General features: G+C 68.9%; 53 protein-coding genes and 4 pseudogenes (1 of these 57 only partly in view). 32 read left to right on the top strand and 25 right to left on the bottom strand.

Features of this window, described 5'->3' with window-relative positions; translation table 11 throughout:
* Positions 1-401, bottom strand: a pseudogene (locus C466_RS01645) (LamG domain-containing protein); the annotation flags it as partial.
* Positions 402-586: 185 nt separating this feature from the next.
* Here C466_RS01645 and C466_RS17535 point away from each other — a divergent pair.
* Positions 587-778 carry an integrase gene (locus tag C466_RS17535; protein WP_152418567.1) on the top strand — a complete coding sequence of 64 codons (192 nt, stop codon included), beginning with the start codon at positions 587-589 and terminating at the stop codon, positions 776-778.
* A 72-nt stretch (positions 779-850) separates the two neighbouring features.
* Here the strand turns inward: C466_RS17535 and C466_RS01650 are convergent, their stop codons facing one another.
* The 4 genes from C466_RS01650 to C466_RS01660 all read right to left on the bottom strand — a co-directional run bounded on the left by C466_RS01650 (position 851) and on the right by C466_RS01660 (position 3,789).
* Entirely contained in the window at positions 851-1,876 is a 1,026-nt protein-coding gene (locus C466_RS01650; protein WP_004597267.1) for a right-handed parallel beta-helix repeat-containing protein, read from the bottom strand.
* Positions 1,873-2,403 (bottom strand): hypothetical protein, encoded by a 531-nt coding sequence (locus C466_RS01655; protein ID WP_004597266.1) that lies wholly within the window; start codon positions 2,401-2,403, stop codon positions 1,873-1,875. The genes C466_RS01650 and C466_RS01655 overlap by 4 nt, the downstream gene beginning before the upstream one ends.
* 147 nt (positions 2,404-2,550) lie before the next feature.
* Positions 2,551-3,222 carry a hypothetical protein gene (locus C466_RS16400; RefSeq protein ID WP_152418566.1) on the bottom strand — a complete coding sequence of 224 codons (672 nt, stop codon included), beginning with the start codon at positions 3,220-3,222 and terminating at the stop codon, positions 2,551-2,553.
* A 15-nt stretch (positions 3,223-3,237) separates the two neighbouring features.
* Positions 3,238-3,789, bottom strand: coding sequence for a hypothetical protein (locus C466_RS01660; protein ID WP_239641173.1), 552 nt, complete (start codon positions 3,787-3,789; stop codon positions 3,238-3,240).
* Positions 3,790-4,392: 603 nt separating this feature from the next.
* Here C466_RS01660 and C466_RS01665 point away from each other — a divergent pair.
* Positions 4,393-4,971 (top strand): DUF7344 domain-containing protein, encoded by a 579-nt coding sequence (locus C466_RS01665; protein WP_004597264.1) that lies wholly within the window; start codon positions 4,393-4,395, stop codon positions 4,969-4,971.
* Positions 4,972-5,295: 324 nt separating this feature from the next.
* On the opposite strand, the pseudogene C466_RS16410 reads toward C466_RS01665, so the two are convergent.
* The 3 genes and pseudogenes from C466_RS16410 to C466_RS01680 form a co-directional block, all read right to left on the bottom strand.
* Positions 5,296-5,420 (bottom strand): annotated as a pseudogene (locus C466_RS16410) (inositol monophosphatase family protein); the annotation flags it as partial.
* Positions 5,421-5,964: 544 nt separating this feature from the next.
* On the bottom strand, positions 5,965-6,510 hold the full coding sequence (locus tag C466_RS01675) for a hypothetical protein (protein WP_004599540.1): 546 nt from the start codon (positions 6,508-6,510) through the stop codon (positions 5,965-5,967).
* Positions 6,511-6,518: 8 nt separating this feature from the next.
* Positions 6,519-7,163: a hypothetical protein gene (locus C466_RS01680; protein WP_239641174.1), complete on the bottom strand. Its 645-nt coding sequence runs from the start codon at positions 7,161-7,163 to the stop codon at positions 6,519-6,521.
* A 464-nt stretch (positions 7,164-7,627) separates the two neighbouring features.
* Here C466_RS01680 and C466_RS01685 point away from each other — a divergent pair, with 464 nt between their 5' ends.
* A complete protein-coding gene (locus C466_RS01685) occupies positions 7,628-8,215 on the top strand; it encodes a DUF7344 domain-containing protein (RefSeq protein ID WP_004597260.1) in 588 nt (195 codons plus the stop codon).
* A 64-nt stretch (positions 8,216-8,279) separates the two neighbouring features.
* Complete coding sequence (locus tag C466_RS01690; protein ID WP_004597259.1) at positions 8,280-9,218, top strand: hypothetical protein; 939 nt, start codon at positions 8,280-8,282, stop codon at positions 9,216-9,218.
* Between the two features lie 49 nt (positions 9,219-9,267).
* Here the strand turns inward: C466_RS01690 and C466_RS01695 are convergent, their stop codons facing one another.
* The 4 genes from C466_RS01695 to C466_RS01710 form a co-directional block, all read right to left on the bottom strand.
* Positions 9,268-10,344 carry a hypothetical protein gene (locus C466_RS01695; protein WP_004597258.1) on the bottom strand — a complete coding sequence of 359 codons (1,077 nt, stop codon included), beginning with the start codon at positions 10,342-10,344 and terminating at the stop codon, positions 9,268-9,270.
* A gap of 123 nt (positions 10,345-10,467) precedes the next feature.
* The gene (locus tag C466_RS01700) at positions 10,468-12,030 is read right to left on the bottom strand and encodes a VWA domain-containing protein (RefSeq protein WP_004597257.1); all 1,563 of its coding nucleotides are present in this window, start codon (positions 12,028-12,030) and stop codon (positions 10,468-10,470) included.
* A 112-nt stretch (positions 12,031-12,142) separates the two neighbouring features.
* Complete coding sequence (locus C466_RS01705; protein WP_004597256.1) at positions 12,143-13,414, bottom strand: hypothetical protein; 1,272 nt, start codon at positions 13,412-13,414, stop codon at positions 12,143-12,145.
* Between the two features lie 189 nt (positions 13,415-13,603).
* On the bottom strand, positions 13,604-14,266 hold the full coding sequence (locus C466_RS01710; protein ID WP_239641175.1) for a hypothetical protein: 663 nt from the start codon (positions 14,264-14,266) through the stop codon (positions 13,604-13,606).
* A gap of 442 nt (positions 14,267-14,708) precedes the next feature.
* Between C466_RS01710 and C466_RS01715 the strand changes: the two genes are divergently transcribed.
* Positions 14,709-15,293, top strand: a complete 585-nt coding sequence (locus C466_RS01715; protein ID WP_004597254.1) for a DUF7344 domain-containing protein — start codon at positions 14,709-14,711, stop codon at positions 15,291-15,293.
* A 38-nt stretch (positions 15,294-15,331) separates the two neighbouring features.
* Here C466_RS01715 and C466_RS01720 read toward each other — a convergent pair whose 3' ends face one another.
* Genes C466_RS01720 through priS form a run of 4 tightly spaced genes read right to left on the bottom strand, consistent with a single transcriptional unit; the run spans position 15,332 to position 19,542 of the window.
* Positions 15,332-16,582 (bottom strand): MBL fold metallo-hydrolase, encoded by a 1,251-nt coding sequence (locus C466_RS01720; protein WP_004597253.1) that lies wholly within the window; start codon positions 16,580-16,582, stop codon positions 15,332-15,334.
* Positions 16,583-16,607: 25 nt separating this feature from the next.
* The gene (locus C466_RS01725; RefSeq protein ID WP_004597252.1) at positions 16,608-17,249 is read right to left on the bottom strand and encodes a DUF998 domain-containing protein; all 642 of its coding nucleotides are present in this window, start codon (positions 17,247-17,249) and stop codon (positions 16,608-16,610) included.
* 9 nt (positions 17,250-17,258) lie between these two features.
* Positions 17,259-18,368: a DNA replication complex subunit Gins51 gene (locus C466_RS01730; protein ID WP_004597251.1), complete on the bottom strand. Its 1,110-nt coding sequence runs from the start codon at positions 18,366-18,368 to the stop codon at positions 17,259-17,261.
* 10 nt (positions 18,369-18,378) lie between these two features.
* The gene (gene priS / locus C466_RS01735; RefSeq protein WP_004597250.1) at positions 18,379-19,542 is read right to left on the bottom strand and encodes a DNA primase small subunit PriS; all 1,164 of its coding nucleotides are present in this window, start codon (positions 19,540-19,542) and stop codon (positions 18,379-18,381) included.
* Positions 19,543-20,031: 489 nt separating this feature from the next.
* Here priS and C466_RS01740 point away from each other — a divergent pair, with 489 nt between their 5' ends.
* The 7 genes from C466_RS01740 to C466_RS01765 all read left to right on the top strand — a co-directional run bounded on the left by C466_RS01740 (position 20,032) and on the right by C466_RS01765 (position 25,314).
* Positions 20,032-20,256, top strand: a complete 225-nt coding sequence (locus C466_RS01740; protein ID WP_004597249.1) for a hypothetical protein — start codon at positions 20,032-20,034, stop codon at positions 20,254-20,256.
* Between the two features lie 62 nt (positions 20,257-20,318).
* Positions 20,319-20,465 (top strand): hypothetical protein, encoded by a 147-nt coding sequence (locus C466_RS16860; protein WP_004597248.1) that lies wholly within the window; start codon positions 20,319-20,321, stop codon positions 20,463-20,465.
* A 426-nt stretch (positions 20,466-20,891) separates the two neighbouring features.
* Entirely contained in the window at positions 20,892-21,167 is a 276-nt protein-coding gene (locus C466_RS01745) for a PadR family transcriptional regulator (RefSeq protein WP_004597247.1), read from the top strand.
* A 140-nt stretch (positions 21,168-21,307) separates the two neighbouring features.
* Entirely contained in the window at positions 21,308-22,603 is a 1,296-nt protein-coding gene (gene gatD / locus C466_RS01750; RefSeq protein WP_004597246.1) for a Glu-tRNA(Gln) amidotransferase subunit GatD, read from the top strand.
* Positions 22,600-23,700: a GNAT family N-acetyltransferase gene (locus tag C466_RS01755; protein ID WP_004597245.1), complete on the top strand. Its 1,101-nt coding sequence runs from the start codon at positions 22,600-22,602 to the stop codon at positions 23,698-23,700. Before gatD ends, C466_RS01755 begins: the two co-directional genes overlap by 4 nt.
* Positions 23,697-23,909, top strand: coding sequence for a hypothetical protein (locus C466_RS01760; protein WP_004597244.1), 213 nt, complete (start codon positions 23,697-23,699; stop codon positions 23,907-23,909). Before C466_RS01755 ends, C466_RS01760 begins: the two co-directional genes overlap by 4 nt.
* Before the next feature lie 91 nt (positions 23,910-24,000).
* Positions 24,001-25,314 (top strand): DUF6498-containing protein, encoded by a 1,314-nt coding sequence (locus C466_RS01765; protein ID WP_004597243.1) that lies wholly within the window; start codon positions 24,001-24,003, stop codon positions 25,312-25,314.
* A 6-nt stretch (positions 25,315-25,320) separates the two neighbouring features.
* Here the strand turns inward: C466_RS01765 and C466_RS01770 are convergent, their stop codons facing one another.
* Positions 25,321-25,866, bottom strand: a complete 546-nt coding sequence (locus C466_RS01770; RefSeq protein WP_004597242.1) for an HPP family protein — start codon at positions 25,864-25,866, stop codon at positions 25,321-25,323.
* Positions 25,867-26,017: 151 nt separating this feature from the next.
* Between C466_RS01770 and C466_RS01775 the strand changes: the two genes are divergently transcribed.
* On the top strand, positions 26,018-27,028 hold the full coding sequence (locus tag C466_RS01775) for a prepilin peptidase (protein WP_004597241.1): 1,011 nt from the start codon (positions 26,018-26,020) through the stop codon (positions 27,026-27,028).
* 407 nt (positions 27,029-27,435) lie between these two features.
* Here C466_RS01775 and dnaG read toward each other — a convergent pair whose 3' ends face one another.
* Positions 27,436-29,028: a DNA primase DnaG gene (dnaG, locus tag C466_RS01780; protein WP_004597240.1), complete on the bottom strand. Its 1,593-nt coding sequence runs from the start codon at positions 29,026-29,028 to the stop codon at positions 27,436-27,438.
* A gap of 177 nt (positions 29,029-29,205) precedes the next feature.
* On the opposite strand from dnaG, the gene C466_RS01785 reads away from it, so the two are divergent.
* The 4 genes from C466_RS01785 (at position 29,206) to C466_RS01800 (ending at position 32,950) form a co-directional block, all read left to right on the top strand.
* On the top strand, positions 29,206-29,478 hold the full coding sequence (locus tag C466_RS01785; protein ID WP_004597239.1) for a DUF3311 domain-containing protein: 273 nt from the start codon (positions 29,206-29,208) through the stop codon (positions 29,476-29,478).
* Entirely contained in the window at positions 29,475-30,959 is a 1,485-nt protein-coding gene (locus tag C466_RS01790) for a sodium:solute symporter family protein (RefSeq protein ID WP_004597238.1), read from the top strand. The genes C466_RS01785 and C466_RS01790 overlap by 4 nt, the downstream gene beginning before the upstream one ends.
* 553 nt (positions 30,960-31,512) lie before the next feature.
* Entirely contained in the window at positions 31,513-32,394 is an 882-nt protein-coding gene (locus C466_RS01795; RefSeq protein WP_004597237.1) for a YqcI/YcgG family protein, read from the top strand.
* Positions 32,387-32,950, top strand: a complete 564-nt coding sequence (locus C466_RS01800) for a cysteine hydrolase family protein (RefSeq protein WP_004597236.1) — start codon at positions 32,387-32,389, stop codon at positions 32,948-32,950. The genes C466_RS01795 and C466_RS01800 overlap by 8 nt, the downstream gene beginning before the upstream one ends.
* Positions 32,951-32,975: 25 nt before the next feature.
* Here the strand turns inward: C466_RS01800 and C466_RS01805 are convergent.
* Positions 32,976-34,442, bottom strand: a pseudogene (locus C466_RS01805) (MATE family efflux transporter).
* A 245-nt stretch (positions 34,443-34,687) separates the two neighbouring features.
* On the opposite strand from C466_RS01805, the gene C466_RS01810 reads away from it, so the two are divergent.
* Entirely contained in the window at positions 34,688-36,130 is a 1,443-nt protein-coding gene (locus tag C466_RS01810; protein WP_004597235.1) for a HEAT repeat domain-containing protein, read from the top strand.
* Positions 36,131-36,244: 114 nt separating this feature from the next.
* Positions 36,245-37,945 (top strand): phospholipase D-like domain-containing protein, encoded by a 1,701-nt coding sequence (locus C466_RS01815; protein ID WP_004597234.1) that lies wholly within the window; start codon positions 36,245-36,247, stop codon positions 37,943-37,945.
* Positions 37,946-38,002: 57 nt separating this feature from the next.
* Here C466_RS01815 and C466_RS01820 read toward each other — a convergent pair whose 3' ends face one another.
* Positions 38,003-39,973: a DHH family phosphoesterase gene (locus C466_RS01820; RefSeq protein WP_004597233.1), complete on the bottom strand. Its 1,971-nt coding sequence runs from the start codon at positions 39,971-39,973 to the stop codon at positions 38,003-38,005.
* Between the two features lie 141 nt (positions 39,974-40,114).
* Between C466_RS01820 and C466_RS01825 the strand changes: the two genes are divergently transcribed.
* The 5 genes from C466_RS01825 to C466_RS01845 all read left to right on the top strand — a co-directional run bounded on the left by C466_RS01825 (position 40,115) and on the right by C466_RS01845 (position 44,051).
* Positions 40,115-40,630: a Mov34/MPN/PAD-1 family protein gene (locus C466_RS01825; protein ID WP_004597232.1), complete on the top strand. Its 516-nt coding sequence runs from the start codon at positions 40,115-40,117 to the stop codon at positions 40,628-40,630.
* Positions 40,627-41,079 carry an adenylyltransferase/cytidyltransferase family protein gene (locus C466_RS01830; RefSeq protein WP_004599541.1) on the top strand — a complete coding sequence of 151 codons (453 nt, stop codon included), beginning with the start codon at positions 40,627-40,629 and terminating at the stop codon, positions 41,077-41,079. Before C466_RS01825 ends, C466_RS01830 begins: the two co-directional genes overlap by 4 nt.
* 95 nt (positions 41,080-41,174) lie before the next feature.
* Positions 41,175-42,578, top strand: coding sequence for a heme o synthase (locus C466_RS01835; protein ID WP_004597230.1), 1,404 nt, complete (start codon positions 41,175-41,177; stop codon positions 42,576-42,578).
* A gap of 89 nt (positions 42,579-42,667) precedes the next feature.
* The gene (locus tag C466_RS01840) at positions 42,668-43,750 is read left to right on the top strand and encodes a sensor histidine kinase (protein WP_004597229.1); all 1,083 of its coding nucleotides are present in this window, start codon (positions 42,668-42,670) and stop codon (positions 43,748-43,750) included.
* 58 nt (positions 43,751-43,808) lie between these two features.
* A complete protein-coding gene (locus C466_RS01845) occupies positions 43,809-44,051 on the top strand; it encodes a SelT/SelW/SelH family protein (RefSeq protein WP_004597228.1) in 243 nt (80 codons plus the stop codon).
* A gap of 424 nt (positions 44,052-44,475) precedes the next feature.
* Here the strand turns inward: C466_RS01845 and C466_RS01850 are convergent, their stop codons facing one another.
* Positions 44,476-46,908, bottom strand: coding sequence for a heavy metal translocating P-type ATPase (locus C466_RS01850; RefSeq protein ID WP_004597227.1), 2,433 nt, complete (start codon positions 46,906-46,908; stop codon positions 44,476-44,478).
* A gap of 69 nt (positions 46,909-46,977) precedes the next feature.
* Entirely contained in the window at positions 46,978-47,178 is a 201-nt protein-coding gene (locus tag C466_RS01855; RefSeq protein WP_004597226.1) for a hypothetical protein, read from the bottom strand.
* Between the two features lie 97 nt (positions 47,179-47,275).
* Between C466_RS01855 and C466_RS16865 the strand changes: the two genes are divergently transcribed.
* The 7 genes and pseudogenes from C466_RS16865 to C466_RS01885 all read left to right on the top strand — a co-directional run bounded on the left by C466_RS16865 (position 47,276) and on the right by C466_RS01885 (position 52,087).
* The gene (locus C466_RS16865) at positions 47,276-47,452 is read left to right on the top strand and encodes a hypothetical protein (protein WP_004597225.1); all 177 of its coding nucleotides are present in this window, start codon (positions 47,276-47,278) and stop codon (positions 47,450-47,452) included.
* Positions 47,453-47,564: 112 nt separating this feature from the next.
* Positions 47,565-48,069, top strand: a pseudogene (locus C466_RS01860) (cytochrome c oxidase subunit II).
* Positions 48,066-49,859: a b(o/a)3-type cytochrome-c oxidase subunit 1 gene (locus C466_RS01865; RefSeq protein WP_004597223.1), complete on the top strand. Its 1,794-nt coding sequence runs from the start codon at positions 48,066-48,068 to the stop codon at positions 49,857-49,859. The pseudogene C466_RS01860 and the gene C466_RS01865 overlap by 4 nt, the downstream one beginning before the upstream one ends.
* A complete protein-coding gene (locus tag C466_RS01870) occupies positions 49,856-50,071 on the top strand; it encodes a hypothetical protein (protein ID WP_004597222.1) in 216 nt (71 codons plus the stop codon). Before C466_RS01865 ends, C466_RS01870 begins: the two co-directional genes overlap by 4 nt.
* A gap of 102 nt (positions 50,072-50,173) precedes the next feature.
* Positions 50,174-50,560 (top strand): thioredoxin family protein, encoded by a 387-nt coding sequence (locus tag C466_RS01875; protein ID WP_004597221.1) that lies wholly within the window; start codon positions 50,174-50,176, stop codon positions 50,558-50,560.
* Positions 50,561-50,825: 265 nt separating this feature from the next.
* The gene (gene sufU, locus C466_RS01880; protein ID WP_004597220.1) at positions 50,826-51,251 is read left to right on the top strand and encodes a Fe-S cluster assembly sulfur transfer protein SufU; all 426 of its coding nucleotides are present in this window, start codon (positions 50,826-50,828) and stop codon (positions 51,249-51,251) included.
* Between the two features lie 110 nt (positions 51,252-51,361).
* On the top strand, positions 51,362-52,087 hold the full coding sequence (locus tag C466_RS01885; RefSeq protein WP_004597218.1) for an Sjogren's syndrome/scleroderma autoantigen 1 family protein: 726 nt from the start codon (positions 51,362-51,364) through the stop codon (positions 52,085-52,087).
* Positions 52,088-52,175: 88 nt separating this feature from the next.
* On the opposite strand, the gene C466_RS01890 is transcribed toward C466_RS01885, so the two are convergent.
* Together C466_RS01890 and glmM are read right to left on the bottom strand one after the other, a co-directional pair.
* A complete protein-coding gene (locus C466_RS01890; protein WP_004597216.1) occupies positions 52,176-52,769 on the bottom strand; it encodes a type IV pilin in 594 nt (197 codons plus the stop codon).
* Positions 52,770-52,917: 148 nt separating this feature from the next.
* Positions 52,918-54,282, bottom strand: coding sequence for a phosphoglucosamine mutase (glmM, locus tag C466_RS01895; RefSeq protein WP_004597214.1), 1,365 nt, complete (start codon positions 54,280-54,282; stop codon positions 52,918-52,920).
* Between the two features lie 129 nt (positions 54,283-54,411).
* Here glmM and C466_RS01900 point away from each other — a divergent pair, with 129 nt between their 5' ends.
* The gene (locus C466_RS01900) at positions 54,412-55,002 is read left to right on the top strand and encodes a DUF6517 family protein (protein ID WP_004597212.1); all 591 of its coding nucleotides are present in this window, start codon (positions 54,412-54,414) and stop codon (positions 55,000-55,002) included.
* Between the two features lie 34 nt (positions 55,003-55,036).
* Here the strand turns inward: C466_RS01900 and C466_RS01905 are convergent, their stop codons facing one another.
* A protein-coding gene (locus tag C466_RS01905) for a DUF7504 family protein (protein WP_004597210.1) crosses the window boundary here: on the bottom strand, positions 55,037-55,092 show its 3' portion. It continues 553 nt past the right edge of the window; only the last 56 of its 609 coding nucleotides appear in the window; its start codon lies off the right edge, out of view — the gene reads right to left on this strand; it ends in the stop codon at positions 55,037-55,039.

Here is a 55,092-nt window from a genome sequence, read left to right on the forward strand (position 1 = left end):
GAGATGTGTATAAGAGACAGGAGCCAGACGTCGGTGTCCGCGTCGCCTGTGTCGAAGCCGTCCGTCGAACCGCCGAACGTCGCCCAGACGTACACCCCTTGGGTGCCCTGGTTGACGATCTGGAACACCTTATCGAAGTTGTAAATCGAGTCCGTGCCCAGTCCGGTTCCGTCGTTGCCGCTGTCGGAGAAGTCCAGCGTGAGGACGTCGCCGTCGGTGGCGGCGAACTGGTTCCCGTTGGGGGAGTCCAGCGGCTCCATCGCGAGGTAAGCGTTGGCGTCGTCCGCGACCGAGACGGAGACGTCGCGGGTCGCTTCGACGCTGCTGAACGCGCCGGACCCGACCGCGGCGCCGGTGCTGGCGATACCGCCGATTGCGAGGATGAACTTGCGTCGTTCCATTGGTGGTTGCGTCCAGCGTGTTCGGGATCGACCCGGACCACGCATGGCTCTCTTACCACGACGATCCGACTCTACCCACCTTGTTATGAGTCGGTCGAACCGGTTCAGGACTGGCTTGATGTCTCTGAAGGGTATAGTTGTGGTTCGTGAACGACAAATTCCGGTGCCTGTTCGAGTAGACCTGTGTGAAGATAACGATTCAGAAAAGCCGCCGATGGTTCGCGACAGAGATGAGTCGGTGTGACGTTGACGCAACGTATCTCGACGCTTTCGCCGGACGGACGCCCTCAAGCGTCTTGAAGAAACATTACCTCGATTACTCCCCGGAACGGATTAAAGAGATATACGACGAGGCGGGGCTCACAGTGTGTGAGTAAGCCCGTGGCTCGTATTTGTGAAAGAGTGGAAAAGCCGCAGCCGGTTGGTGAGCGGTTCGAAAGAGAGGTCACCTATAATGCGTTATCATCGGCAATCGCACTACTGTTAATATCTTCAAATTCGGTGATTACAGCATTTCCTGTTGTATTAAACGTGTTACCTTGATCATCAAGGATGGGCTGAAGATCGAGCTTCTCGCCTTCGAAGTCGAATTCACGAGTTGCTTCATTGTCAGCGCTATACACATAGAACGGCCCACCGTTGAACACATTGTCTGCGATAGTTATGTCAAGGCTTCCAGCTTCATTCACAGTGATACCAGTAGCGACACTGTCGAACTCGTTATCGGTGATTGACGCGCTGTAGGAGCGTTTACCGCCGCCGAACGATATTGCTACACTCGTCTCGATCATGTTACTACTCACTGTCAGGTTCTCAATATTCGAGACGTATCGAGTGATCCCGATCGTGTCAGCGCTACCGTCAGCCGGTGAGATCACGTTATCGCTGATTGTCACGTTGTCTGCGCTTTCAATCGCGACACCACCGAGGCGGGGGTTTTCACTGTTGGTGTCGTTCGGAGTAATGATGTTGTTGGCAATCGTCGAGCCGCTGGCCGAATCACCGACGGCCCCCATCTGAATCACACCCTTCTGGGTGAGGCTACCACTAGCTTCGCGCTCAATAGCAAATCCATCGATGGTAACCTGTTCAGCGTCAACGGCCACGTAGCCACTGACATTTGCTTCAGCACCACGCTCGTCACTGTCACCAGCGATACCCGCGTTCGGCCCTTCGAGCGTCAGGTCCTCAACGTTAACGGTGACCGACTCATCGTACTCTCCAGGCTCAACAAAAATCACGTCACCACTCTCAGCTTTCTCGCTGATTGCAGTCTGAATCGACTCGTAATCACCATCTCCGCCGGCGTCGACGATTATGCTCTGTGGTGGGTCGTCGGGATCACTACCTGGTCCCCCATCGCCCCCGGTGAGTTCTGCCAGTTCGTCGTTGATCCGATCCTGAACGTCTGGTGGGAAGTCTTCGAGGTCTACGCCGTCGGTTTCGACGACAAAATCGATAAGTTGGAGCGTCATTCTGTTGCCTCCGCGAGGAAGTTGATCTCGCTGTCGATACTGACATCCGCATCAGTGGGTGAGAACTCGTCGACGACGAGGCTGAACGTCTCGGCGTTTCCAGTCGAGAGCGTCGACGTAGGGAAGCTCCCGTCAGGAACGGCCAGCACCGCAAGCGTGTTGGCACCGTCCGTGTCGACGAAGGTTAGTGGTGTGACGGTCAGTTCGACCTCTTGTGTGCCTTGGTTGCGAACCTCGAAGAGGTCCTCAATTACGGTGACAGCGTCCGCGTTGACCCCGGTTCCGCCAGCGTCCGTCGAATTGTTTCCGGTGAGATCGATCTCAAGTTCATCAGTGCTGTTCGTGTTCAGGTACTTGCTGTTAGCGTTTCCGGTGTCATCCAGCGAGAGGTACGCGTTTGCGTCGCCCTCGACGGTGACTGATACGTTCCGATTCGCCTCGACGCTGGTGAACGCACCTGTCCCAGTGATGATTGCACCACCTGCGCCCAACGCACCGATCGCGGCCAAGATGTTCCGTCGATTCATAGGTAGCCCCCGAACGGGGAAGGCCCACCGGCGGAATCGAACCGCCGTCACACACCAGTGTGGGTTATGTATTTGGTTCGTCTCCCTTGACGGCACTACCACCGAGGACAGTACCGATCACACCGGGCAAAGTGTGTTTGTGCCTCGTTACGGCGGGCTAACCGAGTTGGGGTTTGGAAGACCAGGATCAATCGCGTTGTTACTACTGGCCGTCTGATCGGCGACGAGAGTGGTTGTGTCTGAGCCTCCGTTGGCTGAGACGTCAGCTTCAATGTCCCCGTAAGTACCCTCCTCGTTCGTATCAATTCTCACACCAATAGCCCGTTGCTCGCCAACAGGTGCCACCAAATCCGCGTTGCTCCCGTCGATCACCTGTAGATCCGTAGACGGGTCCTCTGCGGTCTCGTGGACGTAGAATTCTACGAGGGCGCTCCCTTCATCACCAGGACTTCCATCGTCGTCGGTTAGGTCTATTGTCAATGAGTCTATACTAATAAAGGCATTCTGTGTGCCAGCGTTCTCAACACGAACCACGTCGCGGAACTCATAGACAGAAGACTGTCCACTACCGACACCGTCTACGTCCTGTGGGCTCCCATTAAAATCGAAGAAGACCCCTTCATCAGGATCCTGGCTGGCAAACTGTGCGTTAGGCTGACTCCCGCTCGGGAAGATCTGGAGGTACGCGCTCGCGTCGTCTGCCACTTCCACCGCAACGTCTCGGTCCGCGTTCACGCTCGTGAACGCGCCAGTACCGGTAGCAGCACCACCGCCTGCGGCGAGCGCGGCGAGACCAGCTAGCAGTTGTCTTCTATCCATTTTACATCACTCTCGTTAGAGGCTGCTGGTCTGGTCGGCGATGAAGGCGACAGTCCCGGTCGTGCTGACGTCCGAGTTATCGAAGTTTGTCGTGTCAACCGTTAGGTCTAGATGGACGGCTTCACCAACGTCGAGTTCGTAGCTCGACGGAGAAGTTGCGTTGCCGACCGCGTTACCGCTACCTTGGAACGCGATGTTTGCCGCCAGCTCGTCATCAGCGCTACCAGTTTGACCAGTAGTGCTACCGTCGTCGGGAATACTGGCTGCCAACTCGATGCCAGCCTCGTTACCGCTCCCGTCGGAGATCGTAAGATCGCTCAGGTCCACGCCAAGATATGCGCTTTGGGTACCCTGGTTCTGAACCTCGATCAGATCCTCAATGACCGTCACGGAGTTGGGATTGAACCCATCCCCATCGGTGTTAGCACCGTCGAAATCAAACGACACCTCACCACTACTTTTCTGTACGTACTTGTTCGAGTTCGGACTAGTGTTGCCTGCGCTGTCTCCTGCCGCCCTCGTGAGCGCGAGATACGCACTTGAATCGCCCGCAACCTCGACATCCACGCTACGATCTGCCGTCACACTCGTAAACGCNGTCTCCTGCCGCCCTCGTGAGCGCGAGATACGCACTTGAATCGCCCGCAACCTCGACATCCACGCTACGATCTGCCGTCACACTCGTAAACGCACCCGTACCGACGGCGGCCGCGCTTCCGGAAGCCAATGCGCCCAGACCAACTACGAACTTGCGTCGTTCCATGGTTGTGTGTCCGCGACCGGGCTCGCGGGGACCGTCCCGCGTCGGTCGCTTCACTTCCCCCATGTGCCCTATCCCCTATCGTTATGACACGCTCGAAGTGCCACAACCGTACCCCGAAGAAATCACGACCCGACCTCGAACTCCCACAAGCCCCGCTTGATCCGTGGCTGATCCGCGCTCGATTTTGGATCACGTCGAACTCCGGAAACGACGGCAGAAATCTGGTTTGAGACCGTAACTCGACGCTTCAAGCACCGCTTGACCCGGCCGTAAGGAGGCGCAGAACCGCCCGAAACCCGTTCGTATCAGATCAAGTATCTGATCGATTTATGTAGGGCTGTCCACAGAATAATGTTAACCGCCGAACAGGAGATCCACTCGCGGTCTCGGTCGGCGCGCGCCACACGATGCTCTCGACGAGCCCGATGGGAACGACGAGCGACGTATCGCTGCCGGAAGGGAAAATATTCGAACTGCTCGCGAACCGCCGCCGCCGGTTCACCATCCACGCGCTGAAACACGCGGGCGAGCCGATGGACGTCGCGGACCTCTCGACGCGCATCACCGCGTGGGAGCGCGGGGTCGACCCCGAGACGATCGACTACGACGACCGCCGGAACGTCCACACGGTCCTCACGCGCACCCACCTGCCGAAGCTCGACGAGCACGACGTGGTGGAGTACGACGACGAGGCGAAGGTGGTCGAACCCACGCCCGCGCTCGACGACCTCGACGTGTACATCGAGGTGTTACGCGGGCGCGAGATCCCGTGGAGCCTCTACTACCTCGGGCTCGCGGTGCTCGCCGGGCTCGTCCAAGTCGCCGTCGCGGTCGAGGCTCCCCTGTTCGCCGCGCTTGACGCGACCGCCGCGGCCGTGTTCGTCGTGACCGCGTTCGCGGTCTCCGCCGCGCTCCACTACTACTACGGCGAGCGCGCTCGTCTGGGGAATTTGGAGAAGCCGCCCGAACTGCGCGACCAATCATAATATGTGGGGATAAAGTTGTCAAAAATATACAAAATCCAAAATCAATAGTTAATTAAAATATGATAAATTCTCATTTAAACATCGCGCTGTAGGCTGTTGGATTATGATGTGTTTCTATTTTGTGGTGATTTTGCCCTCAAAATGATTCCCTGACCCGGTATAATTTCAGATCATTTTTGGTCATTATGTCGTATATTCACGGATAATCGTCGCCCAAAATACAATTTTATGTTAATAAAATATAAACGCTACCTAATATATATTTTGTATAATCTTCCGTACTCCCGTCAAACATTACAAAAGAACGGTAATCCTCTCAGTAGGTCCGTCTAAGTCCGTCACGCGTCGCCCAGCCTGCCGGATCACGAATGCCCCCGCGACCATATCCCACGGGTTCGCGCGGAGGTCGTGATCGTTCCCTCCAACCCGCCCGCGGCGACGGTCGGGAGTTAGGCGGACGGCGTCGTCCTCGTTGTCGACGCGCTCGCCGTCGCCTTCACTGTCGACGGCCGCGGAGTTGTGGTCGATCCAGACGTCGGCGTGGCGGTCGCCCTCGTAGGTGATGTAGAACACCTCGCCGACGCCGTTGATCGACCCCGAGTTGACGCCGTCGCCCTCGATGTCGGGGTTGTCCGCGGAGAGGTTGACGACGAGTTTGTTGTCCCTGTCGAGGTACGAGTAGTTGGTCGCAGCCGGCTTGAGCGAGACTTTGTCGTCGATGCGGTCGGCGGGGGCGTCAATTAGCGTCGCGTCCGTGGAGACTAACAATAAGATCACCGCCACGGCTACGATCGCAACCACAACCACCGTGTGACTACGGGACAGCATCGGAGAAACACACGTGTTACCGGGTCGAAGGTAATGGAGACTCGATGAACGTTGAGAGGAAGTTGACCCCAACGCTCCCGTGCTAAACGGGTGGCACCAGAACCTGACCGGAGGCTCTACCGTCCGGACGTGGTACGATAAAAAACGCAAGAATCGAGGTCGGCGCTAGATCTCCGCGTGGAGACGCAACGTGACCTCGTATGGATCGTCCTTGATCGGAACATCGTGCGTATCGATCCGCATACCCCCGATAAAGGAATCACCCGGAGAGAGCGCCACACTGTTCGGGTTGCCATCGAGGATCTGCTTGGCAGGGTCACTGACGTCGTAGATCGCCACCATCGGGCTGCCGGGATCGTTGATCGACTCCCCGTACACCTCGACAGTGTTCGCCCCCTGATTCACGACCTCGAACAACCCTGCTTGATTGGAGTTGGCGTCGGTTTCGAAGTGATAGATCGAATCACTTCCGAGGCCGACGTTACTCGGCTCGCTGTCGCTGGGGAACTCGAACTTGAGCAGATCGTTCTCCGTCGTCGAGCGTCCGCCCTGACCCACTTCGAGGAGACCGAGGTAGGCGTTCGCGTCGCTCTCGAGATCGACTTCGGCGTCTCGTCGGGCAGTCACGCTGGTGAACGCCCCGGTCCCGATCGTTCCGAGGCCCCCCAGCGAGAGCCCAGCGAATCCAACAAGGAGTCGACGTCGTCTCATGGGCTTGCTTACGTGCCGCTGCCGGAGACGTCCTCGGCGTGGATGGTGATATCCCTGAGGAACTGTCCGGTATCGAGGTTCCCGTTACTGTCTGTTGCGTAGTCACTGGGACTCAGGCCCGTGAGATCGATCGAGATCCCGACCTTGAGGTTGTTCCCCGTGCCCACGGTCTGTGCGTTGCTGGAGCCAACCAGAGAGTTCGACGGCCGCTGGAGCGGCGGACTCGATTGGTGGCTCCCCACGTAGAAGTCGGTCCGAGCCTTGTAATTGATGTTGGACTGGTTCGTTGTGGAACCACTGGCCTCGTCGAACTCGATCCAGACCTGTTTCCCGCTGTCGGCCTGATTTCCGATGCGGAACACGTCGTCGAACACGCTTAGTGCGTCTGCGTTCACACCGGTTCCGCCGCTCGTTTGCGACTGACCGTTCATTTCGATGGCCAGCACACCGTTAGCAGAATTTCCGACGGTCGGCGAAGCAGCCCACCCGTTATCGTTTCCTGGCGTCAGTGCGAGGTACGCATTCGCGTCGTCCTCGAGGTCGATCTCGGCGTCACGATTCGCCGTCACACTCGTGAACGCGCCAGTCCCCATCGCAGCCGCTGCTCCCGAAGCCAATGCGCCCAGTCCAACCACGAATTTGCGTCGGTCCATGTCGTATCTCACCTGTGTTCACACACCCCCGCAACCCGCCGTCCGGACCGGGAGTGCTTGGAAAACACATACGGCGGGTGGTACTTCGTTATGAGACCCCCGTTGGATCCACTGGGGGATCCCGTCGGATCCTCGACTTCCGATCGTCGCCTCACACGCTCGTCTCGTTGCCGCCGACGAGACGCTCCTGAACCCCTCGACAGTACGTACTCGACTCGAATCAGCCGATTGTGGTGACCCGCGAGACCAGCCTGAAACCCGATCGGCAACGCCGTCTCAACGGTATACATACCGAACCGCGAGTCAGGCACCCCCTGTATGGACAACGGGACGTGTTATCTTCCGTCATCCGACTGAGAGTAACAGATTAACTATCTAACTGGTTTATGTGACCTGCTTGAACAGTGTAGTTCGAAACCGGGCGTTCCGAACGAGACGAACGCCGACGAGGAGGAAACAATCGCATGGGCTCCACCACCGCACCGACGGCCGAATCGCGCTCGGAGGTCGACGACCTGTCCGAAGACGACGTCTTCGAGATGCTCTCTAACCGCCGCCGGCGGTTCGTCATCCACGCGCTCAAGCGCGCGGAGGAGCCGGTCGACGTGTCCGAGCTCTCCACGCACGTCACCGCGTGGGAGCGCGGCGTCGACCCGGACGCGGTCAAGTACGAGGACCGCCGGAACGTGTACAGCACGCTCCAGCGCATCCACCTGCCGAAGCTGGAGGAGAAGAACGTGGTCCGTGTCGACGAGGAGGCGAACCTCGTCGAGCCGACCCCGACGCTCGACGACCTCGACGTGTACATCGAAGTGTTACGCGGCCGCGAGATCCCGTGGAGTCTCTACTACTTCGGGCTCGCCGTCCTCGCGGGGCTCGTCCTCGTCGGCGTCGCGGTCGGCGTCCCGGGCCTCGCCGCCCTCGACGGGACCACCGCCGCCGTGTTCGTCGTCACCGCCTTCACCGTCTCCGCGCTGCTCCACTACCACTACGGCGAGCGCGCTCGGTTGGGGAACCTCGAAGAGCCGCCCGAGATCCGAAAACGGGAGTGACGACCGATTGACCCGGAAGTGATCGGCGCATAACTTTGCCCGTTCCCGCCGTTCCTCCGCGTACATGGGCGCGACGAGCGAGACGATCGACAGGCTGCGTCGCCCGGAGTACACCGGCGAGAACCGCTGTCTCCCGTGTACCGTAGTCAACGGCGTCATCGCGCTGCTCCTCGGGGGCGCCGCCGGGTTCGTGTGGCCTGCGGCCGGGGTCGGCACGGTCGCGGTCTCGGCAGCTACTATCTACCTCCGGGGGTACCTGATCCCCGGCACCCCGGAACTGACACGGCGGTACTTCCCAGAGTGGTTGCTCCGCGCGTTCGGCAAGGAAACGACCGTCGTCCAGCGACGGACTCCGGCGGACGAGGCCGGTGGGTCGACGACGACCGGCCGCGACGGGTCCGACTCCGCGGCGGACGCGTCGGACGCGGACGACGCCGACCGCTCGGACGCGGACGACGCTGACCGTTCGGCCGGCGACGACGCCGACCGGGACGAGATCGAGGCGCTGCTTCGCGAGAGCGGCGTCGTCGAGGACGACCCCGACGCGGACGATATCCGGCTCACGCGGGAGTTCCGGGACGCGTGGTGGCGGCGGATTCGGCGCTTCCGCGGGGACCGAGCGACCGCGGCGGAGCGGCTCGGCGCCGTCCTCGAGCTCGACCCCGACGACCTCGGCTTCGAGGAGGGAACTCGCGGAGATCTGGTCGTTACCCTCGGCGGCGATCCGATCTCGCGGTGGGATTCCGACGCGGCGTTTTACGCCGACCTCGCGGTCGAGCCAACGCTGCGCGAGTGGCTGCCGGACTGGGAGGGGCTCGGCGACCGCCGCCGAACCGAGCTGATAGCGGGGATGCGCGCGTTCCTCGAGTCCTGTCCGGCCTGTGACGCGACGCTCACGCAGGTCGAGAACGTCCGGGAGTCGTGCTGTTCGAGCGACGTCGTCGGCGTCAACGTCGACTGCGAGGCGTGCGGCGCCCGCGTGTTCAGCGGGACGTATCGGTGACCGGAGCGGCTGAAAAGCGACGTTCGGAGGGTTGGGGGCCGATCCCGGCCTACGCGGGCTCCAACCGCTCGTCCCCCTCCTTCCAGTCGAACTTGACCGCTTCGACGTCCGGACACGGGTCGCTCGGTTCGCGCGGCGACTCGCTCCGCAACACCGCCTCGTCGGGGACGATCCACTCGTCGGGGGCTCTCGCCGGGTCGCGCGTCGTTATCACGCCGGCCGCCGGAACGTCCGTCGCCACGAGGAACAGCTGGTCGCCCGACGGGACGCCGGCCCCACCGCCGGTGAACAGCACGACCTCGTCGAGCGGCGTCTCGGCGTCGAACGCGACGCTCACGGGGCCGCCCGCGTCGCCGCCTTCGGACTTCCGTTCCACGGTCTGGACGTCGCTGATCGTCGGCTCGGTCTCGTCGCCGAACGCGACGAAACTGACATCCGTGGCGGGGCCGCTGTCGCCGTCGTCGCCGCTGTCGCCGTCGTCGCCGTCGTTGCTCCCGCACTGTCCGTCGGTGTCGGCGACGATCCGCAGTCGGTCGCCCGCGAGGAGGCTCCCGTCGTCGATACCGAACGTCCGCGTCTGGATCCCGACGCAGACCGACTCGCCGACCGGGAGGCTCACCGCGGAGTCCGAGTCGTCGGGATCCGCCGAGGCGGGGTCGAAGACGAGAGTATCGTCGAGTGCGGACGAGCCGTCGTCGCGCGCGCCGGCCCGGTAGAACACGACCGACGGCGCGCCGGCGTCGAACCCGGCGCCCGGCGCCTCGGTCGCGACCGGGTCGTACCCCAGGTCGACGCAGGTCCGCGCTTTGCCCTGATTGCTGATCTGGAAAACGCGGTCGAACGAGCTGATCGCGTCGCCGTCGACGCCGGACCCGCCGTTCCCGGACGGCCCCATGTCGATCGCGATGCGACCGCGGGCGTCGGTACCGACGAACTCCGAGTTCGGCGTCGGGTTCCCGTCCGGTCCGAGGCAGGCGTCGAAGCCGAGGTACGCCTCCGGATCGCCGACCACCTCGACCCCGACCTCGCGTTGCGACTCGACGCGGGAGAACGCGCCCGTGCCGATCAGGGCGCTCCCCCCGAGAGAGGCGGCGCCGGTGCCGAGGATAAACTCTCGCCGCTTCATCGGTGCCCTCTCGCGAGTCGTTCCGTCGTGTTCCCGGTCATTGCGCTATCCTCCGGTCCGGCTGACGCGGAGCAGTTCGACGCCCTCGGAGCCGAGACTGAATCCACGTCGGTACATGGCGGGTCAGCTCGAGGGCGCGGTGTACGATCCCTGTTCGTAGAGCGTTCCCTCGTCCGGGTCGTCGATCTGGACGTCGACGGGCCGGCTCGACCCGTCGGTCAGCGGGTTCGTGGTCGTGTACGACAGCACGTACGCCTCCTCGGTGATCCCGGTCGTGATGTCGTCGATGATCGGCGTGAGGTCGGCACCGATCGAGAACTCGAACCACGTCCCGTCGTCGACGTTGTCGGCGATGTCGCGCTTGTTGACGTCGGCGTCCGTCGCGTCGGGGGCGACCGCGTAGTAACTGACGTTCCCGTCGTCGATGAACCCCTCCACCTCGGACTGGCTGAACCGCGTCCGAGGGTCGGTCTCGTCGTGGGCGCCGGCGTCGGTGATGTCGATGAGCACCCGCTGCGCTCCGGGGCGGAAGTCGGAGAGCTCCGCGCCGTCGCCCTGCTGTGCGGCCGCGTTTCCGGTCCCGACCGCGAGCGCGTCGAGGTTGTCCTCCTGCGAGTCATCGCCGCCGTCTGCGATCAGCCCGTCGACGGCGGTCTGAAAGCTGCCGGCGTCCGTGAAGTCGGTGTCGACCTCGACGATGTCCTTGAACGAGACGAGAGCGTACCGCGCGTCGACGCCCTCGTTCTCGAGCTCCGTAGTGAAGCTGTTGACCTCCGATTTCAGGTCGTCGATCGGACCGAACATGCTCCCGGTGTCGTCGAACACCACGACGATGTCGACCGCGCCGCCGGACTCGAAGGCGACGTTCTCGATCGTCTGTCCGCAGCCGTCCTCACAGACCGCGAACTCCGACGCCGTGAGGTCGCCGGCGTTCCCCGCCGGGGTGTCGACCCGGACGCGGGCGTCGACGGCCGGGAAGCCGGCGCCCATGTCGGGACCGACCGACAGGAGGTTCGAGAAGGGATCGTCCGGCGACCCGGGCGTGAACCCGCAGTCGGGACATTCGGGCTCCGGACCGGGATCGCCCGTGTCGAAGCAGTCGCCGTCGACGTCGGCCACGAGCGTGGCCTCGCCGTCGAACAGCGGGGCGTCGTCGGTCGCGTCGACGCCGAACGTCTCCGTCCGGAGCCCGATCGTCACGCACTCGCCGAGCGGGAGCGGGAGGGGTTCGCCCTCCTCGATATCGATCCGCCCGCTCGTCGTGGGGTCGTCGTCGCTGTCGCCCTCGTAGTAGAAGATGAGTTCGGCGTCCTCGCGCCCGAAGTCGTCGGGCGCGGTGTAGGAGACGCAGACGTCTTCTTTCCCCTGGTTACAGATGTCGAACATCCCGTCGAACCAGGTCTGGGAGTCGGAGTTGACGCCCTCGCCGGGTTCGGCATCAGGCCCGTCGAAGTCGTCGTGTTCGCTCACGTCGATCTGTAGGTGTCCCTGCTCGTCGAGATCGACGTAGTTCATGCTGTTCGGTGTTTCGAGGGGCTGTAACCCGAGGTAGGCGTTCGGGTCTTCGGCCACCTGAATCGTTACGTTCCGTTGTGACTCGACGCGGGAGAACGCGCCCGTCCCGAGCAGGGCGCTCCCACCGACGGAGGCGGCTCCGGCACCGAGGATGAACGTTCGTCGTTTCATGTTTTGTCAACTGGCCGTTCGGTGGTGTCACCCACCGAACGCGTCGCGGTCGTGAGTCGATTCCACCGCGTCTGACCCGCTCGCGCGGACGGACCGCCTTGAGGCCACCTGCTCACCCACCCCCGTCGTCGCACGTCGGGATGTCGCTGTCCACGACTCGCTGCTCGAACTCGTCCGTGTCGTCCTCCGCGATGTCGTCCGTGGTGATCTGCGAGAGGTCGTACGCGCTGTAGTCGATCTGCGTGAGGTACGCGTCCGCCGGGACGTTCGGATCGGGATCGCTCGTCCCGTCGTCGAAGGCGCTCTCGAGGTCGGCGTACCCGGATATTCCTTGGATGGTGTCGAACCGCGACTCGGTCAGCCCCTCGATCAGGTCGTATCGGACCGTCCCGTCGCTGTCCGTCGGCAGCGTCAAGAGCTGACCGGCGTCCATCCCGTCCCACTCGTCTCGCGGCTGTCCGACGACCGTATCGCACTCCTCCGAGGGGATGTACGCCAGGATCCCCGCCACCGGGAAGGCGGATTCACCGGATTCGAAGTCGACGCCGCCCGGTGGGAGCGGATCGAGGTTAACCGCGCTGTCCTGGTCCGGGCTGTCCAAGATGACGTACTGGAGCTCTTGATCGATCCCGGCGTCACCCACGTTCTCGATGTCGAACCCGTGGGAGCCGACGGCGCTTCCGTCCGCAACCAGCGAGACGCAGTTGAACGAGCCCTGCGCGCCACAGACCGTCTCCGCGCCCTTACAGGCGTCCTCGCTGACGTCGGCGACGAGGCTGACCTCGTCGAGCAGCTCGTCGCCCTCGGCGGGCGCGGCGATCTCGAAGTCCTCGTCCTCGCGTGTGTACACCTGAATCCCGACGCAGACGCAGTGGCCCACTTCGAGGAGGATCGAGTCCTCGGCACCCGTGAACGTCTGGAGGTCCGGATCGTCTCCGACGAGGTCGCCGTCCTCGAACGCGAGCTTCTCGGGCGTCGTCGCCTCCGGCTCCTCGTTCACGTAGAACGTGACGCGGTCCGGGTCGGCGCCCTCCTTCTCCGAGATCCAGAGGCAGACGTCTTCTTTGCCCTGATTACACAGCTGGAACACGTTGTCGAACCAGCTGATCGACTCGGAGTTGACGCCGGAGCCGCCGTTGCCCGACTCCCCCATGTCGACCCTGAGGTGGCCCAGGTCGTCGAGGTCGGCGAAACTGGAATTCGGCGTCGGGTTCCCGTCGTCTCCGATACAGTCGTTCATCCCGAGGTAGGCGTTCGGGTCCTCGGCCACTTGGACCGTGACCGAGCGCTGGGCGTCGATCCGAGAGAACGCGCCCGTGCCGATCAGGGCGCTTCCCCCGGCCGCGGCCGACCCCGCGCCGAGCAGGAATGATCGTCGCTTCATGGTCGTTTCTCCGTGTGTGTCATGGTCGTGTCGTGAGTCGCTTCGCGACGACTGCCCCGGCGCGCCGGCGGTGACTCCGCCCCGGTACCCCGAGGAGAGTCTCGCGCGCCACGCGGACGGGCGTCCGAGACATCCCGGAGCCCGCGTTGACCGGAGTTCGTCGTCGGATCATGGATTCGGTCTCGTTGATTACGACGGGTCCGTGCCGTTTGGCGCGCCCGCCGCGGGCGAATCGGCCGTGACAACGACGTCGCCGTCGATGAGCGGCGCGTCGGTGGTCGCGTCGACGCCCTTGGTCACGGTCCGGACGCCCATCTCTCGGCACTCGCCCACGGGGAGCGGGACGCTATCTCCCTCCGGGACGAAGATCCGGTCGCCCTCTTCCCCGGGGTCGTCGCCGCCCTCGGAGATGTAGTAGAAGCCGACGACCTGCTCGTCGTATCCGTCCCCAGGCGCCGTCCAGTTACCGGGGATGTCCCGCTCTGCAGGCGGGTCAGGAAGTTCGTAGCTGATGTTCGCCTCCGCCTTGCCCTGGTTACAGAGCTGGAACATCCCGTCGAACCACGTGAACGAGTCGGAGTTGACCCCCTCGCCGGGCTGCGTGTCCGGCCCGTCGAAGTCGTCGTGCTCTCCGACGTCGATAGTGAGGTGGCCGTTCCCGTCGTACTCGACGTAGTTGTTGCTGTTCGGCGTATCGAGCGTCTTCATCCCGAGGTACGCGTTCGCGTCGTTCGCGACCTCGATGCTCACTTGCCGCTGCGATTCCACTCGACTGAACGCGCCGGTGCCGAGAGCCGCGGCGCCTCCCGATGCCGTCGCGCCCACTCCGATCAGGAACTTGCGTCGTTGCATTGGTCGTCTCACCTGCGTTCGTGCCCCGAACCCCGCAGCCGGAGTTCGAAACACTACACGCGACCCGTGGTGAGACTCCCACTTCGTTATGAGATCCACGCTACCACGGCACACGGTCACCGCTACCGGAGCGAACTCGCCTTTCGATCCGGTGTGGGTCGCCTCCGCGTGCGGTGACAGCCGATTTCGGCCCCGTGAACCGGGGGAGAAGGCGGACGAGACCGCTTCACTGCTCCCCGGACACGAGTCTGAACCGTAGAGAAAAGGCAGTGATTTCCCGTAATCTGTCCGTACGGGGGCCTGCCTTCACCGAAAAAATATCTGCGTTCTTGTATTTTATGATTAACTATCCAACCACTTTATGTGATATGTTATACATCGTCTGACTGATCCGATGTAGAGCGTTACCAAACGCCGGTTCGACCGCCCAGCCGACACACCAATGACCGTCGCCACCCCCCCGGACTCGTCCGCCCGCAACGCGTCGGACCTCTCGCACGAGGAGGTCTTCGAGATCCTGGCGAACCGCCGGCGACGGTTCGTCATCCACGCCCTCAAGCGCGCCAACGACCCGCCCGACGTCTCCGAGCTCTCCCGCTACGTCACGGCGTGGGAGATGGGCGTCGACCCCGAGGACGTCCCCTACGAGGAGCGCCACAACGTCCACAGCACCCTCCGCCGCGTCCACCTCCCGAAGCTCACCGAGGCCAACGTGGTGACCGTCGACGAGGACGATGTCGTCAGGCCCGCTCCTGCCCTGAAGGACCTCGACATCTACGTCGAAGTGCTCCGCGGGAGGGAGATCCCGTGGAGCCTCTACTACCTTGGACTCGCCGTCCTCGCGGGCGCCCTGCTGCTCGCCGTTCGCGTCGGATCCCCCGGATTCGCCGCGCTCTCGTTCGTCGACGTCGGGATCTTCGTCGCCACCGCCTTCGGCATCTCCTCGGTCGCCCACCACGCGATCGGGAGACGGATGCGACTCGGAAACACCGAGAAGCCGCCCGAGGTGCGGCGCAGACGGTACTGACGCTTCGACTCGTCGGAGCGCCTCGCCTCGACGCTCCGTTATATTTCGATCCGCTCCCCGATTTCGGGCGCGCTCGCCTCGAACCCGTCCGCGCGCAGGTCCGCGGCGAACGCCTCGCAGCGGTCGCCGTGGTTCACCAGCACGCGCGCTCCTCGATACGACTCCAGGAACGACTCCAGCCCCTCGCGGTCGGCGTGCGCGGAGAAGTCGTACGACTCCACCCGCGCGCTCACCGGCCGAACGCGGCCGTTGAGTTCCAACTGCCCGCGCTCTTGGAGCTCTCGGCCCGGCGTCCCCTCCACCTGGTACCCCGTGAGCGTCACGAGGTTCGTCGGGTTCGTCCGGATCTCGGGGAGGTACGTCTGGACCGGGCCGCCGGCGAGCATCCCCGAGGTGGTGACGACCAGCGCGTTCTCGGCCGCGATCCGCTCGCGCTGCCCGTCCCGGCCCGTGACGACGCGGGCCCGGCCGACCGCCTCGCCGAACGCGTCCGCGTCGCCCAGGAACGACGGGTACCGCCGGAGGGTCTCCGTCACCTCGACGCCCATGCCGTCGACGTACGGCGTGAGGCCGTGCGCGGCCGCGACGAGGAGCAGCTCCTGCGTCCGACCGATGGCGAACGCGGGCGCGACGACGGTTCCGCCCTCCCAGATCGTCCGCTCCACGCTGTCGGCCCACGCCGACTCCACCGCGGCGCGGTCCTCGTGGCTCACGTCGGCGTACGTGGACTCACAGGCCACGACGTCGGCGTCGGGCCGCGCGGTCGTCCCCGCGACCAGCCGCTGGTCGTCCGTGTGGAAGTCGCCGGTGTACAGCAAACGCGTCTCCCCGTCGTCAATGAGGACGTGCGCGGAGCCCGGGATGTGGCCCGCCGAGAACAGCGTCACCTCGTACCCGCCGGCGTCGATCCCGCCCGCGACCGGGAAGGGTTCCTCGTAGCCGTGCCGCCGCTCGACCTCGCCCAGCCGCGCGACGTGTTCGGCGCCGAACGGGCACAGCGGGCTGTTGCCGTGGAGCTTCAGCGTGTCCTCGGCGAGGGTCCGCGCGAGTTCTCCGGTCGGCGGCGTCCAGTGGATCGGCGGTCGCCGGTCGCCCTTCAGTAGCGCGGGCACCGCGCCGACGTGGTCGAGGTGGCCGTGCGAGACGACGACCGCCTCCGGCTCGGGGTCGCGCGTCGGGTACCGCGGCGGGTCGGCGGTCATCAGCCCGTAGTCCACGAGCAGCGCGTCGTCGACGAGGAGGGCGCTCCGGCCGACCTCGCGGGCGCCGCCGAGGAACTCGATCTCCATCGACGGCCCGTAGCCGCCCGCGGCGTTAGTGTCCGTCGGTCGGGTCCCTGAGCGGAGACCGAATCGCCTCGACGACCGGCGCCGGCCCGACCACCCACACCCACGCGGCGAGCATGAGCGCCCCCGGAAGCTCCGGCAGCGCGAGCCCGGTTACGGGCCACCATCCGGCGGCGAACGTCGCCCAGACGGCGATGTGGACCGGGGTGAACGCGAGCGCGACGCGGCCGGTCGCCTCCCCCCGTCTGACCCACCCGTCGACCGCGAACACCAGCGTGATCAGTCCGTAGAACCCGATCGCCGCCGGGCCGTGAAGCGGTTCGGTGAGGTCGAAGACGCCGACGCCGCCCATCGAGGCCAGCGCCAGCGCGAGGAGGAGCGCTCGGAGGGGTCGACCCGCTCGTCCGACGCAGCCCGCGTAACAGACGCCGGCCGCGCCGCCGACGATCAGTCCCCAGTTGAACGCGGTAGCGCTCCCGCCGCGAACCCCTAAGTCGGAGAGCGCGTCGGTCGTCCACGAGAAGGTCGGATCGAGCAGGACCCCGAGCGCGATGCCGCCGAGCGCAGAGAGCGTCGCGGCGGCGCCGAACGCGGCCGCGACACGGCCGACCTCGGGAGAATCAGGTTCCGAGCCGGTGCCGGGCCGATCGTCCGTCGCGGCGGCCGCCATCGACCGCGATTAGTCGATCCGCTCGGCCGCGTCGCGCTGGACCAGCGGGTCGGCGTTCTCGACCGGGAGGGAGACGACGTCCTCGCTGGCGAGCTCGTACTCCCGCTCGTCGACGCCGAAGATGGCCCCCACGTCGCGGGTGATCCGGACGGTCGCCCGTTCGGTCCCGTCGGCCGGTTCCGAATCCGCGGTCGGCTCCGCCCCGCCGGTCGGTTCCGAATCCGCGGCCGGCGCCGCGTCGGCCGTCGGCTCGCCGCCCGCCGCTCCTACGGGCACCGCTCCGCCGTCCGTCGTCGCGTCGGCGGTCGACTCGTCGGCGTCGCCCGCGGGCGTCCCGTCGGCGACCCCGTCCGGGTCCTCGTCGACGCCGACCGCCCCCGGCGGCGCCGACTCGGGTGGCACCGGGGTCGGGTCGTCGTCGGTTTCGGTGCCGTCGCCACCGGTTCCCTCGGTCGGCTCCGGAGCGGGGGGAGCCGCGTCTTCCTCGGTCGGTGCGGGCGGGGCATCGGCGGTCGAGTCAGTCTCGGTCCCTCCCATCGCTCCGGCGAGCGCGTCCGCGGGGCCCGCGTCCGCCGGCTCCGTCCCGGCGGGAGGCTCCTCGGTTTCGGCCGCCGGGTCGCTCGGTGTCCGGTCGCTTGGTGTCCGGTCGCTCGATGCCGGATCTTCCGCCTCCACGGCTTCGGGAGCGGCCGACGCGCCGTCGGCGGTCGGGCCGTCGTCCGGAACCGGCGACTCGCCCGCGAGCACGTCGAGGACCTCCGACTTGTTCGCGGTGATGCGCTCGACGAGGTCGTCGAACAGCTTGCGCTCCTCGGTGGTCATCCCCTCCTCGTCGACCGACATGTCGGCCGCGGCGAAGGAGGCGAGCTTGACGACCTTGCCGACCCGGCGCTCGTACAGCGCCTCGGCGACCTCCTCGGCGGTCTCCACCTCGTCGGAGAGCCGGCGGACGTCGTCGTCCGCGAACGGGTTCTCGACCTGCTCGGCGCGGCGGTCGCGCGCGGCGCGGAGGTCCGCGACGTACGCGCCCACGTCGTCGTAAAACGAGTCCCGCAGGTGCTGGAGGCTGTCCTTCCGGCGCTCCTTCGCCTGCGCGGATCGGAGTTCGTCGAGGTTCATCTGTGGTCGGTCATCGTTCGGGGGCTTTCCGCGCCTCGCCGCGGGCCATCAGGAACGCTCCCGCGAACTCGGGCACGGTGTTTCTACCGGATTCAACTCTGACGCGCTCGCCGTTTAATTCTACCGTCCGATCCGCGTCCGTCTCGATCCGGATCTCGCGGCCGACGAACCGGTCGGGGACCGCGTCCCGCAGGGGGTCGAAGTCGGCGAGCTCGTCGCGGTCGAGCGGCGTGACGACCAGCGCGGAGCCGCCGTGGAGCGTCCCCGGCAGCCGGATGAGCCGCCGCGTATCGGTGGTCACCGGCTCGTCGATCGGCGCGGCGTCGGTGGCGGCGACGCGCGCGGCGAGCGCGGAGACGAGCCGTCGCACGCCCGGCCCGCCGGCCTCCACGTTGCCCTCGCGGACCGCGGTCGGGTTCCGGTCGAACGCGCCGAGGATCGTCTGTGCGCGCCCCTCGCCGATGCCGTCCAACTCCATCAGCTCCTTGCGCGCGTCGTCCTCGTCCATCTCGCGGAGGTTGTCGGCGTAGTTCACCAGTTCCTCGTGGACGCGCGCGCCCCATCCGCCCTCGGTGCGGAGGACGCGCTTCGTCGTGCCGCGGTCGGAGACGGTCCGGATCAGGTCGTCGGTGTCGAGGTCGATGGCGCGCACGTAGTCGACGATCTCGCGGCGCGCGTCGCTGTCAAGCTCTCGGACGCTCTCGTCGCGGACGTGGACGTGGTAGCCGCGCCCGCCCGAGAAGACGACGGTCACGTCCTCGAACGCGAAGTCGTCGTCGATGAAGTCCAACAGGCGCAGGAGGGCGTCCTTACAGGCCGCCAGCATCTCCGGGTACGAGGTGGTCTCCGGGTCGACGCCGGGGAGGTGGTCGGCGTCGAGGTCGAAGACGAGGTCGGCGTTGCGCCACCCCTTCTGTCCCATCGTCGCCGCGCCGGGATTGTCGTAGCGCGCGGCCGAGAAGTAGGCGTGGCGGGGGGCGTTGTCCGCGAAGAACGTGTCCACGTCGCCGAGGTCGAACAGCGACTGGTGGCGGACCATCGTCGTCCCCGACCCGGGGGTCCACGGGATGTGACCCCACTCGCGGAGGTTCGCGTCGGGCGGGAGCGACAGCGAGACCGACCGGTAGTAGTCGCCGAACCGCCCCCGGAGGTACTCGCGGGTCCGCTCGTCCATGTCTCCTCTCGTACCCGCGGTCGACGTATCAACGTTACCGTTCGCCGGCGACCGCGACAGCGACCGTTTATAAATAAACGAGGCGGAGGCGCGTGCCGACGAGCGCCCGCAGGGCGCGATGTCGCACGCGCGAGGGAGTCGGGCGCGACGAGGGCGACCGAAGGGAGCCCGATGGACGCGCCCGACGAGGCTGGGGAGGCGTGAGGTGCTGTGCGGAGCGGGGCGGGACTCAAAGGGGCAGCCGGGAGGACGAAGCCCGACGACGTAAGCACCGCAAGGAAGGAGCGGTAGCGACTGACTGAGGAGCGCAACGAGTCGCGCGAGTCCTCCCGGCTGGGGCTTTGGAAGTGGCACCGTCGATCCGCTGTCTCCTATTTATATGCGAACCGATGGGAATTTGACACAGTTCTCTACCGGAATCACCTATCAACGCCGGCCGTCGACAGTATTTTACTCGACAGATTCGTCGACCGCACACGGCTGGTCCCCATGCTCGACGAGATATTCGACGTAGTCATCGATGAGGTCGCCAAACTGGTCCCCGACGTCGTGTGGGGTGCCATATTTCTGGTAACCGGCGCCTTGGTGACGATGACCGGCGTGACGATGGTACTCGGTATGACGACGCTCAACGGATCGGTACGTCTCGGTGGCCTGCTGACTGCCGTCGGCCTGCTGCTGATCGTCGGACCGCTCGTCGCGAGGTACCGATAACGCTCGACTGCTCCGATCCTCTCGGCCACAACACTATCCGAGGCGGCTCCGTACCCCTTCGCATGCGCTCCGAAGAGGAGGTCAGAGAGCAGTACGAGTTCCTCCGCGAACAGTTGGAGGACGAGGAGATGAACCACCGCGGCGTCGAGGAGCTGTTCACCCACTACAAGCGCGCGCTCGGATGGGTGTTAGAAGAAGAACATATGTGACCGACGTACGACACGTTTATCACTCTCTACGGTGTACGATGAAGTGACGCTTCGTCTGGAGGGCCGAAGCGTCAGCGGGGACCAATCGGCAGGCCCGACGCGGCTTTTTTCCGCGTCGGGCGTGCCTTCTTCCGACACTCGACCGCGTAGCGGCCCGCTTCTCGTTTCGCGCCCGAGCGAACGCGCTTCCCGAGATCTCAATTCCCGCGATCCCGACCGACGGGCCGCTGTCCTCGCGTTCGCAGACGTATCAGACGCCGAAAACGACGTCCGGCCGCGGATGCCCGAATCCGCTACGCGTGCGAGTTACGGAACTGACAGAACGGAGGCGTCTGTTACGGGGACGTAGGGGACGGCGCGTGGTCGTACGAGGACTGATATAACGGTATATTTATTTATTCTCGACAGGTATGTACAGTCAGTTGTATGTACGACCTCACAGGTTTTCAGCGAGACCTGCTCTACGTGATCGCGGGGCTCGACGAGCCGCACGGGCTGGCCATCAAGGAGGAGCTCGAAGAGTACTACGAGAAGGAGATCCACCACGGCCGCCTCTACCCGAACCTCGACACGCTCGTCGAGAAGGGGCTCGTCGAGAAGGGCCAGCGCGACCGCCGCACGAACTACTACACGCTGACCCGCCGCGGGCGCCGCGAGATCGAGGCCCGGACCGATTGGGAAGCCGAGTACATCGAGCACTGACCCGACAGCCCGTCGCTCCCGCACCCGGTCGATAGCTCTGCCCGTTCCGTTCTTTCTCGCTCCGTTCTGCTCGTTTTCCGGTCGTCGACGCGCCGCCGCGAACGGTTGGATTCAAGTCCGCCCCGGCGGAACCCGGTCGTATGCAACCGGGAGATCGCGTCCGCGTTGAGCGCGGGGGCGTCACCAACGAGGGCGTACTGCTCCCCTCCACGACGCGCGACCACCTCGTCGTCAAGCTCGACGGCGGCTACAACGTCGGTATCGACCGCGAGGAGGCCGACGTCGAGGTGCTTGAGTCCGGCGTCCGCGAGGTCGACCCCGCGGCCGACGACGGCGGCGGCGACGACGCCTCGGAGATCACCTTCGACGAGGACCTGCCCACGGTCTCGCTCATCTCGACCGGCGGGACCATCGCCTCCACCGTCGACTACCGGACCGGCGCCGTCACGGCCCAGTTCGACGCCGAGGACGTCCTGCGGGCCGTCCCCGAGCTCGCCGGCCGCGCGAACTACCGCGGGCGGGTCGTCGCGAACATCCTCTCGGAGAACATGGAGCCGTCCATCTGGCGCGACCTCGCCGACGCGGTCGCCGAGGAGATCGAGGCCGGCGCCGACGGCGTCGTCGTTATGCACGGAACCGACACGATGCAGTACTCCGCGTCCGCGCTCTCGTTCATGCTCGACTCGCCGGTGCCGGTCGTGTTCACGGGAAGCCAGCGCTCCGCGGACCGGCCCTCCTCCGACAACGTGATGAACGCGGTGTGCGCCGTCGAGGCCGCGAAGGCCGACCACGCCGAGACGCTCGTCTGTATGCACGCGAGCCCGTCCGACGACGCCTGCGCGCTCCATCGCGGCACGCGCGTCCGCAAGAACCACACCTCCCGTCGGGACGCCTTCGAGACGGTCGGCGCCGCGCCCCTCGGCGTCATCGACTACGAGGCCGCCGCCGAGGCGGGCGCGGAGGGCGACGCGGCCGAGGCGGCGATCGAATGGAACCGCGAGCCCACTGCGCGCGGAAGCGCGGAGCGATCGGTCGATCTCGCGCCCGACCTCGACGGCGACGTCGAGCTCGTCAAGTTCACGCCCGGGATGGACCCGGCGGCGTGGGAGTACCTCGACGACAAGGACGGCGTCGTGATCGAGGGCACCGGGCTCGGCCACGTCCACACCGACCTCATCCCGCGGATCGAGGCGCTCGTCGAGGGGGGGACCGTCGTCGCGATGACGAGTCAGTGCCTCGACGGGCGGGTCTGCGACCGCGTGTACGACACCGGCCGCGACCTGCTCGACGCGGGCGTCGTCGAGGCGGGCGACACCCTCCCCGGCACCGCGAAGGTGAAGCTGATGTGGGCGCTCGCGAACCGCTCCGACCCCGCCGAGGCGATGGGCCGCGACCTCGCGGGCGAACTGACCGAGGAGTCGCAGCCCTGGCGATGACGGGATCGGAGGGAGAGCCGGCGTCCAACTCCGGGTCGGGGCCCGATTCCGACTCGGCGCCCGCCCCCGTCGTCCGCGAGGCGCGTCCCGCCGACGCCGACGCGGTCGCCGCGTTCACCGCCGACACCTGGGGCGAGCGCCACGACGACTACATCCCGCGGGTGTTCCCGGAGTGGGCCGAGTCCGACGACCCCGACCGCGGCACCTTCGTCGCCACGCTGCCCTCGGAGGCGGTCGAGGCCGCCGGCCTCGACGACCGAGAAGCCGGTGATACGCACGTCGCGGGCGACGGCGACGGCGCCGCCGACGCGGGCGATCCCGAGGCGGTCGTCGGCTGTATCCAGGGCGTCTCGCTCTCCGAGTGGGAGGCCTGGGGACAGGGAATCCGCGTCGACCCCGCGGCCCGGGGCCACGGCGTCGGCACCGCGCTCTCGGAGGCCGCGCTCGACTGGGCGCGCGACCGCGGTGCGGCGGTCTGCCGCAACATGGTGTTCTCGTGGAACGTCATGGGGCTCGGCCAGTCGCGCGCGGTCGGCTTCGAGCCCGAGACGGAGTTCCGGTTCGCGGAGCCGGAGCCCGATCCGGACGCGCTCGACGGGAGCGACGCGGGCGATTCCGCCGCGGTCGACATCGCCGCCCTCGACGACCCCGACCCGAACGCGGCGTGGGCGTTCTGGAGCGACAGCGACGCCCGCGACCGCCTGCGCGGCCTCGCGCTCGACCCCGACGAGTCGTGGGCCTGCTCGCAGCTCACCCGGGAGCGGCTCGCGACCGCCGCGGCCGAGGACCGCCTGCTCGCTGTCGGCGACGCGGGCGGGCTCGCCGGGGTCGCGGTCCGGACCCGCGTGACGGAGCGCGAGGTCGACGGCGAGACCACCAGAACCGCGACGTACGGCGTCGCCGCGTGGCGCGACGTCGACGCGGCGGGCGCGCTGTTCGACGCGGTCGCCGCCGACGCCGCGGGGGTCGACGCGGACGGCGCCCGCGCGCTGATCCCGGAGACGGTCGAACACGTCAGCGACGCCGCCGCGAACCGCGTGTCGGTCGCGGCCGAGCCCGACTTCGTGATGTGCGCGGACCTCACCGGTGGGCGATGACCCTCTTCGGCGTCGACCTCCCGTGGTCGCTCCCGCTCACGCTCGTGATCTACGGCGTGGTCGTCGCCGCCGCCGTCTGGATCTACCGCGACGCGAGGGCGCGCGGGAGCCGCTACGCGGTCGTCTGGGCGCTCTCGACGCTCCTCCTCACTATCGTTCCGGTGTTGGCGTACCTCTACCTCCACCGCGAGGCCGGTCCGGCGCGCTGAGTCGGTCGCGTCCCCGACCGGCTCGGTCCGGTATCGCGCCGGGCCGGCCGCTCCCGGCCGCTTATGTGCGACGACCAGAAACGACCGACGGATGCCAGCCCTCCCTCTGACCGACCGGGTACGCGCGCTCGGTCGCGGCCGCCGGCCGCGCGCGCTCTCGGTCGCAATCGCCAACCTGCTCCCGCTCGTCGGCGTCGTCGCGCTCGGCTGGAACGCGGCCGCCCTGATGACGCTGTACTGGTTCGAGCTCGGGATCGCGTCCGGCTGGGCGCTCCTCCGCGCGCTGTTCGCCGGCCGACCGTCCGAGATCGAGCGCGAGGTCCTGCTCTCCGGACCGCTCGCGCAGCGACGACTCGGGCTCTCGATCCCTCGAACGGGCCTCTCGATCCGGCTCTCCTCGCTGCTCGTCCTCCCCATTGCCGCGCCGATCCTCGCGGTCGTCTGGGCGGTCGTCGGGACGCTCACAGTCGGCGTCGTCGTCGAGGAGGGGACGGTCCCGACCGTCGTCGACACGGTCGCGCTCGCGACGCTCGCCCTGTTCGTCGGCGAGGGAGCGACGACGCTCGTCGAGTACTTCGGCCGCGGCGAGTACCGCGACCACAGCGCCCAGACGGCGTTCACGGGCGTGTTCGCCCGCGGCGCGGCCATCTTCCTCGGCGCGCTGTTCACCGTCACGATCGTCGCCGCGGGGACCTTAGAGGACGACACGCCGATCTCCGCGCTCGACGCCGACGCGGTCGGACTCCCGCTCCTGCTCGGGATCGTGGCGGTGAAGGCCGCGTTCGACCTCGGCGGGCTGTACGGCGACCGGCTGGCGGCGTTCGACGAGTCGTCGTCGCTCGATCTGGGGTTCTCCTACGACCCTCCCGAGCCAGAACCGGCGGACGGGTCGCTCGCGGAACCGGTCGAGACGGTCCGCCAGCCCCGACGCGCCCGGGTCGCGGGGGCGCTGACGACTCCCCTCGGCCATCCGGGACTGTGGTACATCGCCGGGTCCTTCGGGTTCGTCGGTCTGCTGTTCGCGATCGGCGGGAACTGGCCGACCGCCGGAACCCTCGGCGCGCTTGCCGTGGCGGTCCCGCTGGCGATCGCCGCGCTCGACCACGAACTCCGGTACGGACTCGTCGAGTACCGCGCCGGCGACGACGCGCTCGTCGCCCGCGACCGCCTGTCCGGCGTGGCGCTGTGGCGCGTCGAACCGTGGGACGAGACGGACCTACGGGTGGAGCGGAGCCGACTCGACCGGCGACTCGGGACCGAGACCGTCGCGATCGAACTCCGCGACGACGAGTACCGGATCCCGGGGCTCGACGACGCCGAGCCGGTCCTCGACGTGTTCGACAGGCAGCCGGAGCGTCCCGACGGGTCGGCCCGACCGGACGGGTCGGGCCGATCGGACGAGTGAACGGCGTCACCGTTCCGCGTCGTCCGCTTCGTCCGCGTCGTCGCGCCCGTACAAGGGGTGTGCGTCCCCGACGAGGCGCTTGAACGCGAGGATGACGGCCGCGTGGAAGGCGACGAGGACGGTCACGCTCGCGACGATGATCGCCACCTCGGCGGGCGTCGAGAGCAGGCCGAGCGAGACGATGAGCGTCGTCGCGCACGCCGGCGGGTGGACCCAGTCGGTCGCGATCATCGCCCAGCTGGTCGCCACGAGCGAGGCGACCGCGCTCGCGGTCAGCCGGAACCCCTCGGGGGAGAAGGCGGGCGGCGTCGCCGTCAGCGCGGCGCCGTCGGCGATGACCGTCCACGCCGCCAGCCCGGCGACGCCGCCGATCAGGTGACTCGCGACCACGCGAACGGCGCGCTCCCGCTCGCTCCGGCGGTCGAACGCGAGGACGAACGCCGACGGGCCGAGGCTCGGGAAGACGAACGGCTGGCCGGTCGCCCACGCGACGAGACCGAGGACCGTGAACAGCAGGCCGGCGTACAGGCTGGTCCCCAGACGGCGACGCATTGCGACCCGGTCGGCGAGCGACTCACATAGGCCCGGCGGATCGCCGGTACCGAGGCGCCGAGCCACCTCGGCGACGCGGACGCGGGGCGGCGCTATCGCTCGCGATAGCCGAACCCGAACGACTAATTAGCCCGACCCCGGCCGTGGGGACATGTTCGCGACGCTGCCGGACCTCTTCCGACTGCTCGTCGTTCCCGTCTTCGCGTGGGCGGCGATCCGGGACGTCCGGACCCGGCGCCTCCCGAACCGGCTGTGGCCGCCGCTGTACCTGTTCGGCGCGCTGCTTCTGGTCTGGGAGATCGTGACGATCTGGCCTCTCGGGGGGTTCGTGGAGATGCGATTCCTGGTGCGAGTCGCGATCAGCCTGCTGTTCGTCGCGCCGCTCGGCTACGCCTTCTGGTACCTCGGCGCGTTCGGCGGCGCCGACGCCAAGGCGATGATCGCGCTCGCGCTGGTCTTCCCGACGTTCCCGGCCTACGAGATCGCCGGGATCGCCTTCCCGGTCGTCGACACCCAGCTCGGGGTGTTCTCGCTGACGATCCTCACGAACGCCGTCCTCCTCGGCCTCGCGTACCCGATCGGGCTCGCCGTCCGCAACCTCGTCCGCGGCGAGGTCTCCTCCAGCATGTTCCTCGCGCGCCCGGTCGCGACCGACTCGCTGCCGGACCGCCACGGACGGCTGTTCGAGGACCCGGACGGCCCCACCCGAGGGGGGGTGGACCTCGACGCGCTCCGGATGTACCTCCGCTGGCGCGGCCTCGCGCTCGCGGACCTGCGGGCGGCCCCCGACGATCTCCGCGACCCCGACTCGGTCGGCGAGACGTTCGACCCGACCGACGGCGGGACCCACGTCGGGCCGCGGACGGACGGGGGGCGCGCGGTCGACGCGGGAGCTGACGGCGACGTGGAGAGTACCGCCGACGCCGGCCGCGACTTCGACGACCCCTGGGCGGCCGAGCGCTTCCTCGACGAGATCGATCACGGCGCCTACGGCACCGACGCGGCGACGCTCCGCGACGGCCTCGACGTCGTCGCCCGCGAGGACCGCGTGCTGGTCTCGCCCGGGATGCCGTTCGTCGTCCCGATGACCCTCGGGCTCGTCGCCTCGCTGACGTTCGGCGACGCGCTGTTCGCGCTGCTCGGCGCGGTCGGGCTGGTGTGAGCCGGCACCGATGGCCTGATTTACAAACGACCAAGGCGGTGCGGTGGCGCGTGCCTGCGAGCGGCCGTCAGGCCGCGAGCAGCACGCGCGAGGGAGTCGGTCGCCGAGCAAAGCGACGGCGACCGACGAGGCTGGGGAGGTGTGAGGCGCGGTTGCGGTGCGGGGCGGGACTCGAAGGGGCAGCCGCGAGGACGACGGCGCGCGACGCAAGCACCGCAGGGAGCGAACGGAGTGAGCGACCGAGGAGCGCAGCGAGCGCACCGAGTCCTCGCGGCTGGGGCTTCGGCGGTGTTCGCTGACGACCTGTGGGAACCTATTTATAAACGAGCGGCTGGTTATTTAGCGGTGTTCGCCGCCGATTCGCGGGCAACCATTTATAAACAAAAGTCGACGACCGCGCCGTATCGTCAGCCCTCGGCCCAGACGTCCTCCGCGGCGAGGACGCGCGTCCCGACCGGGCGCTTCACGAACTCGCCGAGGTCGCGGCCGATCAGGTCGCCGACGCCGCGCTGGGCCGCCACGTCGAGCAGCCGCTGGTCGACCGTGCCGTCGACGACGACGACGTTCGGCGCGGGCTCTGCGCCCTCGACCGCGTCGAACGCGTCCGCGGCGTCGACCTCGTCGAGGACGTCGAACTCGTCGCCGAGGAGCCGCGCGCGGCCGGTCTCCCCGTCGACGACCTCGCCGACGTGCCCCGCCATCGTCCGCGGTTCGTCGGGCTCGTCGTCGCCCTCCGCCTCGGCGGCCTCGTCATCGGACACGTCGGACTCGGCGTCGACCTCTCCGCCCTCGTCGACCGGCTCGGCTTGGGATTCATCGCCCTCGCCGACCGGGTCGGCGTCGGTATCGCCTACCGGGTCGGCGCCGGACTCGTCGTCTCCGGCTACGTCGGGCTCGACGCTCCCCCGCGTCTCGTCCTTGTCGGTCGGCGTCGAGTCGGGTTCCGGCGCTTCGCTCGCACCGCCGGACGGGGGCGGGTCGCCGGTGTCGACCGGCGCGTCGGACCCTTCCGACTCGGCCGACTCGGTCTCCGGCTCGATCTCGGGCGACGGGGTCGTTTGGGCCGACGGTCCTGCCGAATCACCCTCTGAGGCGTCGCCCGGGAGCGCCCCGCCGTCGCCGACGCGGGCGATCGAGCCGGGGTCGTCGCCGTCGGCGATCTCCTCGTCGCTGGCGGCGGCTCGGAGGTCGGCGGCGTCGGCGAGGCTCGCGTACGGCACCTTCCCGCGGAGCGCCTCGAAGACGGCGTCGCGGTCGAGGTCCTCGACGGACTCGCCGGGCGGCGCGAACGCAACGTAGTCGACCTCGCCCACCTGCGCGAGCTCGCGGAGGATGAGCTCGCCGCCGCGGTCGCCGTCGAGGAACGCGGTGACGGTCCGGTCGGCGGTCAGGTCGGCGACCGCCTCGGGGACGTTCGTCCCCTCGACCGCGACGGCGTTTTTGATCCCGCAGTCGAGCAGCGTGAGCACGTCCGCGCGCCCCTCGACGACGATGACGGCGTCGGAGTCGCCGACGCGCGGTCCGGCGGGGAGCCCCTCGTAGTCGACGATGCCCTCGACCCGGGCGGCGTCGCGGACCTCGTCCAGCACGTCGCTGCTCGCGAGGCTCGTCTCCTCGAAGCCGCCGGCGATAAGCTCCTTCGCCCGCTCGACGACCTCGCGGCGCTTGGCCGCCCGTACGTCCTCGATGCTCGTCACCTCGACCGAGGCGTGACAGGGGCCGATGCGGTCGATCGTCTCCAGCGCGGCCGCTAAGATGGCTGTTTCGACCTTGTCCAGGCTCGACGCGACGGTGACCTCGCCGAACGACTGGCCGTTCTCGGACTCGACGGAGACGTCGATCCGGCCGACGCGCGAGGACTCCTGGAGGTCGCGGAGGTCCAGCTCGTCGCCGAGAAGCCCTTCGGTCTGGCCGAACACCGCCCCGACGACGTCGCTCCGCTCGACGACGCCGTCGGCCGCGATGGTGGCGTGAATCAGGTATTTTTCTGTGTCTTTCATGAGTGGTGAATGGTGATGTCGGGCGGTAGCGCCCGTCCGTGTATGGTTGCGTTCCTCGCGGAAAATAGCTATCGCCACGCTCCTCCGGCGGAGGTTATTGAAGAGAAATTCTCTCCAACACGAATCTTCGAATGTATTCGATAGTTCTTAGTGTTCGTAGCTGTATCATAATCTCACATGACGCGCTCACGGAGCGATCTCGTGTGGATACCGACGTTCGCAATACTCGTGGCGTTCGCGGTACCGTGGCCGCTGTGGGGCGTCGACCGCGTCGTCGCGGGGCTCCCAGTCTGGATCTGGTGGCACGTGGCGTGGCTCGGGCTGTGCGCCGCCCTGTTCGCGCTGTTCGTGCGCAGCGGCGCGTGGGAGCGCGGGATGGGACGGTGGGCCGCCGACCCCGTCGACGGAACCGGAAACGGGGTCGTCGACCGCGGGGGTGACCGCCGGTGACGCTCGGCGTCTCGCTCGGGGTCGTCGTCGGCTACCTCGTCGTCGCGCTCGCGCTCGGCCTCGTCGCGTACCGCGTCTCGGAGACGACGGCCGAGGACTACTACCTCGCGAGCCGGTCGATCGGGACGCTCGTGCTGCTGTTCACGACGTTCGCGACGCTGCTCTCGGCGTTCACCTTCTTCGGCGGCCCGAACCTCGCGTACGCGGCCGGTCCCGAGTGGCTGGTCGTGATGGGCACGCTGGACGGCGTCTTATTCGCGGTGCTGTGGTACGTCATCGGCTACAAGCAGTGGCTGATCGGCGCGCGCAACGGCTACGTGACGCTCGGCGAGATGCTCGGCGACCGGTTCGGCTCGACCGGGCTGCGCGCGCTGGTCGCCGGCGTGAGCCTCCTGTGGCTGTTCCCGTACGTCATGCTCCAACAGATGGGCGCCGGCGAGGCGCTCGTCGGGCTCACCGACGGCGCCGTCCCCTACTGGGGCGGCGCGGCGCTGATCACCGGCTTCATGATCCTCTACGTCGCCGTCGCGGGGCTCCGCGGCGTGGCGTGGACCGACACGCTCCAGGGGCTGTTCATGCTCTCTATCGTCTGGGTCGCGGCCGCGTGGGTCGTCTCGGCGCTCGGCGGCGTCGGCGCCGCGACCGAGGGGATGCTGGCCGCCCGGCCCGAGTTCGGAAGCTTCGGCGGCGGGACCTACTCGGTCGGGTTCATCGTCTCGACGGCGATCACCATCGCGTTCGGAGTGACGATGTTCCCGCAGATCAACCAGCGGTTCTTCGTCGCGAAGTCGGGCACGGTGTTGAAGCGGTCGTTCGCCCTGTGGCCCGTCCTCGTCCTCCTATTGTTCCTCCCCGCGTTCATGCTCGGCGCGTGGGCGGCCGGGGCCCCGATCGAGGTGCCCGAGGGCGCGAACGTGCTGCCGGTCGTGTTGAACGAGTACGCGCCGGCGTGGTTCGCCGCGCTCGTCGTCGCGGGCGCGATGGCCGCGATGATGTCCTCCTCTGACTCGATGCTGCTCTCGGGGTCGTCGTACTTCACTCGCGACCTGTACCGGCCGCTGATCGACGCGGACGCCTCCGAGCGGCGCGAGGCGTGGATCGCGCGGATCGGCGTCGCGGCGTTCGCGACGCTGGCGTTCGTCGCGAGCCTGTTCCGGCCGGGGACGCTGATCGAGGTCGGCGACACCGCCTTCTCCGGGTTCGCGCTGCTCGCGCTCCCCGTGCTCTGCGCGCTCTACTGGCCGCGGACGACGCGCACGGGGATGATCGCGGGCGTCGCGGTCCCGCAGGCGATCTACCTCGCGGTGGTGTTGTCGGGGGTCGTCGGCGCCGTCCCGACGCTTCCCCGGACCGTCCTCGGCGGTTGGGACGTCGCGCTCGGGCTGATGGTGCTATCGGGCGCGCTGACGGTCGGCGTGTCGTTGGTCACCGCCCCGACCGAGGAGAGCGACGCCTCGCGGTTCGCGGTTGTAAGTGATTGACAATTTGTAAAACGGTTCGTTCTGGGCCGGCGTTTTGCGTTCCTCTGCCACCGAACCGGAGATGAAAGCCGCTAAAGCCCCAGTCGCTCGCTTATAAATGGTTGATCACGGATCGACGACGAGGGGCTCCAAAGCCCCAGTCGCGAGGGCGGCGCACGCTCGCTGTGCTCCTCGCTCGCGCTGCTCGCTGCGGTGCTTACGTCGCCTGCGCCGCCCTCGCGACTGCCCCTTTGAGTCCCACCCCACCGCAACCGCACAGCACCTCACGCCTCCCCAGCCTCGTCGCTCGCTTCGCTCGCGACTCCCTCGCGCGTGCTCCTCGCGGCCGCCAGTGGCGGCCGCTCGCAGGCACGCGCCGACGTGGAGGGGCGGGNGCCTCCCCAGCCTCGTCGCTCGCTTCGCTCGCGACTCCCTCGCGCGTGCTCCTCGCGCCCGGTGGGGCGCTCGGAGGCACGCGCCACCGCGCTGGTCGGATTGAAATAGCGCCACCGAACCGTTCCCACCGCGCCGAACCCGGCGAAAGCCAAAAGCCGGTCTGTCCCCGACGAGGCGTATGAACGAGGCCGGTACCGAGGGCGTGCTGTTGGACCAGGCGACGCTCCGCGGTCGGCTCGACGACGCGCCGCCTTGGCTCCGCGAGCACTACCGAACCTTCCGGGAGTCGATGCTCGGCGAGCGCGACGGGTCACCGTTCCCCTGTTACTTCGGCATCGAAGTCGAGCGCGAAGGGGACATGCTGTACGCCGCCTGCGAGTCGACGACGGACCCGGCCGCGCTGTTGCGGTTCCGTGACGTCCTCTTGGAGTACCTCGAAACGTACCCGGACCACGCCGACCGCGCGCCCCTTGCGGTGTTTTTTAAGCCGCCCGACGACGACCGCGGCGAGGCGCACTACCACGAGCGGCTCTGGAACGTGCTGGAGTTCCTCCACGTCCACGACCCCGAGCCGTGGCCCGACGACATCCCGACCGATCCCGACACGCCGCGCTGGGAGTTCTGTTTCGGGGGCGAGGCGCTGTTCCCGACCTCTCGCGCGCCCTTCTACGACGACCGGAAGAGCCGGTACTCGCCGGTCGGCTTGGAGATCACCTTCCAGCCCCGCGCCGTCTTCGAGGGGATCACGGCCGACACCGAGGCGGGCGAGCGCGCCCGCGAGGCGATCCGCGACCGCATGGGCGACTACGACGGGGTCTGTCCCCACGCCGACCTCGGCGACTGGGGCACCGAGGGCGACCGCGAGTGGAAGCAGTACCTCTTCCGCGTGGACGACGACGCGAGTCCCGACGCCTGTCCCCTGTCGCCGACCCGCGACCACCCGAAGGCGCCCGAGCCCCTGCTCGAACCGGGCGCGTGGCGTCGCTTCGCGGACGAGGGCGACGGCGCCTCGGGCGCCGACGCGGACGCGCCCGTCACCTCGGGGCTCGGCGATGACTGACTCGCCGGCGGACGGGGGGTCCATCCTCCTCCTCGTCGACTTCCAGACCGGCTTCGACGAGCCCGGTTGGGGCGAGCGTAACAACCCCGACGCCGAGGCGGCCGCGGCCGCGCTCCTCGACCGCTGGCGCGCGGCGGATCGCCCGGTCGCGCACGTGCGCCACGCCTCGACGGAGCCGGATTCCCCCTTACGTCCGGACGCCCCCGGCTTCGCGTGGAAGCCGAAGACGGCGCCCGTCGACGGGGAGCCGACGTTCGAGAAGTCGGTCAACGGCGCGTTCCTCGGCTCCGGGCTCGACGCGTGGCTCCGCGAGGCGGGTCACGAGTCGCTCGTCGTCTGCGGGCTCACCACGGACCACTGCGTCTCCACGACGACGCGAGAGGCCGAGAACCGCGGCTACGACGTGCGGGTGGTCGCCGACGCGACCGCGACGCACGCCCGCGAGGCGCCCGACGGGGAGCAGATCGACCCCGAGACCTCCCACCGCGTCGCCCTCGCGCACCTGAACGGCGAGTTCGCGACGGTCGTCGAGAGCGCCGACCTGCTCGCGGAGTGACGGGGGGTCCCGCTGCCGCCCGCGCTCAGTCGTCGGCGGCGTCCGCGGCCTCCGGGCTTCCGCCGTTCGCGCGCTCGGCGGCGTTCGCGAACATTCCGCGCCGCGTCGTGTACAGGAAGTACCCGCCCAGTCCGAGGAAGCCGACGACGTTCGAGGCCGCGACCGCCCAGAAGACGGCCTCGACGCCCCACCCCAGTCCCGGCGTCACGGTGACGCCGAACGCGCCGAACGTCGTCGCGACCGGGACGGCCGCGACCGCGATCGGAAACCGGACCGCCCAGTACTTGACCAGGTCGGCGACGAAGGAGGTCCGGGTGCGGGAGGCGCCGTTGAACCCCGCCAGAAGGGTGTAGGTCCCGCCGAGCGCCCAGTAGGAGGCGCCGAGGATCCGGAGGTAGAGGACCGACAGGGACCGGCCGGTCGCGGTGAGGTCGGGCGCGAGCAGGTCCGCGATCCCGCCGGCGAGGAGGAACTGGACCGCGCCGAGCGCGAGGAACCCGGCGACGACCATCCCCGTGCCGACCGTCGTCGTCCGGCGGGCGCGCTCGGGGGCGTCCGCGCCGAGGTTCTGGCCGATCATCGACTGGGCGGCCTGCTGTATTCCGAGGGCGGGTACGACCGCGAGCGTCGCGACCCGGGCGCCGACCGTGTACGCCGCGACGCCCGCCGCGCCGCCGGCGACCGCGACGAGGCCGACGACGAGGACGCGGACCAGCTCGCTCACGCCGCGCTGGCCGCCGAGCGGGAGGCCGACCGAGACGACCTCGCGGACCGCCGCGAAATCGAGCGCGAACGCCTCGGGGGTGAGTCGGAAGGTGTCGCGGCCGATCCCCGCGGCGTACCCGAGGATCTACAGGAGGCTCGCGACGCCCGCGAGCGCGGTGCCGAGCGCGGCGCCGGCGACGCCGAGCCGCGGGGCGGGGCCGACCCCGAAGATGAGCACCGGCGCGGCGACGAGGTTGACGAGGACGCCCACGAGGCTCACGTGGAACACCGCTCGGGTGTCCCCGTACGCCGTGAAGCAGTTCTCGACGGTGTCACCGACCGCGCCGACCGGGAGGACGGCGATCACGATCGCGAGGTACGTCGCGGTCGTCCCGGCGAGCGCCGGGTCCGCCCCGAGCAGCGCCACCACCTCCTCGGCGTAGACGACCACTGGGATCGCGACCGCCGCCGTGACCGCGAGCGCGACGAGCGCGCCGTTGACCGCGACGCGGCGCGCGCCCGCGTCGTCTCCGTCGCCGGCGCGCTGCGAGACGAGGATCTGGGTGCCGACCGCGCCGACCACGACCGTCGCGCCGAGCAGCGACTGGATCGGGAGGCTGAGCCCGACGGCGGCGACGGCGTCCTCGCCGACCCGCCCGAGCCAGAACGTGTCGACCAGCGCGTTGGCGACGTACACGACGTTCTGCGCGACGAGCGGCGCCGCGAGGACGAGCAGCACGCGCCCGACCGGCCCGTCGGTGATCGTCTCGCGGTCGATGTCCAGCATCGAATCGTTCCGGTATTAGATGGGGATAATAAAAGTGTGCTGGTCGTGAACACGCCCCTTGAGCCGAGGCGTCCGCAGCGGGTTCGGTGCGGAGCATCGACAGTCTGATCGCCGAGTGGCGACGGTCGGCCGTCCGGCCGCAGCGAATCCGTCCGCCGAGCGCATCCGATTCGGTCCCCGCGTACGGCCGCTCGACGCCCGCGAAGGGAAACCTCTTAATGGACTACACACGGAGTTCGTGGTATATGAGCAACGGCGACGACGACCCGGCCGACGCCTCCGAGGAGGCCGACGCCGCGGACGACGGCGGGGACGCCGGCGAGCAGACGGAGACGGCCGCCCCGACGCTCCCCGATGACGCGACCGAGGAGTCCCTGAACGAGTACCTCGACGAGATCGCCGAGCGGCTCGAGGCCGCCGAGACGGAGGCCGACCTCGACGACGTCGAGGCGCTCTTGGACGACGCCGAGACCGGGATCGAGGAGGCCGACCTCCCCGAGCCGGACGAGGACGACGAGGACGCCGACGACCCCCGGGGCGACCTCGAGGACCGCGTCGCGGAGCTCCGCGACGGCGTCGCGGACGCCCGCGGCCCCTACGGCGAGGACGTCGTCGACGCCGTCGAGGCCGCGTCCGGGACGGTCGCGGACACCGAGTGGACAGAGGCGGGCCACGACGACGCCGCGGCCGCCGTCGCGTCGTTCGTCGGCGAGGCCGCCGACGCGGTCGACGACGCGGCCCCCGACGCGATCGACGAGGCCGACGAGGACCCCGAGGCGCTGCTCGACGAGGCCGCGGACGGTGAGGAGCCCGCCGCCGCGGAGCCGATCCCCGTCGATCAGCTCACCGCGGCGCTCGACGCCGTCGCCGCGGCGGTCGCCGAGGCCGGCTTCGACGCCGACGAGGACGCGGACGCGATCGCCGCGCTGCTGGCGGCGACCGACGACCTGGAGGCCGCCCTCGACGACGCCGAGGAGTGGGACGACCTCGAGACCCACGAGCAGCTCCGCGCGCAGGGGTACTACGACGTGCTCGGCCACTACAAGGACTTCCCGGTCGAGTGGGCCGCGCTGAAGGAGCACGAGGCGCAGGGGAACGTCGACATGATCCTGCTCGCGCTCGACTCGCTGCAGTCCGAGTTCATGGAGCGCCACTGCCTGGAGGCGTTCGAGCGCATGGGCAAGCGCGGCAAGACCGAGGCATCCGTCGAGGAGGTCCTCGGCCGCGCCGAGAAGCGCGACCGCCCCGCGATCCGAATCCTCGGGAAGATGGCGGCCGAGGAGGCGACCGACACCCTCGTGGAGTACGTCGACGAGGACTCGAACCCGCAGCTCCAGAAGGCCGTCTTCAAGGCGCTCGGCGAAATCGGCGCGTCCGAGGCGGTCCAGCCCCTCGCGAACCAGCTCGACCCCGACGGCGACACCGACGAGCTGGTCCGCCCCCACGCCGCCCGCGCGCTGGGCCTGATCGGCGACACCCGCGCCGTCGACCCGCTCGCCGACGCCCTCGAAGCGCACCCGTCCGACGACGTTCGCGCGGCCGCCGGCTGGGCGCTCCGCCAGATCGGCACCCGCGACGCGCTCGAGGCGGTCGCCGAGTACGCGGACGAGCGCTCGTTCGTCGTCTCGACGGAGGGCGAGAAGGCGGAGCGCGCGCTCGACGAGGCCGAGCCCGCGCCGACGGCCTGAGACGCGCGCTCGTCCCCTTCGCGGTGGCCGCGAACCCTTTTATCCGATACCGGCACCACGCTCGCCGTGTCACCCCGTCGTCCGAGCCGCCGGTCCCGCGTCGCCGCGCTCCTCTTGCTCGTCGCCGCGACGAGCGTCGCCTGCTCGCTTCCGGCCGCGGCCGCCCCGCTCGGCGCCGCCGCGCCGCTCGACGAGGTCGAGCCCACCTCGGCGAACGCCTCCGCCGCCGACAGCGAGCCCCGGATCGTCGGGCTGTACCCGAACCCGACGACCGCGGAGAACCGCGGCGAGTACCTCGTCGTCTCCCTGCCGGAGCGCGGGAACTGGTCGCTCTCCGACGGCTACTACGACGCCGGGATTCCGGCGAACGCGAGCGGGACCGTGACGTTGTCGACCGCGCCGAACCGGACCGCGTCGATCCTCGCCGGCGACTCGGGGACGGCCGCCGCGGTCGCAGACCGGCGTCAGATTCGCCGTCTGAACGACTACTTCCCGCTGTCGGCGTCGGGCGACCGGATCGAGCTCCGGCGAAACGGGACCGCGGTCGACGTGGTTTCCTACGACCGCGCCCGCGAGGGGTACCGCTGGCGCGCCTCGTGGGGCGAGTGGCGCCCACGCGGGTACGACCCCCGCTCGCCGGAGTCGACCGCGGACGCGGCCGTGAGGCCCTTCGTCCTCCCGGACAGCCCCGGCGTGCCGGTCGATCCCCTCCGGAGCGCGGACGAGCGCCTGTTCGTCGCCGGCTACACGCTGACCTCGGAGCGGGTCGTCGAGGCGCTCGTCGCGGCCGCCGACCGCGGGGTGCGGGTTCGCGTGCTGCTGGAGGGGTCGCCGGTCGGCGGCTTCCCGGCGCGGAGCGCGGCGCTGATCGACCGGTTGACGGCCGCCGGCGTCGAGGTTCGGATCCTCGACGGCGAGGTCGAGCGGTTCCGCTTTCACCACCCGAAGTACGCGGTCGCGGACGACCGCGCCGTCGTCCTCACGGAGAACTGGAAGCCGTCCGGCACGGGCGGGCACAGCAACCGCGGGTGGGGCGTCGTGGTCGGGGCAGGGGACGGGAGTGGGGGCGGCGCCGGCACGGAGGGGGACGCCGGAGACGGGGAGACCGACCGGAGCGCCGCCGTCGCGGACGACCTCGCAGCGCTGTTCCGCGCCGACTTCGAGGCCCGCGACGCGCGGTCGTGGCGCGCCTTCCGGGCGGACACCGAGTTCCACGGCGGCGGACGCGCGAACGGCTCCTACCCGACGCGGTTCGACGCGCCCGCGCAGCCGGTCGCGGCGAACGTGACGGTCCTGACCGCCCCGGGCAACGCCGCCGACCGGATCGTCGCGCGTATCGACGCCGCCGACGAGCGGGTGCTCGCCGTCGTGCCGCGGGTGGGCGGTCCGAACGACCGGATCGTCCGCGCGCTCCGGCGCGCCGCGGACCGCGGGGTCGACGTCCACCTGCTGCTCTCCGACGCGTGGTACGACCGCGAGGCGAACCGGAACCTCTCGAAGCGGCTCGTGGACGAGCCGATCGCGGTCGACCTCGCCGAGCCGCGCGGCCGGTTCGGGAAGGTCCACGCGAAGGGGCTCGTCGTCGACGACACCGCGGTCGTCGGCAGCCTCAACTGGAACCCGAGCGCGGAGACGAACAACCGCGAGGTCCTGCTCGCGATAGAGGACGAGTCGGTCGCGGACTTCTACGCCCGCGCGTACGCGGCGGACTGGCGCGGCGGCGGGATTCAGCTGCCGATCGCCTTCGTCGGCGGGTTCGGCGTCGCGCTCGCGGGGGCCGGCGCCGTCGCTCGGCGGGAGATCGCGTTCGGCTGAGAAACGGGGTCGGCGCGAGCGGGTTCCGGACCGCTGCGAGCGGTCGTAACCGCCGGCTCAGTCGTCGAGCGCGATCGTCGACGAGAGCGCCTCGTCGATCTCCGCGCCAGCCATCTTCTCGACGAGCGCCTCGATCACCTCGCTCCGGCGCCCCTTCACGAACTTGATGGAGCCGACGACGAGGTGGCCGCCGCCGGAGACGCCGGCCTCGGGCAGCTCCTCGTTCAGCTCGGTCACCATGTTCGGGATGTCGAGGCGAACCCCGTCCGAGCGGAGGACGCAGAAGTCGGGGCCGTAGCCGATGGTGATGACGGGATCGCCCGTCTCCTTCACCTTCGCGTCGTGGAGCTCGCCGGTGGTCTTGCCCGGCGCGGGGTACGTGAACCGGTGGGCGTACTCGTCGAGGTCGATCCGGTAGAGGTGCGCGCCCGAGGCGAGCCGCTCGTGTTCGACGTGGTCGTCGACGGCGTCGAGCTGGCGCTCCACGTCGCGCTCGGCGCGCTCGGAGAGGAACTCGACGAGCTCCTCGTGGCGCGCTTCGTCGTCGCACCCCACGTTCAGGGCGTCGTTGACGAGGGTCTTGCCCTCGGAGTAGCGGAGCCAGTGCGCGGCGTAGTCGAGCGCCTCGCCGATGTCGAGGAGGTCGGACTCGTCGTAGCCCGCGCCCTCGGCGAGCGCGACGTAGTCGTCCATCGCCTCCGCCTTCGAGCGGTCGGAGAGGCCGGCGACGGCCGGCACGTGCTCGAGCTCCTCGGTGAGCGACGGGTCGATCAGGCGGGCGAGTTCGACGGACATCATCCCGGTGGTGACCCGGTAGTCCTCGCCGTGGAGGTAGGGGTTGACGTGGGCGTCGAGCAGGGGCTCGACCGCCTCGGGGTCGGGGTGGTGGTGGTCGACCGCCGCGATGGGGATGTCGTAGTGCGCGAGGTTCTCGTAGGCCGGCACGTCCTCCTCGGTCGACCCGTTGTCGAGCATCAGCAGGAAGGGGAGCTTCTGGCCGTGGCGGGCGCGGCCCTCCAGGGCGAAGTTGAGGTCGCGGGTGACGTCCTCCATCTCGTAGTAGGGGGCCTTGCTCGGGAGCCGCTTGAAGAGGTGGCGCGCCGCGTCGGGGTCGCCGTGGACCTCCTCGACGAAGTTCTCCAAGGCGAGCTGGACCGGGATCGCGGCGCACATGCCGTCGCCGTCGGCGTGGTGGCGGACGCGGATCGGGCGCCCGGCGAGGACGGTCCGGCGGAGCAGCCGTGCGAGTTCGCGGAGGTCCTCGTGGATCGGCTCGAACGCCTCCCACTCGACCAGCGGGTCGACGTCCGCGGGCTCGGCGCGCTCGTCGAGGGCCGCCTCGAAGCGCTCGCGGGCCTCGGCGGCGCGCTCGTCGGGGAGCCGCGTCAGCGAGTCGACCTCCAGCTGGAGCGCGTTCTCGCGGCTCTCTATCGTCCCCGAGACGTGGACTATGTCGCCGACCTCGACCTCGGGGTACGCACGGACGCCGGCGGACTCGAAGGCGGCACACGAGAGGACGCCGGAGGCGTCGGCGACGGCGAAGATGGTCGGGCCGCCGGTCTGTTTCGCCTGGACGACCTCGCCCTCGACGGTCACCTCGTCGCCCGGGGTCAGGCCGCGGACCCGCGAGACGGTCGGCTCGTGGGCGACGGTCTCGGTGCGGTAGTCGTCGGGGTCGACGTCGTCGAACGCGACGTCGCCGTTCTCCTTCACCTCGGTGAGCCGGACGATCAGCCGGTCGCCGACGGCGTAGTCGCCGCCGAGGTTCGACTCGTGGACGAGTCCGCTCACGGCGTCGGAGAGGTCGACGAACACGCCGTAGTCGACGACGCCGTTGACCTCCGCGTGATACAAGGCGTCGACCTCGGCGTCTTCGAGGGTACAGTCCGGTGCCAGGTCGTAGACGGTCGGGCGGTCGTCGGCCGCGCGCGCCGACCGGTCCTCGACCGTCCCCTCCGCCGCGTCGGCGTCGGGTTCGGGGCTCGAATCGCCCCGCGTGCCGGAATCCCCGGCGGTGTTTTCGCTCATGGACGCTTCTCGGGAACGGCCGGTGTTAAGCCTGTTCTCTCGGGGCTCGGGCCCCCGGACGCGGCTCGGCAGCGGCGGAGGGACCGCCCCCGTGTCCCGCGGTCCGGAACCCCTATGAGGCGACGGCGACTTGTCTCGTCCATGCGACTGTTCCGCTCGGACGAGCTCCTCGGGATCGCCCGAGAGACCCTGGAGTTCGTGCTCGAGGCGAGCGAGGAGACCCACCCCAACGAGTACATGGGGTTCCTCCGCGCGGACGACGCCCGGAAGCTTGACCTCGACCGGGACGGGCAGGTGATCACCGACGTGCTCGTCATCCCGGGGACGGAGTCGAGCCCGACGAGCGCCAGCGTCCGGACGCACATGAAGCCGAACGACATGCGCGCGGTCGGGTCGGTCCACTCACACCCGAACGGCGCGCTGCGCCCGAGCGACGCCGACCTCGCGACGTTCGGACAGGGGAAGGTGCACATCATCGCGGGCGCGCCCTACGGGTGGGGCGACTGGAAGGCGTTCGACAACGAGGGGAAGCAGACGACCCTCGACGTGCTCGACGTGGAGGTGCCAGACGAGCACTTCTTCGATTTTACACAGGCGGACATCGACCGCGAGCTGGACGACCGAGACTCCGGCGGCTTCCTCTCGTGGTTCAGATGACGCGGGTCGTCGCGCAGGGCACCTTCGACCTGCTCCACCCCGGCCACGTTCACTACCTGGAGGACGCGGCGACGCACGGCGACGAGCTCCACGCCATCGTCGCCCGCCGCACCAACGTCACGCACAAGCCCGAACCGATCCTCTGTGCCCGCCAGCGGCGCGACATGGTCGAAGCGCTCGCCGCGGTCGACGAGGCCCACCTCGGCGACCCGGAGGACGTGTTCGTCCCCATCGAGCGGCTCGACCCCGACGTGATCGTGTTGGGATTCGACCAGCACCACGACGAGGCCGACATCGCGGCCGCCCTCGACGCCCGCGGCATCGACTGCCGGGTCGAGCGCGCGTCGGGGCGGGAACCGAAGTACGAGGACGAACTGCTCTCCAGCGGCGACATCGTCGACCGCATCCTGCGCGAGCGCGGCGAGGACGGCGACGCGACGCCCTCGTAGGTCGCGGGCCGGGGTCCGCCGACCGCGGCGAACGCGCGGACTCGCCAGCGGTGGAAGCGCGGGGTCTAAATGGACTGACTCCCAAGCCGAGGTGAGTGAACGTCCCCGACAAGTTCCCCGCGGTGCTGGCCGCGGCCGCGATGGGCGTGTACCTGCTCGTCGTCGTCGGCGCGACCACCTCCCTCACGGAGGCGGCGACCGCCTGCGGCGGCTGGCCCGCCTGCGGGAGCGGCGCCGCCCTGCCGACGGCGACGGCGGGATGGATCGCCCTCGGCCACCGCGCCCTCGCGGTCGTCGTCGGCCTCCTCGTCGCCCTCTCCGCCGCGCTCGCGTGGCGGGAAGGCGCCGACCGCCGGGTCCGCGCTGCGCTCCTCGCCGCGCTCGTCGTCTATCCGGCCCAGGCCGGGGTCGGCGCGCTCGTCGCGCTCGGCGACCTGCCGGCCGCGCTCGGCTCCGCCCACCTCCTCCTCGGGATCGGCATCTTCGGCGCCGTCCTCGCGGCGCTCGCGTGGTGGCTGGAGGCCGAGACGGGGAACCCCGACGACGCCCCCGACGACTTCGAGCCCGGAACCGACCACCTCCCGCCGGTCGAGGAGGCGCCGGAGCCGTCGATTCCGTCCGCGACCCTCCCGCGGCTGAAGGCCACCGCGGCCGCGTACTTCCGGCTGATGAAGCCGCGACTGATGTGGCTGCTCTGCCTCGTCGCCGCCGCGGCGATGGCGCTGGCGGGCGGCTCCGGTTTCACGCCGCCCGTCGTGGCGGCGACGCTCGCCGGCGGTGCGCTCTCGATCGGCGCCTCCGGGACGTTCAACCACGTCCTCGAACGCGACGTGGACAAGCGGATGCAACGCACCAGCGACCGCCCGCTCGCGACGGACCTCGTTCCCGTCTCGCACGCGCTGGCGTTCGGCGGCCTGCTGACCGTCGTCTCGCTCGCGCTGTTCTGGACGGTGAACCCGCTGACGGCCGCGCTCGGGCTGGTCGCGATCGTATTTTACAGCGTCGTGTACACGCTCGTCCTCAAGCCGAACACGGTCCAGAACACCGTCATCGGCGGCGCGGCCGGCGCGCTCCCGGCGCTCATCGGCTGGGCCGCGGTCACGGGCAAGGTCGGCGGCGGCGGGCTGCTGCTCGCCCTCGTCATCTTCCTGTGGACGCCCGCGCACTTCTACAACCTCGCGCTGGCGTACAAGGACGACTACGAGCGCGGCGGCTTCCCGATGATGCCCGTCGTGCGCGGCGAGACGACGACGCGCCGGCACATCCTCTGGTACCTCGGCGCGACGCTGGTCGCCGCGGTCGCGCTCGCGGCGGCAGCGGATCCGCTCGGCGCGCTGTACGCCGTCGTCGGCGTCGGCGTCGGCGCCGTCTTCCTCTGGACGGTCGTCCGGCTCCACTACGAGCAGACGGAGAGCGCGGCGTTCCGCGCGTTCCACGCCTCGAACGCCTACCTCGGCCTGCTGCTGTTCGCCGTCGTCTTCGACGCGCTGGTGGTCTGAACGACGTCCGTCGCCGGCCGCCGCTGATATCGGATCTGATAGCCGATCGTGCGTGATTTATATACCTCCGCGAGAGCCGACACAATCGAATGGACGACACGAGGAGTGCGGCCGCACGTTCGCTGTGGCCCGTCTGGGGTCTCAGCGTCGTGCTGCTCCTGTTCCTCGTCGTCGAAGCCGTCGCCGTCCTGGTCGGGGTCGTGCCCGTCCCCGGGGGGTACTGGGTTGGATTCTTCTCCACGCTACTGGTTGTGTTCGGCGTCGGATACGTCGTCTACTGGATCCCGGGCTTCGACCTCTCGACCGCCCGGTACCAGCGGATCAACCGCTGGTGGGTCGCGGGCGCGTCGGGGTACCTCCTCGTCAACGTCGGATTCATGGCGACGCTCCCGACCGAGTCCGCGTTTCAGGTATTCGGCTGGATCCGCTGGGCGATCGGCTTCGGCGGCGGTATCGGGCTGCTCATCGGCCTGTTCGAGGCGAGAGCGATCGAACGCGAGGTCACCGCGGAGCGGAGTCGCGTCCGACGGGCCCAACTCCGCCGCGAGCGGGACCGCCTCGAGGAGTTCGCGAGCGTCGTCTCCCACGACCTTCGGAACCCCCTCAGCGTCGTCCGCGGTCGGGTCGACCTCGCCAAGCAGGCGCACACGGACGACGAACACCTGGCGGCGGTCGAGCCGGCCCTCGACCGGATGGACGAGATAATCGAGGAGACGCTGACGCTCGCCCGCGAGGGGAAGACCGTCGACGACGCCGACGACGTCCCCCTCGACGACTGCGTCCGCGAGTGCTGGTCGCGCGTGGACACGGCGGACGCGACGCTCAGCGTGGACGGATCGCTGACGGTGCGGGCCGACCGCGACCGGCTGTCGCACGTCTTCGAGAACCTCTTTCGGAACGCGATCGAACACGGCGGCAGCGACGTGGCCGTTCGAGTGGGCCCGCTCGGCGGGCAGGACGGGTTCTACGTCGAGGACGACGGCATCGGCATCCCGGCGGCGGACATCGATCGGGTTCGCGAGACCGGGGTCACCTCGTCGGCCGACGGGACCGGGTTCGGCCTCGCGATCGTGGAACGGATCGTCGAGGCACACGGGTGGGAACTCCGGATCGATGACGGAGCGGAGGGCGGGACGCGGTTCGAGATCAGCGGCGTCGACCGGCGGTCGTAGGGGTCGGCGAGCGGTACGCGGGTCTATTTAAGTTCGTTCGGCGCGAACGGAGGTCTGTATGACACGCGTCGAAATCGAGTACTGCGTCCCCTGTGGCATGTTGAACCGCGCGCAAGACGTCTCCGAGGCGATCCTCAAGCAGTTCGGCGAAAGCGTCGACGAGGTCGCGCTGGTGACCGGCGACGCGGGCGTGTTCGTCGTCCGCGCGGACGACGAGGTCGTCTTCGACAAGGCGGAGGACGAGTACGACGTCGACGCGATCGTCCGCGCGGTCAAGCCGTACGTCGGCGCGACGGCGTAACACGCGGTCGTTCTTTTATAAAAGGCGTCGCACGGACCGATGAGGAGCGCCGCCAGCGGCCAAGCCGTTCGTTTATAAATGGGTGGTCGCGGATCGGCGGTGAACACCGCCAAAGCCCCAGCCGGAAGACGTTCCTGCTCGCTCCCTTCGGTCGCTGTGCGGGCTGCGACTTCCGTGCTCCCGCTCGCTTCGCTCGCGGGAACGCACAGCAACCGCACCTCACACCTCCCCAGCCACGTCGGCGGACTACGTCCGGCTGCAAGCGAGAGCTTCGCTCCGGCGACTGACTCCAGCGAGAATCGGAGATTCTCTGGCAGCCGGCGCGTAGCGCCGGCGACCTCGTGCGTGCGACTCGCGGCCTGCGACCGCTCGTCGGCACGCGCCACCGCCCATTTTTAAATAGCATCGCCCGCGCCGCCGCGCCTCAGTCGCCCTTATAAACGGCCCGCGCGGAGTTCGTCACCACGAGGATGCTGCTCGACGCCATCGCGAGCGCGGCAAGCAGGGGGTTGAGGACGCCCGAGAGCGCCATCGGAATCGCCACCGCGTTGTAGACGAACGCCCAGCCGAGGTTCTGTTTCAGCCGCCGGTTCGTCCCACGCGTGAGGGCGAACAGCTCCGGGACCGCAGAGAGCCGGTCGTCGAGCAGGACCGCGTCGGCGGCGTCCGCTGCGAGGTCCGTCCCGGAGGCGATCGAGATCCCGAGATCGGCCGCGGCGAGCGCGGGGGCGTCGTTGCTCCCGTCGCCGACCATCGCGACCGCCCCGTCCGCGCCGAGTCGCCGGACCGTCTCGGCCTTCGCCTCCGGCGGCACCTCGGCGAACACCTCGTCGATCGCGGGGTGGTCCGCGAACCGCGCCGCGGCCGCGGGCCCGTCGCCCGTGAGCACGACCACGCGCCGGCCGTCCGCGTCGAGGTCGGCGACGACCGCCTCCCACCCGTCGCGCACCTCGTCGCCGACGGTCAGGACCCCGCGGACGCGACCGTCCCAGCCGACGTAGACGGGGACGTTCCCGCGGTCGCGGGCGGTCGCCCTCGCCTCGCGGAGCCGGTCCGAGACCGGCCACCCCCGCTCGTCGAAGAGGTCGGGGTGGCCGACGACGACCTCGTCGCCGCCGACGCGCCCCGCGACCCCGCGGTCGAAGACGTCGACGTCGGTCGCGGCGGGGGCGTCGAGCGCGTCGACCTCGGCCGGCGGGCCGTCGCCCGGGTCCGCGGCGGCCGCGGCGCCGCCGTCGGTGGCCGGTCGCTCGCCCGCCGTCTCTCCGGCATCTCCCAGCACGCCCGCGACGATCGCCTCGGCGACCGGGTGGATCGAGGCGCGCTCGACGGCCGCCGCCCGTTCGCGGACGCGGTCGACCGAGGTCCCGTCCTCGGCGGTCCCGTCGAGCAGCCGCATCTCGCCGTCGGTGAGCGTCCCGGTCTTGTCGAAGACGACCGTGTCGACGTCGGCGGCCGCCTCGAAGACGGCGTCGGAGACGACGACGATGCCGCGCTTCGCCGCGTCGCGGATCCCGGCGGCGACCGCGAGCGGCGTCGCCAGCCCGAGCGCACACGGGCAGGAGACGATCAGCACCGTCAGCCCGACGAGCGCCGCGTCGATCGGCGCCGAGCCGAGCGCGAGGGTGGCCGCGGCGCCGACGGCCGCGACCGCCACGACGAGGGGGACGAACACCGTCGCCAGTCGGTCGACGAGCCGCTGGATCCCGGACCGCGAGCTCTGGATCTCCCAGAGCAGTCGCACGAGGGTGTCGAGCGTGTTCTCCGCGTCCTCGCCGACCTCGATCACGACGGGCGAGTCGGTGACGACGGTGCCCCCGCGGACCGGGTCGCCCTCGCGTTTCGTCGCCGGCAGCGACTCGCCGGTGATCAAGGCCTCGTCGACCGCGGCGGTCCCCTCCGCGACGGTCCCGTCGAACGGCACGCGCTCGCCGGGGCGGACGAGGAGCCGGTCGCCGGGGGCGACTTCGTCCGCGGCGAGGGTCTCGCCCGCTTTGGTCCGCACGGTGCGGTCCTCGGTCGTCGTCAGGTCGGCGAGCATGCCGGTCGCCCGGCGCTTGATTATCGACTCGTAGTGGTTGCCGGCGGTGACGACCAAGATGACGGCGATGGTCACGTCGAAGTAGAGGTCGGTCCGCCCGACGAGCAGCGCGAGCGTACTGTACGCGTACGAGCTCGTCGCCGCGAGCGACACGAGCAGGTCCATGTTCGGCTGCCGCGCCCGGAGGCTCACGTACGCCCCTCGGAGGATCGGGTAGCCGGTGTAGAACAGCACGATGGAGGCGAACAGCCAGATCTGCGCGAAGAGATAGGTACCGGAGACGCCGCCGAGGTCGACGATCGGCTCGTAGCCGAAGTAGGTCGGGTAGAGGAAGAGGACGTACCACAGCATCGCCATCATCCCGAAGAAGCCGCCGCCGATGAGGAACCGCACGACCGCGTCGTTGTCCTCCGCGTCCGGGTCGGCGCGGCGGCTCGCCGAGTACCCCGCGACCGAGAGCCGGTCGGGGAGCTCGTCCGCGTCCACCGCGTCCGGGTCGTAGTCGACCCGGATCGTGTCGGTGGCGTAGCTCGCCTCGGCGGCCGCGACGCCCTCCTGCTCGCCCGCCGTCATCTCGAGGAACGACTCGCAGGTGGCGCAGTGCATCCCGTCGACGTGGAGGAACGTCGTCTCCCCGTCGAACTCCTCGCTCGGCGTCGCGTCCGGGCGCCGCGCGTCGAGCTCGTCGAGGTCCTCGACGTCGTCGAGCGAGCGCGCGACGGTCAGACAGCCCCGACAGCAGAACTCGCCGTCGACGTCTGGGGCAGTGTGCGGGTCGTCTCCGACCGGGAGATCACAGAGTGTACAGCCTGTCATACGTGGTCCGGGTTCTATCCTGTCGGTCCGCGGACCGGGTGCGGTGGTCTCACGGCCTGTTCGGGTCGACTACGCGTGTTCGGGGTCGTCCGCGTCACCGCCGACTCCCGGGAAGCTTCCGCCGGTCGCGATCCGGAGGCTCGCCCAGATGAGCAGGACGTTCACCAGCGTGATCGCGACGAAGACCTCCGCTCGGTCCGCGATGAACACTGCCGCGGGAACGAACCCGCCGAGGACCAGGAGCACGCCCTGTTGGATCGAGAAGTCCATACCGTCTCCTATCGCCCGCCGAAAATATATAACACCCGTGTTTTCAGGGTTCGAGAACGGGTGGATCTTATATACTTCTTTGCTGTTAACCCCGCCTATGGGCCAAAACGAGACCGCACACGCTCCGACAGACGACGTGAGCGGTGAGACGGAGGAGTTCGACCCGATCGGGACCCTCACGCTCATCGCGATCTACTTCGTCATCCTAGTGCTTTCGTGGGTGTACATCTACTACATCGAGTTCCTCGGCCGCGATCTCGTCGTTGTGGGGTGATCACAACATGCACATTCACGCCTACGAGAAGATCTGGCTGGCGGCGTCGGTGTTGTTAATCTTGTTCCTCCTCGGGTCGGTCACCTACGGCGCCGTCGGTCCCGGCGTCGCGATGGTGAGCGACACCGAACCGACGGTCGACGCCGGCGCNGTTGTTAATCTTGTTCCTCCTCGGGTCGGTCACCTACGGCGCCGTCGGTCCCGGCGTCGCGATGGTGAGCGACACCGAACCGACGGTCGACGCCGGCGCGTTAGACGAGGACGAGCGGTTCTCGGAGCCCCGCGTCGAGCAGGTCGGCGAGGACGAGTACGCGGCGTACGTCGTCGCTCGCCAGTTCGGGTTCCAGCCGGATCCGATCGTCGTGCCCGCGAACAGCACGGTGACGTTCTACGTCACCTCAGCGGACGTGATACACGGGTTCGAGGTCGCGGGCACGAACGCGAACACGATGGTCGTCCCCGGCGAGGTCTCGGAGATCACGGTCGAGACCGACGAGCCGGCCGAATACGGGCTCATCTGTAACGAGTACTGCGGCGCGGGCCACCACGTGATGGAAGGGAAGGTGAACGTCGTGAGCCAAGCGGAGTTCGAGAGCAGCGGAGGTGACGGCGAATGAGCGAGGCCATCGAGGCCGAGCAGACCTTCGCAGACAAGTTCCCCGAGGAGGCGCGGATCGTCCGGGCGGCGCTGCTCGGTTCGTTCCTCGCGCTCACGCTCGGCGCGATATTCGGGATCATCCAGACGCTCCACCGGACCGGCGTGTTCCGCGGGCTCATCGACTCCACCGACTACTACACCTCCCTCACCGCACACGGGGTGTTCCTCGCGCTCAGCTTCACGACGTTCTTCCTCGTCGGCCTGTTCACGTGGGCGGTCGTGCGGAGCCTCGACCGGCCGCTGCTCAACACCAAGATCACGTGGACGTGGTACGGACTGATGGCCGCCGGGATGACGATGACCGGCGTGTCGATTCTCGCCGGTTTCGTCGACTCCATCGATATGAGCGCGGACGTGTTGTTCACGTTCTACGCGCCGCTACAGGCGCACCCGATGTTCTACGCCGGGCTCGCGGTGTTCATCGTCGGGTCGTGGATCGCGGGTGCCGACTACTTCCGGACGTGGCTTGCGTGGAAGCGCGAGAACCCGGACGAACGGATCCCGCTCCAGACGTTCATGGTGTTGACGACGATGGCGATGTGGTACATCGCGTCGTCCGCCGTGGCCGCCTCGGTGCTGATCTTCCTGCTGCCGTGGTCGCTCGGGCTGATCGACCAGGTGAACCCGACGCTGACCCGGACGCTGTTCTGGTTCTTCGGCCACCCGGTCGTCTACTTCTGGCTGATGCCGGCGTACCTGCTGTGGTACACGGTCCTGCCGAAGCTCGCCGGCGGGCGGCTGTTCAGCGACCCGCTCGCTCGCGTCGTGTTCGTGCTGTTCCTCCTGCTTTCGACCCCGGTCGGGATCCACCACCAGTACCTCGACCCGGGGATCGCGGAGGGGTTCAAGTTCATCTCGATGACGAACACGATGTTCCTCCTGCTGCCGAGCCTGCTCACCGCGTTCACCGTCGTCGCGAGCGTGGAGTACGGCGCCCGCCAGCGCGGCGGGAGCGGCCTCCTCGGCTGGCTCACCGACCTCCCGTGGCGCGACCCGGCGTTCACGGGGATGATGCTCGCGGGGCTGATGTTCGCCGCCGGCGGGTTCTCCGGCATGGTGAACGCCGGCATGAACATCAACTACATGATCCACAACACGATCTGGGTGCCGGGGCACTTCCACCTCACCGTGGGGACCGCGGTGGCGCTCACGTTCATGGCCGCCACCTACTGGCTCTGGCCGCAGATCACCAACAAGCCGATCTACAGCCGCACCATCGGCCTGGTCCAGGTCGTCGTCTGGTTCATCGGCATGGCGCTGATGTCGAACGCGATGCACGCGCAGGGGATCTTGGGCGTCCCGCGACGGACCGCGGAGCCGGAGTACTCCGGCTTCGACTACCCGACGATGTTCGGCGGGTTCGAGGAGCTCAACATCCAGATCGCGATCGGCGGGACCCTGCTGTTCGTCTCGACCGTCCTGTTCATCGGGAACCTCGTGCTCACGATGGGGAACCCGAAGGTCTCGGGGCTCGGGGACCCGATTCCGTCCGCGCTGTCCGGGCCCGATGACTCCCCGAAAGTGCTCGATAACCTCCGGCTGTGGGTCGGTATCGCGCTGACGCTCGTCGTCCTCGCGTACGCGCTCCCGCTGGCGGCGATCATTCAGCGCGGCGGCCTGCTCGGTCCCGGTGTCGGCACCTACCCGGTGTGGCTCGCGCCGCTGCTCGACGCGCTCGCGAACGCGGCGGCGACGCTGCTCGGAGGGATCGCCGACGCGTCGGCCTCGCTCGCCGAGGTGGTCGGATGAGCGTCGACATCAGCCGCGGCGGGCTACTCGTGACGCTCGCCATCTTCGGCGTGATCGTCTACGAGATGCGGACCGTCCTCGACTTCGTCGGGATCGAGCTGCCGATCATCCCGTACATGGCGGCCGTCTTCGTCCTCGCCGGCCTCTCGATCTGGTTCGTCACACTGAAGGGCGGGTGGCGCACCGAGCCCGAGGGCGACGAGCCGGCGTAGCGGCGCGATAACCGACACGCGGACCTTTTATTCGTCTCTCGCCTTCCGTCGCGGCCGACACCCGACAGAAGCAGTTATTACCCTCCGGCGACAATAATGCGTATGAGTTCCAATACTGTATCGAGCGAGGCCGAGACGGCCGACGGCGGATCGTCCGGCGGGCGGCGGCCGGTCTCGCTGTCGGACGAGGACGCCCTCGACGCCTTCGTCGCCGACGCCGACGCCGCGCTCGTGGAGTTCTACACGGACGGCTGCGGCATCTGCGCGAGCATGGAGCCGGTGATCGGCAACGTGGCCCGCGGCGCCGAGACTGATCTGGCGGTCGGCATGGTGAACCCCCGCGACGACCCGCCGCTGGTCGAGCGGTTCGACGTGCGGAGCGTCCCGCTGTTCGTCCTCTTCGTCGACGGCGAGCCCGTTGCGCGCCGCGCCGAGGGGTTCATCCCGGGCGACGACCTGACGGCGTGGGTCGACGAGCACGCGAACTGATCGACGGCGACACGTCGACCTGAACTCGTTTTGGCAAGTCGCAGACCGACACGACTACCGCCGAAGCCCCGCCCCGCACGGCCCCGCACCTCACGCCTCCCCAGCCTCGTCGCTGGCGGCTGGCGCCGCCAGCGACTCCCTCGCGCGTGCTCCTCGCGCCCGCTGGGCGCTCGCAGGCACGCGCCGACTCGCGTGCCGTTCTCGTTTATATACGGTCGTGCTCGACGGAACCCTTTTGAGCGGGAGCGGCGTATTCGGAGCCAGTATGGGACTGGGCTCGGACATGTACCGACAGCAGATCCTCGACCACTACAAGAACCCGCGCAACTACGGGGAGCTCGAGGATCCGGACTTCACGCACGTCGGCGAGAACCCCTCCTGTGGCGACACGATCCGGATGGACGTCGACCTCGACGACGACGGGGAGACGGTCGAGGCGGTGCGGTTCACCGGCGACGGCTGCGCCATCTCGATGGCCTCCGCGAGCATGCTCTCCGAGCGGCTCCACGGGATGCCCGTCGAGGAGCTCGACGCGCTCGACACCGACGACGTCACCGAGATGCTCGGCGTCGACATCTCGCCGATGCGCGTCAAGTGCGCGGTGCTGGGGCGACAGGTCGCGCAGGACGGCGCGAAGATCCACCGCGGCGAGCTCGACCCGGACGAGGACCGCACGGTCACCGAGGAGTAGCCGCTCGGCTCTCGTTGCGGCCGCGCTCCCGCGCCGCGGCCGGCTCGCGCCGCGGGCGCGCCCGTCCCGAGCCCACCGGACTTTTGCCCGCGAACCACGTTCGTCCGCCCATGAGCGACGGCTTCGACGAGGAGGCGGAACGAGAGAAGCTCCGCGAGAAGTTCGCGGAGGACGAGAAGAAGCGCGAGCACACCCAACAGATGTCCGAACTCCTCCTGAAGGGCGCGACGATGACGAACCGCCACTGCGAGGAGTGCGGCGACCCCATCTTCCGGTACGACGGCCGCGAGTTCTGCCCCACCTGCGGGAACGAGGCCGGGGGCGCGACCGAGGCGAGCGAGGCTCCGGCCGAAGTGGGCGGGGCAGGTGAAGCTTCGCCCGAGGCGACCGGGGATCCGGCCGGGGGCGGCGAGAGTTCGGCCGACGCGGGCGACGCTCCGGCGGTCGAGGCCGGAACGTCGGCCGACGCGAACCCCGAGAGCGTCGACGCCGCGGCCGAGAGCGGCGCGGTCGACGCCGGCGCGAACGGACCGGTCCGGTCGCGGTCGCCTCCGTCGAGCGCGGCCCCGCGGAGATCGACACCGACGCAGGAGCCGGCGCCCTCGCAGGATTCGGCGTCGACACGGCGGTCGTCGCCGCGGCGGTCCGAGCCGCAGCAGTCGCTCCCGTCGCGGTCGGCCGACGACGCCGAGGGCGTCGGCGCCGCCCGCGCGTCGCTGACGCGGACGCTGACGCGGTTCGCCCGAGCGGCCGAGGAGACCGACGACCCGCGGCGCGCCCGCGACCACCTCGAAGCCGCCCGCGAGGCGGCCGAGGCGCTCGCGGCGCTGGACTGAGACGCGGCCACCCCTCTGTCGGATGTGGGGCGCGAACCCCGCGCCCGCCGCCCGCTCACCGACCCGGCGCCGAGTCCGTCGGCACGCGTCACGCGAAGGTCAGCGTTTCGTCCGTTATGTCGATGTCGCTCGGGTCTCCGTTGAAGATGCCGTACTCGCCGGAGGTGCCGATCTGTTCCCGGTAGAGGATCGACCCCGACGGTTCGTGGACCATCTGGAGCCGGATCCGGTCCTCGTCGGGATAGTTACCGGTGTCTCCGGCCAGCCGACACGCCACGTTGACGTCCGAACAGTCGAGTCCCTCCGGAATCGTGCCGCCGCCTTGGTTGTTGTGAACGACCGTCAACCCGACCGTTTCGCCCGGCCTCAGCGACCGATCGAGCGTCCCGGTGACCCGCTGATCGCCGTGGTCGAGGTAGACCACGATATCGTCGGCGTCCACGGTTTCACCGCCGTTGTTGGTGAGTTCGAGGTCCCAGCGGAACTCGTCGTACTGCGGCGCCGACGCGGGCTCCTCCTCGAAGGTCAGTTCGAGGGCGGCGAAGGTGGGTTTCTCTCCGAGATCGTCGACGACCCCGAGCGCGAACACCCCGATAACCCCCGCGAGAACGACCGTGATTGCGACGAGCAGCACCACGCCGACGACCGGCGAGACCGCGCGTTCGGAGCCCCACTCGTCCATTGCCAACACGTACGCGCCACGGTGGAAATAACAATTGCGTTTCAGGTCACGTCGACGACATTCGAGCGGGCGAGCGCCGGTCGTCGCGGCCCAACCGCGCACGCCGAACCGACTCCCGTTGCGTCCGCGTCGACGTACGGATATCGCTTTACCGGCCGCTCTCGACGGCGACGCGCATATCTTGGGCGAGCCGCTCGGCGCGCTCGGCGTCGGCGGACTCTGCGTAGATCCGGATCTTCGGCTCGGTGCCGGAGGGGCGGACCAGCACCCACGCGTCGCCGTAGTCGAGTCGGTATCCGTCGGTCGTGTTCGGCTCCGCGTCGGCCGTCTCGACGTAGGCGCGCGCGGCCGAGAGCATCTCGTCGCGCTCGTCGTCGTCGTCGTACTCCACGTTCGCCCGCACGAAGTGGTAGTCGCTGTACGGCGCGACCACCTCGCTGACGGGCGCCCCGTCCGCGTCCGCGAGCAGTTCGAGGAACCGCGCGCCGATGTACGCGCCGTCCCGCGAGAGCCGGTACGGCGGGAAGAAGACGCCCCCGTTGCCCTCGCCCGCGATGGGGACGTTGGTCCCCTCCTCGTGGAGGTCGCGGGTGCGGGTGATGATGTTCGTCGCGCCGATGGGCGTCAGTTCGAGGTCGGCGTCGTTGGCGGCGCAGACGTCGACGAGCCGCTGGGAGACGTTGACCGCGCTGACGACCGCGTCGCCCGGGTCGAGGCAGGCGTCGGCCATTGCGGCGAAGGAGGTGTCGCCGTCGACGAACTCGCCGTCCTCGTCGACGAAGACGGCCCGGTCCGCGTCGCCGTCGTGCGCGATCCCCACGTCGGCCTCGGAGGTCGCGACGAGCCGCCGGAGGTCTGCGAGGTTCTCCGGGACCGGCTCCGAGTCGCGGCCGGGGAAGTGGCCGTCCGGCGTCGCGTTGACGGTCAGCACCTCGCAGCCGAGTTCGCGGTAGATCCGGGGGGAGGCCACGGAAGCCGCGCCGTGGCCGGGATCGACCGCGACCGTGAGGTCGGCGTCGGCGATCGCCTCGCGGTCGACCGCGTCGACCAGCTGGTCGGCGTAGTCGTCGACGACCCCGTCGACCGGCGTCGTCGCGCCCGCTTCCCGCCAGTCGGCCCGGTCGTACTCGTCGTCGAGGACGCGCCGCTCGATCCGCTCTAACACGTCGACGGAGAGCTCGACGCCGTCGTCGCCGACGAGCTTGATCCCGTTGAACTCCGGCGGGTTGTGCGAGGCGGTGACGAGGACGGCTGGGACCCCCGCCGACTCGCAGTAGTTGCCGACCGCCGGCGTCGGGACCACGCCGAGCCGGTCGACGTCGCAGCCGACCGCGGCGAGCCCGCTCGCGGCCGCGTTCGCGAACAGCTCGCCGGTCGTTCGCGTGTCGCGCGCGACGGCGACCCGGTCGGCGTCCCAGACCGTCCCGGCCGCCTTCGCGATGTCGAGGACGAGCGCGGGCGTGAGGTACCGCAGCGCGACCCCGCGGATGCCGCTCGATCCGAACAGCTCCATGGGAAGCCATCCGCCGGCCGAGGGGAAAGCGGTTCCGAACCACTCGGCGACGTGTCGGCCGAAGGACACCCTCACACCGAGCCCGCGACGACGCGTGCGGTTCATGCCGGTGGCGCCCGTTCGCCCCGTATGGACCACACGCGACGCGACGCGCTCGCCGGGGGCGCGCTCGCCCTGTCCCTCGCGACCGCGGGCTGCCTCGACTTCGCCGCGGGCGACGGGCCGCAGGGCCCCGAGGGGACGCCGGCGACGCTCACCTGCGAGGACGAGGGATTCGTCCGCCTCGATCGGCCGTTCGAGGCGTCGGTCACCGAGACCCTCGTCGAGACGGCGGAGACGACCGTGGAGCTCTCCACCGAGGGAACGACCGAGACGTACGGCCAGTCGCTCCGGCTCGTCCTCCGCAACACCGGCGACGCCCCGATGTCCACGCGCGGCGAGCCCGCCTACTCGATCCAGCGCGAGACGGGCGAGGGATGGCTCGACGTCCGCGGGTCGACGACGGGCGAGGCGGTCGAGCTCCCGCGGAGCGAGTCGTCGCTGGACACGAGCTCGGCGTACTCCTGGGATATCACGCTGACCGAGTCGGGCATCGCCGACGCCGTCGACGGCGTCGATTTGGCGGTCTGCCCGCCGCTCGGCCCGGGAACCTACCGGTTCGTCTACTGGGGGCTCGTCGACGCGCCGCCGATCGGCGCGGAGTTCGAACTGGTCGGGTGAGGGGTTCGGCTCCCGCGTCGCCGCCGAAATCGACTCAGAACGACTGCCAGTCGGAGGGCTGCCCGACGCGGCCGCGGACCCGGAACTCCC

This window comes from Halorubrum distributum JCM 10118 (genome assembly GCF_000337335.1).
Lineage (GTDB): Archaea > Halobacteriota > Halobacteria > Halobacteriales > Haloferacaceae > Halorubrum > Halorubrum distributum.

Bases quoted from the DNA above. Each gene is read 5' to 3' on its own strand.
- C466_RS01650 (WP_004597267.1), bottom strand. From the start codon at position 1,876: ATGACGCTCCAACTTATCGATTTTGTCGTCGAAACCGACGGCGTAGAC.
- C466_RS01655 (WP_004597266.1), bottom strand. From the start codon at position 2,403: ATGAATCGACGGAACATCTTGGCCGCGATCGGTGCGTTGGGCGCAGGT.
- C466_RS16400 (WP_152418566.1), bottom strand. From the start codon at position 3,222: ATGGATAGAAGACAACTGCTAGCTGGTCTCGCCGCGCTCGCCGCAGGC.
- C466_RS01665 (WP_004597264.1), top strand. From the start codon at position 4,393: ATGCTCTCGACGAGCCCGATGGGAACGACGAGCGACGTATCGCTGCCG.
- C466_RS01675 (WP_004599540.1), bottom strand. From the start codon at position 6,510: ATGAGACGACGTCGACTCCTTGTTGGATTCGCTGGGCTCTCGCTGGGG.
- C466_RS01680 (WP_239641174.1), bottom strand. From the start codon at position 7,163: ATGGACCGACGCAAATTCGTGGTTGGACTGGGCGCATTGGCTTCGGGA.
- C466_RS01685 (WP_004597260.1), top strand. From the start codon at position 7,628: ATGGGCTCCACCACCGCACCGACGGCCGAATCGCGCTCGGAGGTCGAC.
- C466_RS01690 (WP_004597259.1), top strand. From the start codon at position 8,280: ATGGGCGCGACGAGCGAGACGATCGACAGGCTGCGTCGCCCGGAGTAC.
- C466_RS01695 (WP_004597258.1), bottom strand. From the start codon at position 10,344: ATGAAGCGGCGAGAGTTTATCCTCGGCACCGGCGCCGCCTCTCTCGGG.
- C466_RS01700 (WP_004597257.1), bottom strand. From the start codon at position 12,030: ATGAAACGACGAACGTTCATCCTCGGTGCCGGAGCCGCCTCCGTCGGT.
- C466_RS01705 (WP_004597256.1), bottom strand. From the start codon at position 13,414: ATGAAGCGACGATCATTCCTGCTCGGCGCGGGGTCGGCCGCGGCCGGG.
- C466_RS01710 (WP_239641175.1), bottom strand. From the start codon at position 14,266: ATGCAACGACGCAAGTTCCTGATCGGAGTGGGCGCGACGGCATCGGGA.
- C466_RS01715 (WP_004597254.1), top strand. From the start codon at position 14,709: ATGACCGTCGCCACCCCCCCGGACTCGTCCGCCCGCAACGCGTCGGAC.
- C466_RS01720 (WP_004597253.1), bottom strand. From the start codon at position 16,582: ATGGAGATCGAGTTCCTCGGCGGCGCCCGCGAGGTCGGCCGGAGCGCC.
- C466_RS01725 (WP_004597252.1), bottom strand. From the start codon at position 17,249: ATGGCGGCCGCCGCGACGGACGATCGGCCCGGCACCGGCTCGGAACCT.
- C466_RS01730 (WP_004597251.1), bottom strand. From the start codon at position 18,368: ATGAACCTCGACGAACTCCGATCCGCGCAGGCGAAGGAGCGCCGGAAG.
- priS (WP_004597250.1), bottom strand. From the start codon at position 19,542: ATGGACGAGCGGACCCGCGAGTACCTCCGGGGGCGGTTCGGCGACTAC.
- C466_RS01740 (WP_004597249.1), top strand. From the start codon at position 20,032: ATGCTCGACGAGATATTCGACGTAGTCATCGATGAGGTCGCCAAACTG.
- C466_RS16860 (WP_004597248.1), top strand. From the start codon at position 20,319: ATGCGCTCCGAAGAGGAGGTCAGAGAGCAGTACGAGTTCCTCCGCGAA.
- C466_RS01745 (WP_004597247.1), top strand. From the start codon at position 20,892: ATGTACGACCTCACAGGTTTTCAGCGAGACCTGCTCTACGTGATCGCG.
- gatD (WP_004597246.1), top strand. From the start codon at position 21,308: ATGCAACCGGGAGATCGCGTCCGCGTTGAGCGCGGGGGCGTCACCAAC.
- C466_RS01755 (WP_004597245.1), top strand. From the start codon at position 22,600: ATGACGGGATCGGAGGGAGAGCCGGCGTCCAACTCCGGGTCGGGGCCC.
- C466_RS01760 (WP_004597244.1), top strand. From the start codon at position 23,697: ATGACCCTCTTCGGCGTCGACCTCCCGTGGTCGCTCCCGCTCACGCTC.
- C466_RS01765 (WP_004597243.1), top strand. From the start codon at position 24,001: ATGCCAGCCCTCCCTCTGACCGACCGGGTACGCGCGCTCGGTCGCGGC.
- C466_RS01770 (WP_004597242.1), bottom strand. From the start codon at position 25,866: ATGCGTCGCCGTCTGGGGACCAGCCTGTACGCCGGCCTGCTGTTCACG.
- C466_RS01775 (WP_004597241.1), top strand. From the start codon at position 26,018: ATGTTCGCGACGCTGCCGGACCTCTTCCGACTGCTCGTCGTTCCCGTC.
- dnaG (WP_004597240.1), bottom strand. From the start codon at position 29,028: ATGAAAGACACAGAAAAATACCTGATTCACGCCACCATCGCGGCCGAC.
- C466_RS01785 (WP_004597239.1), top strand. From the start codon at position 29,206: ATGACGCGCTCACGGAGCGATCTCGTGTGGATACCGACGTTCGCAATA.
- C466_RS01795 (WP_004597237.1), top strand. From the start codon at position 31,513: ATGAACGAGGCCGGTACCGAGGGCGTGCTGTTGGACCAGGCGACGCTC.
- C466_RS01800 (WP_004597236.1), top strand. From the start codon at position 32,387: ATGACTGACTCGCCGGCGGACGGGGGGTCCATCCTCCTCCTCGTCGAC.
- C466_RS01810 (WP_004597235.1), top strand. From the start codon at position 34,688: ATGAGCAACGGCGACGACGACCCGGCCGACGCCTCCGAGGAGGCCGAC.
- C466_RS01820 (WP_004597233.1), bottom strand. From the start codon at position 39,973: ATGAGCGAAAACACCGCCGGGGATTCCGGCACGCGGGGCGATTCGAGC.
- C466_RS01825 (WP_004597232.1), top strand. From the start codon at position 40,115: ATGCGACTGTTCCGCTCGGACGAGCTCCTCGGGATCGCCCGAGAGACC.
- C466_RS01830 (WP_004599541.1), top strand. From the start codon at position 40,627: ATGACGCGGGTCGTCGCGCAGGGCACCTTCGACCTGCTCCACCCCGGC.
- C466_RS01840 (WP_004597229.1), top strand. From the start codon at position 42,668: ATGGACGACACGAGGAGTGCGGCCGCACGTTCGCTGTGGCCCGTCTGG.
- C466_RS01845 (WP_004597228.1), top strand. From the start codon at position 43,809: ATGACACGCGTCGAAATCGAGTACTGCGTCCCCTGTGGCATGTTGAAC.
- C466_RS01850 (WP_004597227.1), bottom strand. From the start codon at position 46,908: ATGACAGGCTGTACACTCTGTGATCTCCCGGTCGGAGACGACCCGCAC.
- C466_RS01855 (WP_004597226.1), bottom strand. From the start codon at position 47,178: ATGGACTTCTCGATCCAACAGGGCGTGCTCCTGGTCCTCGGCGGGTTC.
- C466_RS16865 (WP_004597225.1), top strand. From the start codon at position 47,276: ATGGGCCAAAACGAGACCGCACACGCTCCGACAGACGACGTGAGCGGT.
- C466_RS01865 (WP_004597223.1), top strand. From the start codon at position 48,066: ATGAGCGAGGCCATCGAGGCCGAGCAGACCTTCGCAGACAAGTTCCCC.
- C466_RS01870 (WP_004597222.1), top strand. From the start codon at position 49,856: ATGAGCGTCGACATCAGCCGCGGCGGGCTACTCGTGACGCTCGCCATC.
- C466_RS01875 (WP_004597221.1), top strand. From the start codon at position 50,174: ATGAGTTCCAATACTGTATCGAGCGAGGCCGAGACGGCCGACGGCGGA.
- sufU (WP_004597220.1), top strand. From the start codon at position 50,826: ATGGGACTGGGCTCGGACATGTACCGACAGCAGATCCTCGACCACTAC.
- C466_RS01885 (WP_004597218.1), top strand. From the start codon at position 51,362: ATGAGCGACGGCTTCGACGAGGAGGCGGAACGAGAGAAGCTCCGCGAG.
- C466_RS01890 (WP_004597216.1), bottom strand. From the start codon at position 52,769: ATGGACGAGTGGGGCTCCGAACGCGCGGTCTCGCCGGTCGTCGGCGTG.
- glmM (WP_004597214.1), bottom strand. From the start codon at position 54,282: ATGGAGCTGTTCGGATCGAGCGGCATCCGCGGGGTCGCGCTGCGGTAC.
- C466_RS01900 (WP_004597212.1), top strand. From the start codon at position 54,412: ATGGACCACACGCGACGCGACGCGCTCGCCGGGGGCGCGCTCGCCCTG.